Consider the following 55,248-nt stretch of genomic DNA (forward strand, 5'->3'; position numbering starts at 1 on the left):
GAGGTCATATCCGGTATTAGACCCGGTTTCCCAGGCTTATCCCGAAGTCAGGGGCAGGTTGCTCACGTGTTACTCACCCGTTCGCCGCTCGAGTACCCCCGAAGGGGCCTTTCCGCTCGACTTGCATGTGTTAAGCACGCCGCCAGCGTTCGTCCTGAGCCAGGATCAAACTCTCCATCAAGGTCACACACCCACCCTCTCCACCAGGAGAAGACAGGCAAACCTGAACGGGACTCACATCCCAGCAGACACCCACCGGCCACAACAACCGGCGAGCATCGCCTCAAAGAAATTCCTCAGACGAGGAACAACAACCCCAATCAACCAGGGGCTGTCACAAGGCACTGGCTTTTAACACACTGTTGAGTTCTCAAGAAACGGACACCCACCCCGCAACACCCACCCTCCCGGGCGAGCGCCCCGTGGGGCAACCCTTCTAACTTACCAGGATCTTAGCATCTGTCAACCTGTCGAACGAATCGATCTTGTTGTCAGCTGCTCGCCCACCCCGCAGACGCTTCCGCAGGACGCAACTGCGTCCTTGCAGATCATCTGAGGGGGTCCCCCGGGCCGGCCACCTGCGCGGTGTCCTGCATCCCGTCTGGGCTGTCCCTCTAGCTTACCCCCGCCCGAAGCCTGCTTCGAACGGTTTTCCGCCGGAGGGTCTCCCCGGGGCCGTCCGCCTGCCGGCGTCCCGCATCCCCTTGGGGCACGTGAACTCTAAGCAAGATCCGAAAGACCGTCAAATCGACGATCCCGACCTGTCCGGACTCCCGAACGGGCCCCCGCCCGGCACTGGTTCCCCCGTCCCTCCCCAGCCCTCTGGGGACCGGACGAGGAGAGCTGCGGCCACTGCGGCCACTGCGGCCACTGCGGCCACTGCGGCCACTGCGGGGAACGCGCGGCCCACCGAAGGTGTTCCCTGTCCATGGGCAGACCGGCCGAAGCCGGCTCTGGACAACGTTTCGACGAGGCGGGGCCCGCTCAAAGGTCCGGGGAGGGGAACACACCCACGGCGGTATCCCCGCCCTTCCTGGCAAGTCCCCGCGTCCATGGACGCTCGACGCCCGTGGGCCCGGTCAGACTCCCCCGGTCACGAAGTCGCGCAGCAGTTCGAAGGCGTGGGCGGGCGTCTCCCTGAAAACCCCGTGGCCGACGTCCGGCAGGACGTGCAGGCGTACGGGACAGCCGGTGAGCGCGTCGGCGAGGCGGCGTGCGGCCGGTGCCGTGGCCACCGGGTCGTCCTCACCGGCGAGGACGAGCGTGGGGCAGGTGATCGCGCCGAGCTGGTCCCACGGGTCGAACCGGGCTGCGAGGGAGTGCCGGAAGTGTTCGAGGACGTCGTCGTTCCAGACGATCCGCCGGAGCCTGTCGGCCGCGTCGGGGTCGCCGTCCGGCCGCCGGGAGTAGAGGGGGAGGCAGACGTTCCGCCACGCCTGGCGGATCTCGTCGGTGCTCTCCCCCGCCCAGTAGCGCCGGGCCACCTCACGGGCCTCGGCGCCGCCGAGCCGTTCGAAGACGGCCAGGCGCTCCTCGGTGGGCCCGGGCATGACGCTGTCGAGCACGAGCCGGGAGATCCGGTCCGGATGGCGGAGCGCGGCGGTCAGGGCGACCCAGCCTCCGCTGGACGTGCCGAGCAGCACGGGGTCGGCGATGTCCAGCGCGTCGCAGAGGCCGATGACATCGTCGGCCCAGCGCTCCCACGTCCACGACCGGGCGTCGGCGTGGTCGGACCTGCCGCTGCCCCGCTGATCGAAGTAGACGATCTGGGCGAACTCGGCCGCAGCGGCGAAGATCGGTTTGAACGACGAATGGTCGGCGCCCGGCCCGCCGTGCAGGGTGACGATCGTCGGGCGCTCGGCCATTCCCGGTCCGTCCGGGACGAGGGCGGGGCCGTCGACGTCGAAGTAGAGGTGCACGTCGTCTACCTGGATGCGCATCTGATCATTTTGTCCCGACGGATCCCGGGGGGCCGGTGATGGCCACTTCCGGCACGAGGCGCCGGAACGGCCGCGGCGCGCGTCTTCGGCGCGGGGCGAGCGAGTGCCGTGCTTCCGCAGCTTCCTGCCACGGGTGCCGGCGGATGTCCGGCGCGGTGGCCGGGATCCGGCGAGCGGAGAGCGGCTGCCAGGACGACCCGGCCTCCGCTCGATATGCCGAGCGGTACGGGACCAAGCGGTACAAGGTCGGCGATGTCCAGCGCGTCGCAGAGGCCGATGACATCGTCGGCCCAGCATCCGAGGTCTACGAGCGGCGCCGGAGTGGTCGGACCCGCTGCTGCCCCCGCTGGTCACCTGGGCGAACTCGGTGACGGCGGAGAAGACCGGTTTGGCCTGTCCAAAGGCGGGATCGGCCTGGTAGGGGCGCCGGTGCTGTCGACTTCCTCCACCGAGCACCGCGTCCGCGCCGGCGAGCGGATGCAGGTCGTTTCGTCGACCCATGGCCGAGCGCCGCATCGGATGGATGCGATCATGAGGTGCATGCACGACATCTCGGCCAGGTCGGTCGCCGGAGTGGAAGTGGTCCCGCTGTGTGACGCGGTCGGGCCGATGGGCGAGTCCCTGCGCCGGCCGTTGGACGAGACGTTCCCCGGGTCCTCGCCGGAGCTATGGGAGCGGCTGCGGGATGAGGAGCCGGGCGCCTTCGGGGCCGGCGGCGAGTGGGTGCTGCATTTCCACTGCTTCCTGTTGCGGGTACCGGCGGGCCCGACCGTGCTGGTGGACACCGGGATCGGTGGCACCCACTCGGCCGCAGCCGGCTGGGCGCCCGTGCCCGGCCGACTGGTCGACGCGCTGTCGGCCGCCGGGGCCGCGCCGGCCGACGTAGACGTCGTCGTGCTCACTCATCTGCACAGCGACCATGCCGGTGGAGCCGTGGCCGAGGGCCAGCCGACCTTCCCCAACGCCCGCTACGTCCTGCAGCGTCAGGAGATGGACTGGCTGCTCGGGGCACCGGACAACCCGGTCGCTGAGCAGACGCTCCTCCCCCTGCTGGAGGCCGGCTGCCTGGACGCCGTCGATGGACGGACCCGACTCGCCGAAGCCGTCGAGCTCTTCCCCACTCCCGGCCACACACCCGGGCACCAGTCCGTCGTGATCGACGATCACCGCCTGGTCGTGACCGGCGATGTCGTCCTGCATCCGGTACAGCTCGCCGACGAGACGGTGACGTACCTATACGACGAGGACGCCGCCACCGCAGCGGTCACCCGTTCCGCACTACTGGAACGAATCCGGACACGCGACGGCCTGGTGGCCGCCCCGCACCTCCCGTCCCCCTTCGCCCGCCCCTAGCGCGCCCCACCCACCAAGCACAGGCCCGCAAACTCCCTGACGGGACCACACGCAACCGCCGGCGCCTTCCCCGCATAGCCGGGACGTGGACCGAGAACACCGAAGAACCGGCCAACAGCCCTTGCCGCACTCTCCCGACTCCTGATCCAGGCCAACCTCAACCGCTGTCGCCCGAACCCTCACACCAACACACGTCCGAGGCCAGGGCCTCCACCCCTGAACCAAGAACGGACAACAGCGGCAACCGCACCCCTGCATGGCCCTCGCCCCAAAAGGACTCGCCCCTTCCACCAACGCAGGCTCGAAGCCGAGGCCCTCACACCAGAACGAAGAATGCGCAACAGCGACTGGCCGTACCCCCACACGACCCCGCCCCAACAGAACCCGACCAACCGCCCGCACCCACCCCTCCCACCAACGCGGGCGTGAAGCCAAGGCCCTCACCTCGAACAAAGGATGCGCGCCAGCGGTTGGCCGTACCCCTGCACAGCCTGAGCCAGGAAGAGTCCGACCGACTCCCGTACCAGCCCCTTTGCACTAACACGGGGGCGTGGGGGCAGAGCCCCCACCCGGGGGGCTCCGGGTGGCCCGCCCCCCGGGCCAACACGACGAAGGACCAGCGGGGAAAGCGACAACGCCGCTGACCACACTGGTCCCAGGTCCGAGTGGAGCTATGGGGATTCGAACCCCAGACCTCCTCCATGCCATGGAGGCGCGCTACCAACTGCGCCATAGCCCCGTGCTAGCCGGAGATCCGCGAATCTGCCGACCGGCCACGAGAAAGCTTAGTGCACTCGGCGAGTGGATCAGCACGGCGGACCGGATCCACGGCCGGGTCGCGATGAGGGGCGGCGCACCGGACCTCGATTGCGAGATCATTGATCAACCTTGACCCGCGCACGGCATCGTCTCCTCGACGGCGTCCTGTCGGCCCCCGGGAGGTTCTGCGCATGCGGCGGATGATCATCATGGTCCTGGTGCTGTCCGGCTCGTTCGGGCTCTCGATGTGGACCGGTGTCGGGCCGGCCGACGACTGGGTGCACACCTGCCAGGTCCGGCAGCAGTACCTGGACCGTCTGGAGGCCATGGAGGTCGAGGTGGACAGGCTCCGCGTGCAGGGACGCTCCGAGCAGGAGATCGCCCGGATCATGGTGCCCCGCCGCAACCAGGCCAAGGCCCTGGTCCGCACCAAGATGAAGGCCAAGCAGGTGGCCAAGATGGAGGAGCGCAACAGGGCCCGCTATGGCGACCCCCTCGGCCCCACGATCGACTGGATGTACACCCAGTACGGCGGCAACTGGCACGACATCGTCGAGGCGAGCACCGACTCCAACGAGCTCTACAACCTGTCCTGCCTCCCCTGGTTCGACTTCTGACACCGCCGACCGTCAAGGCCACCCGGCGTACGACGCCCACCTCACCCACATCCAGGAGAGCCCCGGCCCACCGAGCCGGAGGAAACACGAACCGAGCCGCCCTCGAAAGCGACCTCTTCACGACACCGCCACCCGGTCTCCGGCCCTTTGCACCAACGCGGGGGCGTGGGGGCAGAGCCCCCGCCCGGAGGCTCCGGGGAGTCGCCCCCCGGGCCAACACGACGAAGGACCAGCGGGAAAGCGACAACGCCGCTGACCACACTGGTCCCAGGTCCGAGTGGAGCTATGGGGATTCGAACCCCAGACCTCCTCCATGCCATGGAGGCGCGCTACCAACTGCGCCATAGCCCCGGGCAACTGCGTGGACGTGCATCCCGCAGCGCTTGGCCAGTGTATAGGACGGTGGCCGTTGACTCGAATCGATTGTCGGTCAGGGCGTCGAGGTCCCCGCGCGTTCGTCCTGACCTGGGCGGTCGTCGCTGAGAACGGGTTCGGGGAGGGTGCCGGCGTTGTGCTCGAGCAGGCGCCAGCCGCCGTCGCGCATCTCGCCCAGCACCGACCAGCAGCAGTTGGACAGGCCGCCGAGGCGTTCCCAGATCTCCTCGGGGAAGCCGAGCAGGCCGCACATGCCGAGGCGGAGGGCGGCGCCGTGGGAGGCGACGACCAGGACACCGTCGGCGGGCAGCCGGTCCAGGGCCCGGTCGAGGGCGGCGGAGACCCGCTTGGCCACCTGGGCGCTGGTCTCGCCGCCGGGCGGCTGCCAGGCGGCGTGCTCGGCCGGGTAGCGCTCGCGGATCTCGGTGCTGGTCAGCCCCTCCCACTTGCCGCCGTCGCGTTCGATGAGGTCGCGGTCGTAGCTGACGGGCAGGCCGGTGACCTCAGCGAGGGCGGCGGCAGTGTCGGCGGCGCGCTGGAGCGGGGACGCCAGGATCGTGGTGGGGCGCAGCCCCGACAGCAGCCGGGCGGCCCGTTGGGCCTGGGCGACGCCGGTCTCGTCGAGGGGGATGTCGGTCTTGCCCTGGAAGCGGCGCTCGACGTTCCAGGAGGTCTGACCGTGCCGCCACAGCACCAGCCGGCGACGGCCGGGCTCCCGGCGGGTGCCCGTGCCCATCTCGTCACTCACCGGCGCCTCCGGGGCCGGTGGCGGGGGCACGCCGGCCGGCGTGCGCGTTGACGCTCTCGGGCAGCTCGATGACGGGGCAGTCCTTCCACAGTCGTTCCAGGGCGTAGAAGGTGCGGTCCTCCTCGTGCTGGACGTGGACGATCACGTCGAGGAAGTCGAGCAGCACCCAGCGGCCCTCGCGTTCGCCCTCGCGGCGCACGGGCTTGGCTTCGGCGTCCTCGCGCATGCGCCGTTCGATCTCGTCGACGATGGCGCGGACCTGGCGGTCACTGGGCGCCGAGCAGAGCACGAAGGCGTCGGTGATCACCAGCTGCTCGCTCACGTCATAGGCGATGATGTCGTCGGCCAGCTTGTCACCCGCCGCCTCGGCGGCGATCCGGACCAGCTCGGCGGCCCTGTCGGATGCGGTCACGTGAAGTCGCGGTCCTCCCGGTTGCGGACGATTCCCGGCTCTACTCTCTCACGGCCGCCGGTTCCGTTTCCGATCCTCGCGACGGCGCGGCGGACAGCCGATACCCCCAGGTTATGCCGCCGCGGGGGCCACCGGAGCGGCCTTGGTCACTGTCGGTAAAGATGCCGTTTGTTGATGTACTGGACGATTCCGTCGGGGACCAGATACCAGATCGGCTCGCCGGCGCGGACGCGGTCACGGCACTCGGTGGAGGAGATCGCCAGCGCGGGCACCTCGACCAGGCTGACCCCGCCCTTGGGCAGGCCGGGGTCGGTGAGCCGGTGGCCGGGCCGGGTGCAGCCGACGAAGTGCGCCAAGGTGAACATGTCGGCGGCGTTGCGCCAGGTCAGCATCTTGGCGAGGGCGTCGGCGCCAGTGATGAAGAACAGTTCGACCTCGGGGCCGTAGATCTTGCGCATCTCCCGCAGGGTGTCGATGGTGTAGGTGGGGCCGGGACGGTCGATGTCGATTCGGCTCACCGAGAACCTGGGGTTGGACGCGGTGGCGATCACGGTCATCAGGTAGCGGTCCTCGGCGGAGGTGACCGTGCTCTCGGACTTCTGCCAGGGCCGCCCGGTGGGGACGAAGATCACCTCGTCCAGCTCGAACAGGTGCGCGACCTCGCTGGCCGCCACCAGGTGGCCGTGGTGGATGGGGTCGAACGTGCCGCCCATGACGCCGAGGCGCCGGGGCCCCCCGGCGGTGCTGCTGGTCATAGGGGCGACCATAACGAGTCCGCATCGGCGGCCCGTATCCCGCCCCGTTCCCGCCCGTGGCGGCCGCCGGGGCCGCGACGCTCCGGCCGGTGCTCCGAACGAGCCGGTCACCGACCCGGTGGAGCTGGCCGGAACGGGCCTGGAGCCGGGGCCGGGAACCCTGGGTCGGGGTGGTTCGTCGGAATTAGCATGCCGGATATGACGAAGAACACGCCGGACCGAGCACGCACGCGCTTCCCGGGGATCAGTTCTCGGGCCTACGAGCATCCGGCCGACCGTTCCGCCCTGGTGGCGCTGCGGTCGCTGACCGGGTTCGACACCGTTCTGCGCCGGCTGTCCGGCATGTTCAGCGAACGTGCTCTACGGCTGATGTTCCTGGGTGGCAGCGTCCGGGTCGGCGAGGACCAGTTCCGCAACATCCACGACATGGTTCGCGACGCGGCCTACATCCTGGACTTCGACGAGGTCCCCGAGCTGTACGTGGTGCAGGACCCGACGCCGAACGCGATGGCGATCGGCACCGACAAGCCGTTCATCGTGCTGAACACCGGGCTGATCGAGCTGCTCGACGACGAGGAGCTGCGGTATGTAGTGGGCCACGAGGTCGGCCACATCCTGTCCGGGCACGCGGTCTACCGCACGATGCTGCTGATCCTGACCTCGCTGGGCGCCCGGCTGGCCTGGCTGCCGCTGGGCAACCTGGCGATCGGCGCGATCGTGATCGGGCTGCAGGAGTGGCAGCGCAAGGCGGAACTGTCGGCCGACCGGGCCGGGCTGCTGACCAGCCAGGATGTCCACGCGGTCAAGCGGGCGCTGATGAAGATGGCCGGTGGCCCGCAGCTGACCGAGATGAACGTCGAGGCGTTCCACCGGCAGGCCCGCGAGTACGACGCGGCCGGGGACGTGCGCGACGGGCTGCTGAAGTTCCTCAACCTGATGCAGCGCTCGCATCCGTACGCGGTGGTCCGGTTCGCCGAGATCGACAAGTGGGCGGGCGGGGCCGAGTACCGGCGGATCATGGAAGGCCACTACCCGCGCCGCCAGGACGACGGCAGCGCGAAGGTGACCGACGAGATCCGCAACGCCGCCAAGGCGTACCGCGACTCCTGGAACGAGACGGCCGACCCGTTCGTCGGCAAGCTCCGCGACATCGCCGACGGCGCGGCCGGGCTCGCCGGGGACCTGTTCGCCCGCGCCGGCCGCCGCGGCGGCGGCCAGGACCGCGGCGAGGACTGACCCGGCGCGCGAGCCGTCGGCCCGGTCGGTGACGCACCCCAGGTTCGGGTACGTCCCGTCGGCGCACGAGCTCGGTACCGGTGCGCCTCGCCTGGCGAGGCGCACCGGCCTGGAGGCGGGGGCTCTCAGCCGCGCAGCTGGCCCTCGCCGGTGACCACGTACTTGGTGGAGGTCAGCTCGGGCAGCCCCATCGGGCCGCGGGCGTGCAGCTTCTGGGTGGAGATGCCGATCTCGGCACCGAAGCCGAACTCCTCGCCGTCGGTGAAGCGGGTCGAGGCGTTCACCATGATCGCGGCCGAGTCGACCGTGGCGACGAACCGCCGGGCGGCCTGCTGCGAGGTGGTGACGATCGCCTCGGTGTGTCCGGAGCCGTACTTGCGGATGTGGGCGGCAGCCTCCTCCAGGGAGCCGACCACCCGCGCGGCGATGTCCAGCGACAGGTACTCGGCGTACCAGTCGTCCTCGGTGGCGGCGACCACGTCGGCCGAGTGGGAGCGGACCCGCTCGTCGCCGTGCACGGTGACGCCCGCCTCGGCCAGCGCCTGCAGCGCGCGGGGCAGGAAGGCGTCGGCGATGCCCTCGTGCACCAGCAGGGTCTCGGCGGCGTTGCACACCGAGGGCCGCTGCGTCTTGGCGTTGAGGAGGATGTCGACGGCCATGTCGAGGTCGGCGTCGGCGTCCACGTACACCGCGCAGTTGCCCACCCCGGTCTCGATCACCGGCACGGTGGACTCCTCCACCACCGAGTTGATCAGCGAGGCGCCGCCGCGCGGGATCAGCACGTCCACCAGCCCGCGCGCCCGCATCAGGTGCTTGACCGACTCGCGGGAGGTGCCGGGGACCAACTGGACGGCGTCGGCGGGCACGTCGGTGCCCGCCAGCGCGGCCTGCATGATGCCGACCAGCGCGGTGTTGGAGTTGTAGGCCGAGGAGGAGCCGCGCAGCATCGCCACGTTGCCGCTCTTGAGGCACAGCGCCGCCGCGTCCACGGTGACGTTGGGGCGGCCCTCGTAGATGATGCCGACCACGCCCATCGGCACCCGGATCTGCCGCAGCTCCAGCCCGTTGGGCAGCACCGTGCCGCGCACCACCTCGCCGACCGGGTCGGGCAGCGCGGCGACCTGGCGGACGGCCGCCGCGATCGCCGCGATCCGGCCCTCGTCCAGGCTGAGCCGGTCGATCATGTACTCGGAGATGCCGTTCTCACGGGCGGCGGCCACGTCGGCCTCGTTGGCCTTGACGATCTGCGGCACGTTCGCCAGCAGCGCGTCGGCGATGGCGTGCAGCGCGGCGTCCTTGGCCGCCCGCGGCAGCGGCGCCAGCCTCGCCGCGGCCTCCCGGGCCGCGACGGCCACCCGCCGGAACTCCTCACGCTCGTCCATCACCGTGCTCCTTCGCCTTGTCGCCGGTCGAGGATGACCAGATCATCGCGGTGGATGATCTCCCGTTCGTACTCGGGGCCCAGCTCGCGGGCCAGCCAGCGGGTGGAGCGCCCCATCAGAGAGGGGATCTCCCCCGCGTCGTAGTTCACCAGGCCGCGCGCCACCACGCGGCCGTTTCCGTCGACCACGTCCACCGGGTCGCCGGCGTTGAAGTCCCCCTCCACGCCGGTCAGCCCGGCGGGCAGCAGCGACTTGCGCCGCCGCACCACCGCGTCCACCGCGCCCGGGTCCAGCAGCAGGCGTCCCTGGCCGGTGGTGGCGTGCGCCAGCCACAGCAGCCGGGTGGACGGGCGGCGGGCCTCGGGGTGGAAGTAGGTGCCGACCGGCTCGCCGGCCATCGCGGCGGCGGCGGAGGCGGCGTTGGTCAGCACCACCGGGACGCTCGCGCCGCCGGCGATCCGGGCCGCCTCCACCTTGGTCACCATGCCGCCGGTGCCGACCCGGCCGGACCCGCCGAGCTCGACCTCCGTCAGGTCGGCGGGGCCGCGCACCTCGGTGATGCGGCGGGTACCCGGTCGCCGGGGGTCGCCGGTGTAGAGGGCGTCCACGTCCGACAGCAGGATCAGGGCGTCCGCGCGGACCAGATGGGTGACCAGCGCGGCCAGCCGGTCGTTGTCGCCGAACCGGATCTCGTCGGTGGCGACCGTGTCGTTCTCGTTGACGATCGGGACGATGCCGAGCGCCAGCAGCTGTTCCAGGGTGCGCTGGGCGTTGCGGTGGTGAGCGCGGCGCATCATGTCGTCGGCGGTGAGCAGCACCTGCCCCACGCGCATCCCATGGCGGGCGAACGAGGAGGTGTAGCGGGCGACCAGCAGGCCCTGCCCGACGCTGGCGGCGGCCTGCTGGGTAGCCAGGTCCGGCGGGCGGCGGGTCAGCCCCAGCGGGCCGAGCCCGGCGGCGATGGCGCCCGAGGAGACGAACACGATGTCGCGCCCGGCGCTCTTGCCGGCGGCCAGTACGTCCACCAGCGCGTCGATGCGGTCGGCGGCGATGGCGCCCTGCGGGGTGGTCAGCGAGGACGACCCCGCCTTGACCACGACCCGCCGGGCCCCGGCGATCGCCTCCCGGACCCCCCGGACCGCCGCATCCTCGGCGATCATGCTCATCGGCCCTCCAGCCGGCGGTCGGTGCCGCGCGGGCCCTGGCCCTCGCCGCCCGTGGTGATCTCCGGAGCCCAGTCGAAGACGACCGCGTCGTCCTCGGTGCCGATCATCACGGTGGCGCCGGGCTCGGCGCCCGCCTCGGCCAGCGCCTGCTCCACCCCGAGCCGGGCCAGCCGGTCGGCCAGGTAGCCGACCGCCTCGTCGTTGTTGAAGTCGGTCTGCCGCAGCCAGCGGCGCGGCTTGTCGCCGCCGATCAGGTAGGTGTTGTCGCCCAGCGTCCGGACGGTGAAGTCCGCGCCCCCGCCGACCGGCTCGGGACGGATCACCAGCCGGGTCGGCTCGGGCGCCGGCAGCGTGGCCCGGTGGGCCGCCACCATCTCGGCCATCGCGAACGACAGCTCGCGCAGCCCCTCGTGCGTGGCCGCGGAGACCTCGAAGACCCGCAGGCCCCGCCCCTCGAACTCCGGGCGCACCAGGTCGGCCAGCTCCCGCCCGTCCGGCACGTCGATCTTGTTGAGCACCACCAGCCGGGGGCGGTCCGACAGCGGCCGGATGTCGTCGCCCAGCTCGCGGTCGTAGGCGCGCAGCTCGGCCTCGATGACCTCGAAGTCGCTGACCGGGTCGCGGCCGGGCTCCATGGTGGCGCAGTCCAGCACGTGCACCAGGGTGGAGGAACGCTCGATGTGGCGCAGGAACTCCAGGCCCAGGCCGCGGCCCTCGCTGGCACCCTCGATCAGGCCGGGCACGTCGGCGACGGTGAACGTGACGTCCCCGGCGGCGACCACGCCCAGGTTGGGGGTCAGGGTGGTGAACGGGTAGTCGGCGATCTTGGGGCGGGCCGCCGACAGCGCCGCGATCAGCGACGACTTGCCGGCGCTGGGAAAGCCCACCAGCGCGACGTCGGCGACGCTCTTCAGCTCCAGCACGATGTCGTGCTGCTCGCCCTCCTCGCCGAGCAGCGCAAAACCGGGGGCCTTACGCTTGGTGGAGGCCAGGGCCGCGTTGCCGAGCCCGCCCCGGCCGCCCTGTGCCACGACGAACCGGGTGCCCTCCCCCACCAGGTCGGCCAACACCTCGCCGCCGGGGGTCAGCACCACCGTGCCGTCGGGGACGGGCAGCACCACGTCATCGCCGTCGGCGCCGTTGCGGTGCGAGCCCTGTCCGGGCTTGCCGTTGCCGGCCCTGCGGTGCGGACGGCGGTGGTAGTCCAGCAGGCTGGCGGTGCCGTTGTCGACCTGGAGGATCACGTCACCGCCCCGGCCGCCGTTGCCGCCGTCCGGTCCGCCCAGCGGCTTGAACTTCTCCCGGTGCACCGAGGCACAGCCGTGTCCGCCGTTGCCGGCCGCGATGTGCAGCACCACCCGGTCCACGAACTGCGCGCCGGCGGCCATGCTGTCTCCCTGGTCTTTTCGTGGTACGGACAATGACAGAGGGCGGACCATCCGGTCCGCCCTCTGGGTAACGCTGTGTGCAGGCGGATTACTCCGCCGGCGGGACGATGCTCACGGCCTTGCGGCCCCGGTAACGGCCGAACTCGACCGTCCCGGCGACCAGCGCGAACAGCGTGTCGTCGCCGCCACGCCCGACGTTCAGGCCGGGGTGGAAGTGGGTGCCGCGCTGGCGGACGATGATCTCGCCCGCGTTCACGACCTGACCGCCGAACCGCTTGACCCCGAGACGCTTGGCGTTCGAGTCGCGGCCGTTCCGGCTGGACGAGGCGCCCTTCTTGTGTGCCATCGCTCAACCCCTCCTTACGGATCATCCCCGGCGCACCGGGGAGCAGTTCCTACTTACCGGCCTTGATCTCGAGCACCTTGACGCGGGTGTACGGCTGGCGGTGGCCCATCCGCCGCTTGTACCCGGTCTTGTTCCGGTAGTGCATGATGTTGATCTTCGGTCCCTTGACCGCGCCGAGCACCTCGGCGGTGATCTCGTACTTGGCGAGTTCGGCCGGGGAGGTCACGACGTTGTCGCCGTCAACGACCAGCACGGCCGGGAAGGTGACGGTGGCGCCGACCTCGTCGCCGAGCTTGTCGACGGTGAGCACGTCGCCCGTGGTCACCTTCTCCTGCCTGCCGCCTGCGCGGACAATCGCGTACACCGCGGAAACCCTTCGTTGGCGCGTGCTTCCGGAACCAACCGGTCCCACGCGTGGTCTTCACCAGCCCTCGGTTGAGGGCCTACCTCCGGCTGCGACCGAAGGCGGCACGCACGAGGGAGGACCCTCAGCGCTCTCTACTTTCACCCGCCGGATCGACAGGGGTGCACCGAGCATCCGTGTTCAGGTTCGCAGCCCCACAGAGACTCAAGTGCATGGGTCAGTGGTCGCGCCAAGCGCGACTTCCCCATGGTACAGGTACTTAGCCAATGCCAGACACCATCCCATGACACACGTCCGGCATCTCATGACACACATCCGGCCACACAGCCTCCAGACCATGTGGCCGGACAACGATGACGTCTAGCACGGATGCGAGGTTGGCCTGTATTACCACGGGACGGTGAGGCATCCCGGTCACGCGGCCGGTGGGCCGCGTGACCGGGACCGTGGTCAGCTCTCCGCGGCGGCCGTCTCGGCGACTTCGGCCTTCTTGGCGCGGGAACGGCGGGTGCGGCGGCGGCCGTTGCTCGCCGGGGCGGTCTCCTCCGGCTCCGCGGACCGGTCGGCGGGCTCCGGCTCGACGGCCGGGGCGGTCTCGGTTGCCTCGACGGTGGCTTCGGGGGCCTCGGCGGCCTTGGTGGTCTCCTCGGCGGTCTGCGGTGCGGGCTCGTCGAGCTCGGGCGGCGGGCCCTGCTCGCGCTTGGCGGTGGCGCGCTTGGCGGACTCCTGCTTGGCGGACTCCTGCTTGGCGAGCTTCTCCTCGACGGCCTTCTCGACCTCGCCCTTGCGCTTGCGGCGGCGGCTCCCGGAGGCGGCCTTGTCCGGCGTGTGCTCGACCGGGGTGGTCTGGACGTGAATGCCGCGGCCGTTGCAGCACTCGCAGACCTCGGAGAACGCCTCCAGCAGGCCCTGGCCGACCCGCTTGCGGGTCATCTGCACCAGGCCCAGTGAGGTCACCTCGGCCACCTGGTGCTTGGTGCGGTCGCGCGACAGGCACTCCAGCAGCCGGCGCAGCACCAGCTCCCGGTTGCTCTCCAACACCATGTCGATGAAGTCGATGACGATGATGCCGCCCACGTCGCGCAGCCGCAGTTGGCGGACGATCTCCTCGGCCGCCTCCAGGTTGTTGCGGGTGACGGTCTCCTCCAGGTTGCCACCCTGGCCGGTGAACTTGCCGGTGTTGACGTCCACCACGGTCATCGCCTCGGTGCGGTCGATGACCAGCGAGCCACCGCTGGGCAGCCAGACCTTGCGCTCCAGCGCCTTGGCGATCTGCTCGTCGATCCGGTAGGAGGCCAGCACGTCGGTGTCGCCGTCCCAGCGCTCCACCCGGTCGGCCAGGTGCGGGGCGACGTAGCGGACGTACTCCGACACCATGTCCCAGGCGTCGTCGCCGGACACCACCAGCTTGCTGAAGTCCTCGTTGAAGATGTCCCGAACGACCCGGATGGTCAGGTCGGGCTCGCCGTGCAGCAGCGCGGGCGCGTTGGCGGTCTTGGCCTGCCGCTGGATGTGCTCCCACTGCGCGGCCAGCCGCGAGACGTCGCCCTCCAGCTCCTCCTCGGTGGCGCCCTCGGCGGCGGTGCGCACGATCACCCCGGCGTTGTCCGGCATGATCTTCTTGAGCACCTGCTTGAGCCGGCTGCGCTCCTTGTCGGGCAGCTTGCGGCTGATGCCGGTCATCGAGCCGTCCGGCACGTACACCAGGTAGCGGCCGGGCAGCGAGACCTGGCTGGTCAGCCGGGCGCCCTTGTGGCCGATCGGGTCCTTGGTGACCTGCACCAGCACCGACTGGCCGGACTTGAGGGCCGACTCGATCCGGCGCGGCTGGCCGACCAGCCCGGCCACGTCCCAGTTGACCTCCCCGGCGTAGAGCACGGCGTTGCGGCCCTTGCCGACGTCGACGAACGCGGCCTCCATGGAGGGCAGCACGTTCTGCACCTTGCCGAGGTAGACGTTGCCCACGTACGACTGGTGCGTGGCGCGGTCCACGTAGTGCTCGACCAGCACGTTGTCCTCGAGGACGGCGATCTGGGTGCGCTCGCCGTGCTGGCGGATCACCATCACCCGCTCCACCGACTCGCGGCGGGCCAGGAACTCCGATTCGGTGATCACCGGCGGGCGGCGGCGGCCCTGCTCGCGGCCCTCGCGGCGGCGCTGCTTCTTGGCCTCCAGCCGGGTCGAGCCCTTGACGGACTGGACCTCGTCGGTGACGTCGCGCGGTTCGGCGGTGCGGCTCGGCCGGACGTGCACGACGGTGTGCGGCGGGTCGTCGGGGGCCTGCTCGTCGCCCTCGGCGGTGCCGGAACGACGGCGACGGCGGCGACGGCGCCTGCTGGTGCCGGCGTCCTCGTCGGTGTCCTCGGCCTCCTGCGCCGGACCGGCCGTCTCCTCGCCCTCGGCCGTCTCGGCGGCCTCAACCTTGTCCGTCTTGTCGGTCTTGTCCGCCTTGTCGGTCTTGCGCTGCCTGCGCGAGCGGGTCGTCCTGGTCTCCTCGGCGGGCTCGGCCTGAGCCTCGGGCGCGTCCTCCTCGGCCTCGTCCTCGGCCTCGGTCTCCCGGCCCTTCTCAGCGGTCTTGCCGCGGCCGCGGCCGCCCCTGCGGCGCCTGCGGCGCGGCCGGTCGCCGCCCTCCTCGTCCTCCTCGTCGAGGTCGACCGGCTCGATGTCCTCCTCGTCCTCCCCGACGACGGCGGCGGCGTGCCTGGCCGGCGCCTCGGCCCTGGGGGCGGGCTGCGGCGGCTGGAAGACCACCATCGGGGGCTGGAAGGTGACCGAGGGGATGCCGGGGGTCTCCGGCTCGGCCGACACGTCGAGGGTCGGAACGGCCGGGATCTCGGGGATCGCGGGGACCTCGGGAACGGGCGGGGGCGCGGTCTCTGCGGTGCGGCGCCGCGAACGGCTCCGGGCGGGCTTGGCCTCGGCGGCGGGCGCCTCAGCGGTCTCGGGGGCCTTGGCAGGCTCGGCGGCCTCAGCGGCCTTCACCTCGGAGGTCGCGGTGGTCTCGGCGGCCTCGGGCTCGGCGGGAGGCGCGGTCTTCCTGCTCCTGGAGCGGGTGGCGCGGGCGGCGCGGGCGGGCTTCTTCGCGGGCGCCGGCTCCTCGGCCGGCGGCCCGGCCTGTGCCTCAGCGGACCCAGCCTGCTCGTCGGCAGACGTGGGCTGCTCGTCGGCGGACGCGGCCTGCGCCTCGGCAGAGGCAGCCTGCTCATCGGCAGCCCCGGCCGGCCCTCCGGCCTGGTCTGCGATGGCCTGCTCCTCGGCCCGCTCCGCGGCCTTTTCCGCGGCCTGGTCGGCAGTCTGGCCGGCGACCTGCTGCTCCTCGGCCTGCTCCTCGGTCTGGTCGGCGGCGGCCTGCTCCTCGGTCTCCCCGGTGCCCGGCTGCGGGACGGCGGCCTGTGGCGGCGCCGGCTCGGGCGGGACGATTACCGGGGGGGTGTCGTCGATCTCCGGGGGTGGGCCGGCGGGACGGCTGGCCGCGCGGCGGCGGACCGGTGTCGCGCGGGTGCCGGTGGTCTCTTCAGGATTCTCGGTGTTGGCCGAATCGGTGTCGTTCTCGTGCATGCGGGTGATCTCCCGTCAGGCTCCCGGGCGCTACCGGGCGAGCCGCCGTCGGCGGTTCGACGCGGTGCGCCGCGCGGGGGCGCTCTCCGTCAGTCATCGTCGCCGCCGCCGGCCGGACGGCTGTCCGGAGACGACGGCAGAAGTCGTCTTGGGCGCGCTCGGCCCTCCCCTGAAGGGACACCGCACGTGCCCGTGCCGCATCCCCGTGAACCGGCTCCGTGTACACCACGGGCCGGTCCTATTGCCGGGCGCTGACGACGTCCACGCTCTCGGTGCCCGCCGGCCGCTCCGGTGCGGCGTCGTGGGCCGCCATGGCGTCATCGCCGGGCGGTGACACGGCGCCCCGGTCGGGGTCCAGCGGGTCCGCCAGCTCACCGGTGCCTTCGTCCAGGGGCCCCTGCGCCAGCCTGGTCACCAGCGGCGGTGACGGCGGCGCCAGGTCGGCGACCTGTCGCAGTCCGGAGAGGACGTCGTCGGGTCGAACGGCAGGTGTGGCATGCCGCACGACCATTCGAAGTGTCGTTGAAGAGCCGTCGGCCGTCGACGGGTCGTGCCGGTCCAGCCCGCAGGCGGACACGGCGGCACGCGCGTCGAAACGGCGGCGGCCCTTCTTGGTGAGGCGTTCGACCTCGATCTCCTCGGCGGCCATGAAGGTGGCCACCGCCTGCTCAGCGGCCTCAGGCAGGACGCCGTCCAGCCGGATCCGCCACTCGGACGCCTGCAGCCGGTCCGCGAGCGAGGTGCCCGCCGGGGCCGTCACCACATCGAGGATGTCCAGACCCGGCGGCAGCGCCGCGTCGAGGTCGGCCCGCACCCGCGCAGGGTCGCGGATGTCGGTGAGTCCGAGTTCGAGGTACTCCGCCTCACTGGCCACCCCTGTCGGCGCCGCACCCGCGTACGAGATCTTCGGGTGCGGGGTGAATCCGGCGCTGAACGCCACAGGGATCCCGGCGCGCCGCACTGCGCGTTCCACGGCCCGGGATATGTCGCGATGGCTGGTGAACCGCAACCTGCCGCGCTTGGCGTAGCGCACACGCAGGCGCTGGATCACGGGAGCCGGCGCTGGACCGTCCGGCATGGGTGCCAGGGTCTTAGTCCTTCCTACTCGTGTCGAGTCGAAAACGTCTGCCTACAGGGTAAGGCCCATCCGGCCCGCTCGTACCCATGGGTGACGTCTGTGGCGGGCGCGCCGGATTGTGACCCCCTGCCAACTGGGACGCCCGAGGACGCTGACTAGTTGACAACTGAACGACCAGAGACGCCCTCACGCCGACCCGGCCGACGGCGGCGACCCGTTCGAACCTCTACGACGAACACCGCCCCAAGCCCCGCAACGAACGTCGCCCCACCACATCGGCCGCCTACTAGGAGTGCCTGGCAGTGGGGGGAACGCCTCGGCGGGGCGGGCTGGAAATCCGCCTCGGACGGAGCACCGACGAGGACACCCGGGTCACCCTGATGTCTTGTGGCCGCCTCCGCCTCGCCGTCGCTGCCCGACACGCCGCTGCGGCCGAAGGGACCAAGCCCTACCAGGACGGCGCGGCAGGACAACGCGGTCGGGCCACACAGTAAGACGGCACGGTGGGGGCGGTGGTCGGCGCGCTGTCTCCGCTGCCGGTGGACGTGGTGGCCCGCACCCCGCTACCAGCGATCAACGCGCTACTACGGGACTCGGTCGGATGGCCCGCCTACGTCCAGCAGATCACCGACGTGTACCAGGCACTGCCAGCCCAAGAACGCGCCCGCACCACCATCGTGGTCAGCAACTACGGCGAAGCCGGAGCACTGGACCGCTACGGGCCCGACCACGACCTGCCCACCGCCTACAGCGGCCATCACGAACTGCACCGACAGGGCCCGCCCCCGACCGACGCGGACGTGGTGGTGGGTGTGGTGGCCGATGTGCGGTCAGGGGTGAAGAGGTATGGGAGTGAAGGATGGGGTGGCCGCGGCGAGCAGGGGGTTCCCGCCGCGGCCACCGGTCCGGGATGGCGGGGCTAGCCGGTGGGTGCGGCGGTGCGGCGCCAGGGAAGGAAGCCGGAGACGGGACGGAGGGCGGCCGGGGTGCCGGTGGGCTCGACGGCCAGGATGCGGTCGAAGCGGAAGGCGCGCACGCCGCGGCGCATGCGACACCAGCCGATGAAGTGCCAGTGGTCGCGGTGGACCAGGCAGGTGACCGGCTCCACCTCGCGGATGGTGACGTTGGCGTTGGCGTCGCCGTAGCACAGCCGGACCACCCGGCGCTCGGTGATGGCCTCGGCGATCACCCGGGCGCGGTCGGCGACGGCCTCGGTCAGCGGGGTGGTCAGCGTGGTGAGGGTGTCGACGACGATGGGGTCGGCGGGGTCGAGGTCGGCGGTCAGGTGGCGCAGGGCGCGGCGGGCGGCGGCCGCCTGCGGGCCGCTGCCCAGGTGGGCGAGCGAGAGGGCCAGCGCGGCGATCTCGGCCGGGGGGAGGTCGCCGGACCGGGCTGGGGTGCGCTGTTCGTCCATGATTCGATTATACGTTCGAACACTGACATCCGGCGGGCCCGCAGGGCAGGCGTTAGGGGTTTCTATCAGGTCGGTGACCTGCTCGGCGGACCAGGGTTTCGTAGGTTATCGTCGCGATCATCAGCGTTTGCCCGCCGTCCCTATCCCTGCGACAGGTCGCCTGACAAGGAGCCCGATGACCGTCGTCCTGGTGGTGTTGTGCGTGGTCGTGGGAGCGCTGGAGCTGTACGCCGGCAAACAGAGCAAGGACCAGGCCAGGGAGTTCGCCGACCGGATCGAGGAGCTGCGCGAGCAGGTCAGCAAGCAGAACGGGGTGCTGGTCACGGTCGGCGAGCAGCTGACCGCGGAGCTGTCGCGGGTCAAGCGGGACGTGCTGCCCGGCCTGGACGACCGGCTGCGCCGCAACAGCGGGCAGATCGAGGAGCTGAGCACGCTGCTGCGGCAGGCCGACGACTACATCAAGGCGCAGGCGACCCGGCTGCACGACCTGGAGCAGCAGCGGGTCACCCTGGCCGCGCTGCGCCGCAAGCTCACCGACCTGGAGTCCACGGTCCGGTCGGCCCCGCCGCAGGAGCCGCCCGCCGGGCGGCGGCTGGACACCGCGCTGGATCGGCTGGCCGACCTGGAGCGCAACGGCACCGAGATCCTGGAGCTGCAGCGCGACCTGACCCGCACGCTGGAGGACGTGGAGGACGTCGTCAGCGACCTGCTGCACTACGCGGGGGGCGAGCTGGACGAGGCGGTCAGGGCGTCGCTGCGGGGCGGGCGGCCCGGCGGGCGGGCGCTGGTCCCCGGGCGACTGTGGGCCCGCGACCCGCGGCTGGGGGATGTCCTGACCGACGTGTACGAGCGGTGCCTGCACACGGTCGGGCTCGACGTCCGGCTGCGCACCGGCGAGGGCGAGCCCGGCGGGCCGCAGCGGCAGCGGTTCTTCCTGTCCGGGCGGAGCCCCGAAGACCTGGCCGGCGGGTTCACCAGCCTGCTGATCTCCACCGGCACCGACCTGAGCCGGGCCGCGCTGCTGCCCACCGACGTGCGGGTCGCCGGCGCCCCGCATCCGGCCGACCGCCCGGTGCCGCCCGACGAGGCGGCGCTGAAGGCCCTGCTGCGGGCGATGTACGACAGCGACGGCGCCACCACCCAGATCGGGCCGCTGCTGGCCGTGCGCACCCGCGAGGAGCTGCTGTGCGCGGTGCTGACCCCAGGGCAGTCGCTGGAGCTGGAGAACGACGAGGTGTTCTGGGACCCGGCCGCCACGGCCCTACGGCTACGGCAGATGGCCGCCCATCAGGTCTGGGAGCTGACGGACTGGGCCGGCCAGTTGCCGACCACGTAGGCGCGCACGTCCCCCTCCGGCCCGTTCCCTCCGTTGCGCCCGGTGCGCCCGTCGCCGAACCGGACCGCCAGCGGGCAGCTGACCGAGCCGGTGACGCGGTCCACCTCCGCGCACAGGCCGATCCCGGCCGCCCGGTCGAGCAGCACCGCCCCCTCCACCGAGCGCACCGCCCGGACCGCCGCGGGCAACGTCCTGGTGTCGGCGGCGTCGTACAGCTCCTCGAAAATCAGCCGGCGGGCGTACCGCACCAGCGCGGCGGCGTCCACCACCCGGCTGCCGACCGCCGCCGAGGGCCCGGCGATGACGATGCCGAAGGTCTGCGCCTCCCGGCCGCGCACGTAGATCTCCCGGTCCGGCTGCAGGCCCCGGGTGCGCGCCCGCTGCCGCAGATGCAGCCCGAAGCCGGTCCCGCCGTCCAGGTAGACCGGCGGGGCGATCACGGCGGGGCCCCGGGCGACCCGCAGCGTCCCGGGCGAGACCTGCCACTCCGGCAGGAAGAGGCCGACCCCGCGGACCAGCAGCCTCCAGACCGGCCGGGACGTCACGTCCGGTAGGAACTCGCCCCCGGGGCCGCGCGGACCCGTCTCGGCGGGCTCGGGCGTTCCCCGCCGTTCCCCTGCCGGCACCGGCTCACTGGCGGCCACCATGCCGCCATCCTGCGTTGCGGAACGGGCGGGAGACAAGTGCGCCGGCCGGTACATCCGACGCGCGCCGCCGGACACTGCGAACCGGCTGCCGTTCGGTTACCGTTGGACGACCGATCTTCACGAGGGCGCCGCCGATGAACGTGCAGGACATGATGGTGTTCCGCGACGCCGGGTCGCGGACGGTCGACAAGTACCTGATGTCGTACGAGGCGCACGTCATCGCCGTACGGCGGCATCCGGCGGTGCTGCTGCAGCCGGTGGCCGAGACGCTGGGCGGGCTGCTGGTGGCGGCCCTGGTGCACACCTACACGGGTCTGGCCCTGCTGTGGATCCCCTGGCTGCTGCTGGTGGGCCGGCTGGTGTGGAAGCTCATCGTCTGGTCGATGGAGTTCTTCCTGGTCACCGAGCACCGGGTGATGATGGTCAGCGGCGTGCTCAACCGCAAGGTGGCGATGATGCCGCTGGGCAAGGTGGAGGACATCAAGCTCGACCGGTCCCCCGTCGGCCGGGTGCTCGGCTACGGAGAGTTCATCATCGAGTCGGCCGGCGACAAGCAGGCGCTCCGCAACGTCACCTATATGCCGTACCCCGAACAGCTCTATGTGGAGATCTCCTCGATGGTCTTCGGCGCCGAGGACGAATCCCCCGACTGATCCGTGGGCAAATGACCGAAAATCCCGATCCGGGCGGGACATTGTCCTCACTGATCGGGGACACCGGCCCTATCGCGCAATCCTCCCAACCGCATCTAGGGTTTGGGCATCCAACGAGGTAGACGTAAATCTCGGCCCAGGGAATCGACATGCGTTCCAGCCCGCCCTCCCGTGGTGATCTGACTCCCGAACTCCTGCAGACGTCTCAGTGGACCGACGAACTGCTGCACGGCGCCGGAATACCGGTGCACGACATCCCCTTCGTCACCGTGGGCGGGGGGATCGGCTCGTTCGTCACGCTCGACTACCTTCGCGTCTACGGTGTACCGACCGGCAGTCTGCGGGTCCTGTCGAACATCGACACGCCCTGGGAGACCTACGAGTACCTCACCCGGGTCTCACAGATCCCGCGGCCGGAGCGGATCCGGTCCGACTCCTCCTCGCGGCCCGACAACCTGTGGGGCTTCCCCTCCTACGCGCTGGAGGAGGCGTGGCGCGACAAGTCGCTGCGGCACCTGCGGCAGGTCGCCACCGAGCCGATCTTCGACGACTACTGGACGCCGCGCGCCGGCACCGTCTTCCAGAACCTGGAGCGGGAGGCCAAGCGCATCTCCTACTGGGACATGCTCGTCAAGGGGCAGGTCCGCATGGTGCGGCGCCGGGTGGGCGGGGGCTACTTCACCGTCCTCACCCCGCCGGAGGGGCTCAGCGCGACCCGGAGGGTGGCGTTCCGCTCCCGGTACGTGCACCTGGCGATCGGCTACCCGGGCCTGCGGTTCCTGCCTGACCTGCAGGACTTCCGCGAGCGCTACCAGGACTACCACCACGTGGTGAACGCCTACGAGCGGCACGAGCACGTCTACGAGACCCTCAAGACCCGGCCGGGCGTGGTGGTGGTGCGCGGCGGCGGCATCGTCGCCTCCCGGGTGCTCCAGCGGCTGATGGACGACCGGGAGAAGTACGGCCTGCAGACGCAGATCCTGCACATCTTCCGCACGTTCGTCACCGGGTCGCACGGACCGGGCGTCTTCATGCGGCGGCGCGGCGGCGACGGCTGGGCCTACCAGGGCTTCAACTATCCCAAGTCGGTGTGGGGCGGCCAGCTCAAGGCCCAGATGCGCAAGCTGGACGGCGAGGACCGCGCCAAGCTCTACAAGAACATGGGCGGCACCAACACGCCCAGGCGGCGGCGCTGGCAGCAGCAGATGGCCAAGGGCCGCCGGGAGAACTGGTACCACGCCTTCCAGGGTGTGGTCGACAAGGTCGAGCCCAGCCCCGACAACCGGTTGGTCAGCCATGTGCGCAGCGACGACGGCCAGCTGCGGCAGTACGCGTCGGACTTCATCATCGACTGCACCGGGCTGGAGGCCGACATCACCGAGCACCGGGTGCTGGCCGACCTGCTGCAGCACAGCGGGGCGGGCCGCAATCCGCTGGGCCGGCTGGAGGTGGAGCGGCACTTCGAGGTGAAGGGCACCGCCAGCGGCGACGGCGCGCTGTACGCCTCCGGGGCGGCCACCCTCGGCGGCTACTTCCCCGGCGTGGACACCTTCCTCGGCCTGCAGATCGCCGCCCAGGAGATCGCCGACGACCTGGCCCGCCGGGGCTTCTGCAAGAAGCTGGGACCGCTGCGTTCCACCTCGCAGTGGCTCAAGTGGGCCCGTAACAAGGCCATCTGAACCCGTCTCGAGAAGGGAGGTCCGCCGTGCTACCCACGTTGTCCGGCCGGATCCAGACCCGGCTGTTCCTGCTCGCGACGGTCGGCCTGGTCGTCACCGCGCTGATCGTGCCGGTGCTGCCCGGCGCGGGATCGGCCGCGCTGGGCGACCGCTACCGGACCGGCCTGGTGGTACTGGCCTCGGTCGCCGTGCTGGGGGTCTGCTGGGAGCTGCTCTACCACTTCCTCATGCAGTTCCGCTGGGAGAAGGACTGGCCGACGCTATTCGGCCTCCTCACCCTGGTCCCGGAGGGCCTGCTGCTGTGGGGCCTGCTGGAGCTGGACGTGGTGCCGGGCATCACGGCCGGCCCGCCCGCCGCGACCTTCTGGATCCACTTTGCGGTGGTGTGGCTGGCGGTCTGGCTGGTCGCCAACGGGCCGATGCGGGTGCCGTTCGTCCGCTGGCGGTTCCGGGGAGGGCGGCTGGTATGAGCCGGCTCGACCAAGGCTCCCCGGCCGCCGCTCCCCCGTCCTCCGCATCCGCCGGTCCCGTGGTCCGGCCGCTGCCCGGGGGCGGGCTGGTCGCGCACGCCGCCGGGATGCTGCTGGCCTGCGACGCGGACGGCGAACTGGCCGACCGGCTGCTGGCGGCGCTGCGGCTGGCGGCCGAGAGCGGCGCGGACCCGAACGCCGGACGACTGCTGATCCACCACGTGGCCCGAGCGCTGGCAGGCTCGATGGGCGAGTCCATGGCCGCCTGTGCGGTCGCCGGTCCCGCCGACGGCGGCGCGGCGGTGCTGGTCTCCGGCGCCGCCATCGTCACCGTGTCCGGTGGCGAGGGCGAGGTGACGCTGGGCGGCCGTACCGCGCTGACCTGGACCGACCGTTTCGTGAGCGGGCCGGTGAGCCGGATCGAGCTGCGGCTGCCCGGAGCGGGCCAGGCCGATCCGCGCAGCCGGCTGGACGCCGGGGTGGTGCCCGGCGGCGGCCTGGAATGGCTGGCCGACGCACCGGCCCACGCGGCGTCGCCGGGCCGGCCTGCCGCGTCCCGCCCGGCCGCCCAGCCGCAGCAGGCGCAGCAGGCGCTGCTGCGGCCGGAGGTCCCGACCGACCCCCGCCAGGGAGCGTCCGGCCCGAGTGCGCCGATGCCGGTGGAGGCTCCCACCGCGCGCGGCGTGCCGCCGGTGCCGGCCGAGGCCGCGCCGCGACCGGCGCCCGGCGACATCCCGCCCGACGACATCCGCTCCCAGCCGTTCGAGTCGGTGCTGCTGATCCAGCCCGCCGACGCGCCCGCTCCCCCACCGCCACCGCCGGCCACCCGGTTCGACCCGGAGCCTGACTCCCGTCCGGAGGTGTGGGGCGGTGACTGCAAGAACGGCCACTTCAACGACCCCCGCGCGCACTACTGCGGGGTCTGCGGCATCGCCATGGGGCAGCTGACGGTCATCCCCCGCCGCGGCCCGCGGCCGCCGCTGGGCGTGCTGCTGATGGACGACGGCATGGCGCTGCGGCTGGACGCCGACTACGTGATGGGCCGCGACCCCGAACGCGCCGAGCAGGTGACCGCGGGCAAGGCGCGGCCCGCCCGGGTCGACGACCAGAGCGGGTCGGTGTCGCGGCGGCACCTGCAGGTGCGGCTGCACGACTGGGACGTCGAGCTGGTGGACCTGGGCTCGGTGAACGGCACGTACGTGATGCCGCCGGGTGAGAGCGAGTACCGGCAGATCCCTGCCAGCCAGCCCTTCCAGATCCACCCTGGCACCATGGTGCGGCTCGGCGCCTCGCGCAGCTTCCGCTACGAGTCGCATAGGAAACACTGATGCGCGTCGACATCCTGCTGCTGGACATCGTCGTCGTGCTGGTGCTGGCCCGGCTGCTGGGCGCGGGGGCACGGCTGGTCGGGCAGCCGCCGGTGATCGGGGAGATCCTGGCCGGGATCCTGCTCGGGCCGACGCTGCTGGGCGACCTGGTCGGCGAGGACCTGTTCCCCGCCGACCTGCGGCCGGTGCTCAAGGGCCTGGCCGACGTCGGCCTAGTGCTGTTCATGTTCGTGGTCGGCATGGAGCTGGACCAGAAGCTGGTGCGCGGCAAGGGCCGGGTGGCCGCGAGCGTGTCGCTGGGTTCGACGCTGCTGCCGTTCGGGCTGGGCTGCCTGGTGGCGCTGTGGCTGGCCGACGACCACGACCAGGGCAGGACGCTGCCGTTCGTGCTGTTCTTCGGCGCGGCGATGTCGGCGACCGCGTTCCCGGTGCTGGCCCGCATCCTCACCGACCGCGGGATGCACCGCACCCGGCTGGGCGGCCTGGCGCTGGCCTGCGCGGCGATCATCGACGTGCTGGCGTGGACGGTGCTGGCGGTGGTGGTGGCCCTCGCGGGGGCCGGCGGGTCGGGCCAGTGGCACGTGGCGCTGGCCGTGCCGTTCGCGCTGGTGATGTTCCTGGGCGTGCGGCCGCTGCTGCGGCGGCTGGTGCCCGCCTACGAACGGGCCGGGCGGCTGACGCCCAACCTGCTGGCTCTGGTACTCATCGGACTGTTCGCCTCGGCGTGGGCGACCGAGTGGATGCACGTCCACTTCATCTTCGGGGCGTTCCTGTTCGGCGCGGTGATGCCGCGCGAGGGCGCCGAGCGGCTGAACCACGAGATCCTGGAGCGGCTGGAGCAGCTGGCCGTGCTGTTGCTGCTGCCGATGTTCTTCGTGGTCGCCGGCATGTCGGTGGACCTGACCACCCTGGACCTGGACAGCGCCGGGGTGCTGGCGGTGATCCTGGTGGCGGCCGTCCTCGGCAAGATCGGCGGGGCGTACGCCGCCGCCCGGCTGCACCGCCTGCCCACCCGGCAGGCGGCGGCGCTGGCGACGCTGATCAACACCCGTGGGCTGACCGAGATCGTCATCTTGAGCGTCGGCCTGCAGAAGGGCGTGCTGGACACCGAGCTCTACTCGCTCATGGTGGTGATGGCGCTGGTCACCACCGCCATGACCGGGCCGCTGCTGAACTGGGTCTACCCGACCCGGCAGGTGGCCCGCGACCAGGCCGAGGCGCAGCGGTCGACGCTCGGCCGGCCGCCGGGCGCCCGCCGTGTCCTGGTCGTCGTGGCAGACCCCGGCGACACCGAGGGCCTGGCCGAGCTGACCCGCGAGCGGGCGGTCTACGGCGGGCCCTCCGAGGTGGTGCTGGTCCACCTGCGCCCCTATCCGGCCGAGCGGCTGGAGGTCGGGCTGGGCCTGTCGGCGGAGCTGGCCGAGATGGCCGGCACCATGGCCCGGCTGGAGGAGCTGGCCGCCGAGATCCGCACCGGCGAGCTGGGGGTCCGGGTGGTCAGCCGGTTCTCCGCCGACGTGGCCGCCGAGTTGCCCGAACTGGTGGCCGACGCCGAACCTGACGTGATCGTCATCGCGCCGACCGTCCCCGGGGAGGCCGCCGTGCGGCGTGCCGCCGGGCGGCGGGTCATCCTGGTCGACCCGTCCGAGCGCCGCGCCGCCCGGACGGCTGGAAAGGACACCTGATGCAGGGCATCGCCGACTACGACTTCGTCCGGTCGCTGGGGCAGGGCAACCATGGGGAGTTCTTCCTCGCCCACCGTCCCGACCGGCTGCCGGTGGAGGCCGAGTACGTCACCGTCAAGGTGGTCGGCGGGACGGGCGAGGACGCCTTCCGCCGCGCCACCCGGGAGCTGAAGGCGTTCGCCGCGGTGCGCTCGCCGCACCTGGTGACGCTGTACGACGCCGGGCAGCAGGCGGGGATCTTCTACTACTCGATGGAGTACCTGCCCGGCGGGTCGCTGGCCTCCCCGGCCGGGCCCCGTGAGCGCGCCGACTACTACCGGGCGCTGGCATGCGCGGCCCGCGCCGCCCAGGCCCTGCACGACTCGGGCATCGTGCACCGCGACATCAACCCCTCCAACATCCTGCTCACCGAGGACGGCGGCAAGCTCGCCGACCTGGGGCTGGCGCAGGTGCTGGCCCCCGGGGTCACCATCACCGGGATGGGGGCGCTGCCGTCGGTGGAGTACACCGACCCCGCCTCGCTGCGGGGCGAGCCGACCACCACCGCGGTGGACCTGTGGTCGCTGGGCGCCACCCTGCACTGGTTCGCCGCCGGCACCGGGATCTACGGGGGGCTGCCGGTGCACGATCCGCTGCTGACCCTGCGCAAGGTGCTCAGCAGCCCGCCGAAGGTGTCGGAGGATCTGCCGCCGAAGATCGCCGACCTGGTCCGCTCCTGCCTGGGCGACCCGAGCACCCGCCCCACCGCCGGGCAGCTCGCCGACCAGTTGGACACGCTCGTCTAGACGCCGCGTGAACACTTCGGTCACCGGCGTTTCCCGCGGTACGCCGGGGCAGCGGTGCACGTCGACGCCGGACGGCGCCCTCCAGGGCGGCGGGCCGTGCGCGGGCGGGCCGGCCTCCCCCCTGTGTCGGCGGCCGCCTATGATCGCGTTTCGATGATCGGATGGCCGGCGGGCGGGGTCCGTGACACCGTGGGTGGTGTGGAACGAGCCGGTCTCCGGTTCGGGGCATCCCCAGTTCGGCGACGGAAGGCGACATGATCGACGGAACGTCCGTACCCGGCACCGGCGAGCTCGGCCTGCTGCTCGGTTTTCTCAACGCCCAGCGCTCCGCCGTCGCCGCCAAGTGTGACGGGCTCGGCGAGGAGACCGCCCACCGCCCGCTGCTGCCGACCTCTCCCCTGATGACCGTCGCCGGGCTCGTCAGCCATCTGCGGTGGGTGGAGCAGTCCTGGTTCGAGCACATCCTGCTGGGCGAGCCGGAACTCGGCCCGTGGACCGACGAGGACCCCGACCGGGAGTTCCGGGTCGACGGCGTGCCGCTCCCCCGGCTGCTGGCGGACTATCGACGGCAGTGCGCGCGCTCCGACGAGATCGTCACCTCGGTCGGCCTGGACGCGGCGGCGGCGGTCGAACGTCACGGCGCCCACCCGACGGCGCGCTGGATCGTCCTGCACATGATCGAGGAGACCGCCCGCCACGCCGGCCACCTCGACATCGTCCGCGAGCTTCTCGACGGCCGCACCGGTTATCCGTAAGTCCCGCAGACCGTCCCCGTTCCACCGACCGGCGTACACCAGCGCGCCACACTGGTCGTCCATGAGGCTTGCCGGTTATCCGTGTTCTGGCGGCCAGTGGGTTCGACGCGTCGCTCGCGTCGTGCCGGTCGTCCGTGAGATCCATGAGCCGCACGACGCGAGGTGCCGTGGGCTTGCCGGGCCGGGGTGCCTCCGGGCCGGGTGTCAGGAGTCGAAGCCCAGGCCGAAGCGGTCGAGGGTGCGCAGCCACAGGTCGCGGCGGCCCTCGTTGCGGTCGGCGCGGGCGATGGACCAGCGGGTCATCTGGATCGCCCCGTACCGCAGCGGCTCCGGCGGAAACGGGATCGGCTTGCTGCGGACCATCCGCAGGCGTGTCCGCTCGGTCCGGCTCCCCGAGAGCAGGTCGAGCATCACCGCCGCGCCGAACCGGGTGGCCCCCACGCCCAGGCCGGTGTAACCGGCGGCATAGGCCAGCCGCCCTTGGTAGGCCGTCCCGTAGAACGCGCAGAAGCGGCTGCACGTGTCGATGACGCCGCCCCAGGCGTGTGTGAAGCGGAGCCCTTCGAGTTGGGGGAACGTCTGGAAGAAGTGCCGCGCGAGCTTGACGAAGGTGGCCGGGCGCTGTTCGAGTTCGGTGCGCAGCTCGTTGCCGTAGTGGTAGATGGCGTCGTAGCCGCCCCACAGGATCCGGTTGTCGGCGGTCAGCCGGTAGTAGTGGAACTGGTTGGCGCTGTCTCCGATGCCCTGCCGGTTGCGCCAGCCGATGGAGGCGAGCTGGGCGTCGGTGAGCGGCTCGGTCATGAGCGCGTAGTCGTACACCGGGACCAGGTAGTGCTTGAGGCGCTTGAGGAGCGGCGGGAAGACGCCCGTGCCCAGCGCGACCCGCGCGGCCGACACCGACCCGTAGGACGTGCCAAGCCGCAGCCGGCCCCCCTGATCGGTGAGGGAACGGACGGGCGTGCGCTCGTAGACGCGCACGCCCAGGGAACGGCAGGCGTCGGCCAGGCCCCAAGCCAGCTTGGCCGGGTGCACCATCGCGGTGCCGCCGGTGTCCCACAGGCCGCCCACGTAGGTGGGCGAGTCCACCTCGGCGCGGACCTGCCCGGCGTCCAGGAGCACGGGGTCGTGTCCCAGCCGACGGGCGGCCTCGGCCGCCTCGATCAGGTCGTCGAGCTGCCACGGCTCGGTGGCCACGTCCAGCTCGCCGGTGCGCTCGAACTCGGCGTCGATGCCGTACCGGGCCAGTGTCCGTTCGATGCCGTCGAGGTTGTCGCGGCCAAGGCGTTCGAGCGTGGCCAGCTCGTCCGGCCATCGCTCCAGCCCGTTGCCCAGGCCATGGGTGAGGCTGGCCGAGCAGAACCCGCCGTTGCGGCCGGAGGCCGCGCCGCCCACCCGGTCGGCCTCCAGGACGACTACGTCCAGCGCCGGGTCGCGTTCTTTGGCCAGCAGCGCGGTCCACAGCCCGGTGTAGCCGCCGCCGACCACCGCCAGGTCGCAGGTGACCGGCCCGACCAGGGCGGGCGCGGGCTCCGGCCGGGCGGGGTCGGTCAGCCAGTACGGGACCGGCTCCGCCTCGGCCAGTGCCTTCAGGACGTTCACCGCGCGTCCCTCACCCGCGCCGGGCGCGGCGCCGGGAGGCGACCATGTTGAGCACCGCGATCAGTACCCCGGCCGCGAACAGCAGCGTGCCCATCACGTTGACCTGCGGCGGGGTGCCGGTCCGGGTAGAGCCCCACACCCACAGCGGGAACGTCACCGTCGAGCCGCTGGTGAAGTTGGTGATGATGAAGTCGTCGATGGACAGCGCGAAGGCCAGCAGCGCCCCCGAGATCACCCCGGGCATGATCAGCGGCAGTGTGACCAGCCGGAACGTGGTCCACGGGCCGGCGCCCAGGTCCCGGGCGGCCTCCTCGATCGACGGGTCCAGGCCCACCGCGCGGGCCCGCACCGTCATCGCCACGAACGCGATCGAGAACATCACGTGCGACACCAGGATGGTGGCGTACCCGCGCGGGGTGTTCAGCGTGACGAACATCGACAGCAGCGAGGCGCCCATCACCAGCTCCGGGCTGGAGATCGCGGCGAACAACACCAGGTTCGACACACCCTTGCCGCGGAAGGAGTAGCGGCCCAGCGCCAGTCCCACCAGCGTGCCCAGCACCGTGGTGATCACCGTGCTGGCCAGCGCGATGGTGATCGAGTTGATCAGCGCGGTGGTCAGGTCCTCCCGGTCGAACAGCTGGGCGTACCACTTGAGGGTGAAGCCCTCCCATTCGAAGTTGAACTTGCTGGAGGTGTCGTTGAACCCGAACAGGATCATCACGGCGATCGGCAGCACCAGCCACGCGATCACCGCCCAGGTGTAGATCCGCAGCCCGAGGCCCTTGCGCGGGACGCGGCGCCGCGCGGGCGCCTTGGCGGCGGCGGGAGCAGTGGTCGTGGTCATCGGCCCGCCGCCTCCAGCACGTCCTTGGTGCCCAACACCCGCGCGTACAGGAAGATCCCGACCAGCAGGATCGCCATCAGCGTGAACGACAGCGCCGAGGCCGTCGGGTAGTTGCTGTTGTTGAAGTACTCGGTCTGGATCACGTTGCCGATCATCGTGTTCTGCGGCCCGCCCAGGATCGCGGCGTTGACGTAGTCGGCCGAGATCGGCACGAACGTCATGATCACGCCGGCGAACACCCCGGGCAGCGACAGCGGCAGCACCACCCGGACGAACGCCTGCACCCGCCCGGCGTACAGGTCCTTCGCCGCCTCGATCACCCGGTAGTCGATCCGCTCCAGCGCCACGTAGATCGGCAGCACCATGAACGGCAGGAAGTTGTAGGCCAGCCCGGCGATCACCGCGAACGAGGTCTGCAGCACGTGGAAGCCCTCGGGCAGCAGCCCCCAGCCCTTCAGCGTGCCGAGCACGATCCCGTTGTCGGCCAGCACGAACTTCCACGACACCGTGCGCAGGATGAACGAGACGAAGAACGGCAACAGCAGCAGGAACAGGTAGGTGGACTTGCGGTCCCCGGCGTGGAAGGCGATCCAGTACGCCACCGGGTAGGCGATGACGATGCAGGCGACCGTGCCCAGCAGCCCGTACCACAGCGACCGGACGACCTTGTCACCGTAGGTACTCAGCCCCTCGGTGTAGTTCTGCCAGTGGAAGGTCTGCTGGAACCCGTCCACCAGGTTGCCCTGCTGCAGCGACAGCGAGGCCATCATGATCAGCGGGACCGCGAAGAACACCACCAGCCACAGCCCGGCCGGCAGGATCATCAGGTAGGGGGTGAGCCTGCGGCGCATCTACGACCCCTGCGAGATGGGGTTGAAGACCTTCTGGTACTCGCTCTCCTCGTCCTGGGTGAGGGTCCGGTAGCGGCGCAGCCTGGCCATGTCCTGCTGGGTCGGGAAGACCAGGGAGCTTGCGGCCAGCCGCTCCAGCTCGGCCTTCTCCGCGCCCTTGGCCTGCGCCGCGTCCTGCTTGATGATCTCCTGGGCGGCCGGGACCGGGGTGATGTAGTTGATGTACTCGGTCAGCGTGGCGTTGGCCCGCGGGTCGTACAGCCAGTCCATCAGCGTGAGCGCGTCGACCGGGTTGGCGGCGGTCTTGGGGATGCACATGTTGTCGGTCCAGATCGTGCCGCCCTCCTGGGGCACCACGAACTTCACGTCGTCCAGGCCGAGGCTGTAGACGTCGCCCGACCAGGCCATGGTGATCCACACGTCGCCCTTGGAGATGGCGTCGGCGTAGTCCTGGGTGTAGTACTTGCGCACCAGGCTCCGCTGCTCGCGCAGCTTGTCGGCGGCCTTCTGCCAGTCGGCCGGGGTGGACTTCTCCGGGTCCACACCGACCGCGAACATCCCGAAGTTGCCCAGCTCCTGGCTGTCGGCCATCATGCCGATCTTGCCCTTGTACTGGGAGTCCCACAGGGCGGAGATGCTGGTGATCTCCTCCTTGACGTACTTGGTGTTGTACGCGATCCCGGTGACGCCCGAGGTGTAGGGGATGGTGAAGGCGTTGCCCGGGTCATAGGAGGGGTTCTTGTAGCTCGGCCCGGCGTTCTTGGCGAAGTTGGGCAGCTTGGAATGGTCGAGCGGGGCCAGGTAGCCGAGCTGGCGGGCCTTCTCCAGCTGGATACCGTTGGACATCACCATCAGGTCGAAGTCGATCGACTGCCCGGCGCGCAGCGGGGCCTCGATCTTGCCGAACCACTCGGCGTTCTCCTGAATGACCTCCTTGTAGTCCACCTTGATGCCGGTGGCCTGGGTGAACGCCTTGATGGTGGCGCGGTCCTCCTCCATGTAACCGGGCCAGTTCGCCCAGTTGAGGGTGCCGTTCTTGGCCTTGCCGGCCCAGAACTTCTGCACGTCGGACTGGCTGACCTTGTCCTTGCCGCCCTGGCCCTGCACGCCGCAGGCCGCCAGCGCCAGCCCGGCGCCGGCCGCGCCGAACAGCCGCAGGACGTCGCGGCGGCCGGTCAGCGGGCCCCGCATGCGGGGCTGGATGAGGCCGCGCAGGAAGGCGGGGTCGCCGGGATGCGGGTGACGGCTCATGGCGTTGCTCCAATCTGGCCGATCAGGTAGGAGTGCCGCGGGTCCCATGACAGCCAGACGCTGTCCCCCCGGGCCGCGATGTCCTCGGCGGAGTTGACGTTCTGGGTGAACACCACGACATCGGCCCCGGCCGAGGTGACCACCTGGTAGTTGGTCGAGGTGCCCAGGTAGACCACCTCGCTGACGGTCCCCCGGATCATCGACCCGTCGCCGGCCGGCGGCTCGGTGTGCAGTTCGATCTTCTCCGGGCGCACGGTCAGCTCCACGTGCTGCCCGCCGGAGACCGCCGTCCCCTCGCGCAGCGGCACCACAATCCGCTCGCCGGGCCCGTAGGCGAGCACCGCCCGCCCGTCCGCGACCTCGGCGACCTCGCCGGACAGCAGGTTGGAGGTGCCGATGAAGCCGGCCACGAACTTGCTGGCCGGATGCTCGTAGATGTCGCGGGGCGTGCCGAGCTGCTCCAGGCTCCCGTCGTTCATGACCGCGATCCGGTCCGACATGGTCAGCGCCTCGCCCTGGTCGTGGGTCACGTAGACGAACGTGACGCCGACCTCGCGTTGGATGCGCTTGAGCTCGACCTGCATCTGCTGGCGCAGCTTGAGGTCGAGGGCGCCCAGCGGCTCGTCCAGCAGCAGCGCCCGCGGCCGGTTGACCAGCGCGCGGGCCAGCGCCACCCGCTGCTGCTGGCCGCCGGACATTTGGCCGGGGCGGCGCTTCTCCCGGCCGGCCAGGTCGACGATCTCCAGCATCTCGCCGACCCGCCGGGTGATCTCGGAGCGTTCCACGCCCTTGCGCCGCAGTCCGAACGCCACGTTCTCGAACACGCTCATGTGCGGGAACAGCGCGTACGACTGGAACACCATGTTCACGTCGCGGCGGTGGGCGGGCACCCCGGTGACCTTCTGGCCGTGCAGGAACACCTCGCCCTCGGTGGGCTCCTCAAATCCGGCGATCATCCGCATGGTGGTGGTCTTGCCGCAGCCGGACGGGCCGAGCAGGGAGAAGAACTCCCCCTCCCCGATCGTCAGGTCCAGGCCCTTGACCGCCCGTACGGTCTCACCGTGCGACTGGTAGTCCTTGACCACGCCGGCGAGCTCGATCGCGGGCAGCGTCGCCGAGTCGCCCCGCGCCGGGGCGTCCTGTGTCTCGGTCATTGGCGGGGGTTTCCTTCGCGTGGTTCCTGTAACCGGTGGGGCCGGGGGCCGGGGGCCGGTCCCGGGGCGGACGGCCGGACGACCGAGGCGCGGCTCCGGTCGTCCGGCCGTCCGTTCGAGGAACGGGAGTCGGCCCCCGCGACGACGGGTCAGTCGCCGATGTAGTGCATGACGTGCTTGATCCGGGTGTAGTCCTCAAAGCCGTACATCGACAGGTCCTTGCCGTAGCCGGAGTGCTTGAAGCCGCCGTGCGGCATCTCCGACACGAACGGGATGTGGGTGTTGACCCAGACCGCGCCGAAGTCCAGCCGTCGGGTCATCCGCATGGCGCGGCCGTGGTCCTTGGTCCACACGCTGGCCGACAGGCCGTACTTGACGCCATTGGCCCAGGCGACGGCCTGGTCCTCGGCGGAGAAGGTCTGCACCGTGATGACCGGGCCGAAGATCTCGTTCTGCACCATCTCGTCGTCCTGCCGCAGCCCGCTGACCACGGTGGGGGCGAAGAAGTAGCCGCCGTCGTAGCCCTCACCGGTGATCCGGGAGCCGCCGGCGGTCACCTCGGCGTGGCCGGGCGCACGGTCCAGGAAGCCCTGCACGCGGGCCAGTTGGCCGGCGTTGTTGACCGGGCCGAAGTAGGCGTCCTCCATGCTGGGCGCGCCGACCTTGGTGTTCTTGGCCTGCTCGGTGAGGGCGGCGGTGAAGTCACTCGCCAGCCGCTCGCTGACCAGCACGCGGGTGGCGGCGGTGCAGTCCTGCCCAGCGTTGAAGTAGCCGGCGCCCGCGATGCCCTCGGCGGCCTTCTCCACGTCGGCGTCGTCGAAGACCACCACCGGGGCCTTGCCGCCCAGCTCCAGGTGCACCTTCTTGAGGTCCTTGGCGGCGGAGGCGGCCACCTCCATGCCGGCCCGGACGCTGCCGGTGATCGACACCATCTGCGGGATCGGGTGCTCGACCAGCCGGCGGCCGCTGTCGCGGTCGCCGCACACCACGTTGAACACGCCCGGCGGCAGGAACTCGGCGGCGATCTCGGCCAGCAGCAGGGTGGACACCGGGGTGGTGTCGGACGGCTTGAGGACCACGGTGTTGCCCGCGGCCAGCGCCGGGGCGAACTTCCACACCGCCATCATCATCGGGTAGTTCCAGGGCGCCACCTGGGCGACCACGCCGATCGGCTCGCGGCGGATGGTGGAGGTGTGGTCCTCCATGTACTCGCCGGATGAGCGGCCCTCCAGCACCCGGGCCGCACCGGCGAAGAACCGGATGTTGTCGACCATCGGCGGGATCTCCTCCTCCGCCGTCAGGCCGATGGGCTTGCCGGTGTTGCGGCACTCCGCCTCGATGAGCTCCTCGGCGCGGGCCTCGATGGCGTCGGCCATCTTCAGCAGGGCCAGGCTGCGGTCCTTGGGGGTGGCGTCACGCCAGCCGGGGAAGGCCTCGGCGGCGGCCTGCACGGCGGCGTCGATGTCCTCGGCCCCCGACAGCGGCGCCTCGGCGTAGGCCTGGCCGGTGCTGGGGTCGATCACCTCCGAGGTACGGCCGTCCTTGGCGTCGACGTATTCTCCACCTACGAAGTTCCGCAGTCGTGTCCTGTCGCTGGTCAACTTCGACCTCCGTCTTCCGGCCCCTGCCGTGACCTGGGGCGTTTGCTCGCGGCGCGTGTCCGGATTGCCCTGCGTCGCACCGACCTTGGCAGAGGATAGCCCCGCCTGACAAGTGATTCCGTTGTTACGATCGAGTTTCGCAACGGATTCGTTTGACAATAACCCTGCAACTGGCATGATGTCGCAGCGTTCAGGGGTGGCGATCCCGTTCGGTGAGGCCCGCCCTACCCTTGTCCCGGCGGCCTGGAGGCAGGCGGCGATGCGAACGAGGAGAGCCCGATGACGGACGTCCCCCCGCTGCGGCAGCGACCGGCCGCTTCCCCGTCCCGGGGGGTGCACCTGGACGAGATCTCCAAGCGCATCATCGAGCAGCTGCAGGCCGACGGCCGCCGCTCCTACGCCGCCATCGGCAAGGCGGTCGGCCTGTCGGAGGCCGCCGTCCGGCAGCGGGTGCAAAAGCTCCTGGACACCGGCGTCATGCAGATCGTCGGCGTCACCGACCCGCTGATGCTGGGCTTCTCCCGGCAGATGATGATCGGCATCAAGTGCGAGGGCGACCTGGAGAAGGTCGCCGACGAACTGGCCGCCGTCGAGGAGATCGACTATGTCGTGATCACCGCCGGCTCCTACGACATCCTGGTCGAACTGGTCTGCGAGAGCGACGAGCGCCTGCTGGAACTGCTCGGCCGTATCCGCGGCGTGCCCGGCGTCCTGACCACCGAGAGCTTCGTCTACCTCAAACTCCGCAAGCAGACGTACTCCTGGGGCACCCGCTGACCCCGGCCTCCGTGGCAGGCGGCTAGAGCGACGGCTCGGCCGGGTCCCGCAGGGCCTCCCGCAGACGGGCCGCGAAACCGGCCGCCTCCTCCTCGGAGGCGTACTTGGTGCGCGGCCAGAAGAAGCCCCGCAGCCCGTCCTTGCGGTTGCGGGGCACCACGTGGACGTGCAGGTGCGGCACGCTCTGGCTGATCCGGTTGTTGAGGGCCACGAACGACCCGGCCGCCCCGAGCCCGGTCTCCATCACGGTCGCCAGCCGTCTGGCGTACCCGAACAGCGGCCCGACCAGTTCCGGAGGAAGGTCCGGCAGCGTCTCGTAGTGCTCCTTCGGGACGAGCAGCGTGTGCCCCTTGTACAGCGGCCGCGCGTCCAGGAACGCCATCGCGTCCTCGGTCTCCATCACCAGGTGCGCCGGGCGGGTCCCCTTGATGATCTCGCAGAAGACACAGGCCCCACCGGAGTCGCTCTTGCTCGGCATCCCGCCGTCCCCTCGGGCTAACGTCGGCCTTACACATTGATCGCTACCTTGCGTACCCTATGCGGCTCGAACGCGTCGCCTTCCGTTACCGCCGGAGGTCCCCCTGGGTGCTCCGGGACGTCTCCCTCTCCCTTCCCCCGGGCCAGGTCACTGAGGTCACCGGTCACAACGGTGCGGGCAAGTCCACCCTTCTGCGGCTGCTCGCCGGGCTGCGCGCACCCCGCCGCGGCACCATCGCCGGCCGTCCCGCGCACGTCGGCTACGCCCCCGAGCGCTTTCCCACCGGCCAACCGTTCACAGTGCGCACCTATCTGGAGCACATGGCCGCTGTCCGCGGTCTGCCCGCCGCCGACGACTGGACTGGCCGCCTCAATCTCGACCGTCTGAGGGACGTCCGGCTCCCCGAGTTGTCCAAGGGCAGCGCCCAGAAGCTCGGGCTGGCCCAGGCGTTCGCCGCCCATCCCGGCCTGCTCATCCTGGATGAGCCGTTCGCCGGCCTCGACTCCGCCACGCGCGACGCACTGCCCGCCCTCATCGCCGAGCTCGCCGCCGAAGGCTCCACCGTGGTGGTCAGCGACCACCAGCACTGCCTCGACGACCTGCCCGCCCTGCACCGCCTCCACGTCGCCAACGGCACCGTCACCCCGGCCACGGCCCCCGTACATGCAGGCCCGCACCGTGACACCGCCGATCCGCACGAAGCGCCGGCCCCTGCCTCCTGGACCGTCCTCGAAGTGGCCGTGCCGAGCACCGAGGCCGAGGCCCTCGCCAACGAACTACGCGCCCAAGGCCACATCGTCCGCCACCGCGAGCGCTCCGAACCCCCGTCTGCCCCGGCACGACCGCACGACCGCATGGACACGTCCAAGTGACCGCACCTACCTGCCGGTCCCGCCTTTCCGCCTTCTGCGATCAGCGCGGCCTCGTCCCTGGCCGCACGTCCCGCAGAAGGGGATGCCCGCATAACGGGGGGACTCGCGTCGGCGTCGCCTACGCAACGTCAATTCACCTGCGCAAACGCATCATCCGGCAAGTCGGCCCCGCCGAAGATCGGACACTCCCCCAAGGAATGCCACCAGACGCGGGCCTGCCTTGTGCCCAGGCCGGCCGGGGCACCCGTCGAGGACGGCGGACCGACGATGTGCGGGACGCCCGGCAATGACCGCGTCCAGCAGACCGATCACACCCGGTGGGCGCATGGGGCCGATCCGTCGAGTGTCGACCGTGATGGCCCTGGCCCGCTTCCAGGTCTGCGGGTACGTGCGTTCCCTGCGGGTGCTGCAGCCGTTGATCCTGGTGCTGCTGATCCTCACGCTGGGCCTGGCGCAATGGCCCGGCGGCCCCCGCCGGGTCGAACTCGCCACCGGCGCCCTCGGAGACATCGCCGCACTCGTGTTCCCGATCTGCGCGTGGTCCGCCAGGTCCCTGCTGGACACCCAGCCGGACGAACAGCGCGCCCTCTCGGCGACCGCGGCCGGCCATCCGGTCGCCTCCGCCGTGGCGGGCCTGCTCGCGGCCTACGCGGTGAACCTCTGCCTCGGCGGCCTCCTCCTGGCGATCCCGCTGGTCCAGTGCGTCTCTGTCGGCACGGGCCTGGCGCCGACGGCGGCCGGGGCGGGTCTGACCTTCCTGGTGGCCCTCGCCGGAACGCTGCTGGGCGCCTATGCCCAACGGTCGATCATCTCTTCACCGGGCCACTCCCTCCTGGCGCTGCTCGGTGGTGTCACCGCCGCGCTGCTCCTCAGTCTCGGCCCGCTCAGCCCGCTGTCCGTGCCGATGGTCAAGTGGCTGCGCGCCGCGCATGACGGCCCTGTGGCCTTCATCGCGGCCTTCCCCGGCCTCGCCCTGCATCTGGCCCTCTGGTCCACGGTGCTCGCCGCCGGTCATCTCCTCCTGGCCCGCCGCCCCAGGTGACAGCGTCAAGGGCGGCTCCGTGTCCCCGGCCATCCACCATCGGATCCGGCCCCGACACGACGAGGGAGACCGGCGGCGTGGTCGGGGGTGATCAGCGGGCCTGGAGTATCAGCCACGAATCCTCCAGCGGGGCCGATCTCCGGTTGCAGAAGTAGACCCGGCCCGGGTCGCCCCAGTGCCAGCCGAGATGGTCGTCGGAGTCCAGTTGCAGCAGCGGGCTCCACTCATCGCCCTCGCCGGCGGCGGTCTCCTGCTCCTCCGGGGTGACGGTGTCGGGATCCCGGCCCGAGGAGGCGTGCTGCGCCTCCGGGGCGACCGGGCGCTGGACGATGACCGGCCAGCCGCCGATCTGGTGGACGGGATCGTCCGGCCACAGATGCTGCAGCCAGGCGGCGTACAACTGCTCGTAGACCGTCAGGATGCCGCTGTACCTGCTCTCCACCTGCTGCAGGACGGGCTCCTGCGGGGCGGGCAGGGACAGGAACGGCGCGGCGCCGAGCGTGCGGGCCGGGGCGGAGGTCACGCCGGGGGGCGGCTCGCTCTCCACCAGCTCCCCGGTGAAGACGCGCCAGCCGTCCCGCTCCTCGGGCCGGCTGCCCCATGGACGGGGGGTGCGGCTGGCGTAGTAGAAGGCGGCCCGCCCCTTGCCCGGCATCCCCGGCTGCCGCAGGACGGCGGCCAGCTCGGCGAAGTCGACGACGGCCAGGAAGTCCAGCGGCCGGCCGGCCCACCGGGGCCAGTCGGCCGCCGGCGGCAGCAGCGGCGGCCCGCCGAGCCGGACGGCCGTGCCCTGCCCGCCGAGCCGGAGCGCGGGGCGGGCCAGCGGCACGATCGCCGCGCTGACCTCGGGGGCGAGGAAGACACCGAACAGCGAGTGCAGTCGTTGACGCTCAGTGACGATCCAGTCCATGTCTCGTAGCGTCTCCCGAGCGGCGCCCGTTGACCAGACCCTTTAATGATTGTGGAAAACCCAACGGGAGAAGGCGGAGACCAGGAAGCGCCCGGACGCCCGGTCAACGAGGTCCTCCCCCCGGCTTCACGGCCGCGCCAAGGCCGCCCCGGCCGGGGTCAGCGGGTGACGGCGGACTCCAGCGCGTCGGCGAGCTCGGTGAGGAAGCGGTCGACCTCGCGTTCGTCATAGCCGGGCCCGAACCGGACCGTCCGGAACGAGCTGGCCCGAACGTCGCCGGCGGTGACCGGCGGTCCGGCGCCGCGCAGCCCGGCGACCACCCGGTCGAGGAAGGCGTCCACGTCGCGGGCGTCGTATCCGGTGCGCATCCCCGCACCGGAGAACTCGATGCCGTGGATCCAGTCGATCAGCCGGCCGGCGGGCACCCGGGGACGCCGCTGCGGGCGCACCGGCCGGGCCCCCTCCCGCAGCCGCCGGATGCACTCGTACAGGTACTCGTCCACCGCCTGCTGGTCATAGCCGCGCAGGACCACCGCGAACCGGCTGCGCAGCACGTCTTCGGCGGTCAGGAACCCGGCGCCGCGTTGCAGCGCGTCCTCGATCCGGGCGGTCAGGGCGTCCACCTGCGCGCAGTCATATCCCCGCAGCACCACCGGGAAGCGCGCCATCCTGCACCCCTCATTCCGTGGCGGCGGCCAGCTGCCCGCAGGCGCCGTCGATCTCCCTTCCCCGCGTGTCGCGCACGGTCACCGGCACGCCGTGGGCCTCCAGCCGGGCCACGAACTCCCGCTCGTCCCGCGGCCGGGAGGCGGTCCACTTCGAGCCCGGTGTCGGGTTCAACGGGATCAGATTGACGTGAACGAGATGACCTTTCAAGAGCCTGCCGAGAAGATCCGCCCGCCAGGCCTGGTCGTTGACGTCCTTGATCATGGCGTACTCGATGGACACCCGCCGCCCGGTGCGGTCGGCGTACGCCCAGGCGGCGTCCAGCACCTCGCGCACCTTCCAGCGGGTGTTGATCGGCACCAGCTCGTCACGGAGCTCGTCGTCGGGGGCGTGCAGGGACACCGCCAGGCGCACCGACAGGCCCTCGGCGGCCAGCTTCTCGATGGCCGGGACCAGGCCGACGGTGGAGACGGTGACCGACCGCTGCGAGATGCCCAGGCCGTGCGGGGCCGGGTCGGTGATCCGGCGGACCGCACCGAGGACGGCCTTGTAGTTGGCCAGCGGCTCGCCCATGCCCATGAACACGATGTTGGAGACCCGTCCGGGGCCGCCGGCGAGCTGCCCGCGGGCCAGCGCCCGGGCGCCCGCCGCGACCTGCTCGACGATCTCGGCGGTGGACAGGTTGCGGGTCAGGCCGGCCTGCCCGGTGGCGCAGAACGGGCAGTTCATGCCGCAGCCGGCCTGCGAGGACACGCACATGGTGACGCGGTCGGGATAGCGCATCAGGACCGACTCCAGCAGCGTGCCGTCGAAGGCCCGCCAGAGTGTCTTGCGAGTCGTGCCGCCGTCGCAGTCCAGCGTGCGCACCGAGGTCAGCAGCTCGGGCAGCAGCTCGGCGGCCAGCCGGTCACGGACGGCCGCCGGCAGGTCGGTCATCTGCGCCGGGTCGTCGGTCAGCCGGGCGAAGTAGTGGCGGGAGAGCTGGTCGGCGCGGAACGGTTTCTCGCCGAGCTCGGCCACCGCCGCGCGACGTTCGGCGGAGGTCAGGTCGGCCAGGTGACGCGGGGGCTTGGCCCGGCGCGGCGCCACGAAGGTGAGCTTGCCGGGCTGCGGCGGCGCGGGGCGGCCGGAGTCCTGCGCAGCGCCCGCGGCTGCGGCGGAGACCGGCTGAGAGGTGGAAGACATGGTCCTCCCAGTGTGGCAAACCCTGACCCGTGCCTTTGCCGTGCGCAGCCTCCCGGTGGCCGTTACAGTCTGGATCATGGCGGTTTTGCGTAGAGGATCGGGTTCCGTGCGGTCGGGAGCTCCGTCCCGGGACGGGGGAACGGGCACGGCGGCGAAGGTCCTGCTCGCCGAGACCAGCCCGTACGGCAGCCGCCGGCTCACCGTGGAGACCGACGGGGTCACCACCGCGGCGTACCTGCGGGACGCCCAGGACGGCGTGATCGGCGCCAGCTGGATCGCCAACCACCAGCCGGCGGCCCCGGGCCTGGACCTGTCCCGGCTGAACGCCGGGTTGACGCCGGTGATGCCCGCCGGCCGCACCCGGCATCCCGACGGCCGCCCGGCGCTGGATCCGCGGTCGCTGGAGATCGTCTGGTTCGAGGAGGGGGACGGGGCGGCCGTACTGGAGTCGGGCGAGCCGCTGTGCGTCATTCCGGCCTGGTCGGACATGAGCCGGGGCATCCCCGGCTACAGCCGGGACGTCAACGCCCAGAGCCCCTTCGCGTTCCCCCTGGAGCAGGAGATCGCGGAGTTCTCCCCCCGCATCCAACAGGCCCGCGCCTTCTGGGAGTGGTGCCGCCAGGAGGGCGCCTGGGCCGAGTTCCAGCAGTCCGTGCTGGGGCACCTGCTCAACCGGCTCGGCCCCGGCGGGCACTACTGGCACGATGTCGGCCGCCAGTTCCGGGGCCCCGGCGCCGCCCAGAAGGGCGAGCGGGCGAACGCCCCCGTGGTGAGCGTGTCGGAGCGGCCCGCACGTACGGGACGGGACTTCTCCGTGCTGAGCACGCTGGGCATGAGCCGTCAGCGGATGCCCACGGTGGAGCTGTACGAGGACGACGTCTCCCACTACGCGCGGATCGAGCTGGCCGTGGCGAGCACGCTGCCCAGCCAGCGGGTGGGCAGCATCTTCCCGTGGCTGGCGCAGTACCCGTGGCGTTCGGTGACCTGGTTCGCGCCCGGGGACGTGGTCAAGTGGTACCACGAGGCCAAGACGTTCCCCCTGAACGGACCGGACGCCGAGGACGCCCGCTGGGCGGGGGTGCTGCTGCTGGACGACCCGAGCCGGCTGGCCGGGCCGCCCGCACCGGACCTGACCGGGTTCACGTTCGACGGGGACCCGGTGCGCTGGCTCTGGCTGGTCCCCATCACCGACGAGGAACGCCGGTACGCCAAGGCCGAGGGCTCCAATGCCCTGGTGCGCCGGCTGCGCGGCGAGGGCCGCAGCTGGGTCGTGTCCTGACCGGACGGCGTCCCGGCGAGGACCGGGACGCCGCCGTACCGACCGGCCGGAGGCTCAGCTCGTACGGACGAACAGCTCCAGCAGCAGCCAGACGACCGGGGCCGTGATGATCAGGGAGTCGAGCCGGTCCATCACCCCGCCGTGGCCGGGCAGCAGGGTGCCCAGGTCCTTGATGCCGAGGTCCCGCTTGATCATCGACTCGATGAGGTCGCCGACCGTGGCCGAGCACACCACGGCCGCCCCCAGCAGCACCCCGTGCCACAGGTGGCCGTCGGCCAGCAGCCAGGACATCAGCCAGGCGCCGATGCCCATGCAGGTCAGCGCCGACCCGGCGAAGCCCTCCCAGGTCTTCTTCGGGCTAATGGAGGGGGCCATCTTGTGCCGGCCGAGATAAGAGCCGGCGAAGTAGCCGCCGATGTCGCTGGAGACGGTGACCGCGATGAAGATGACGATGCGGTGGGCGCCGTCGTTCGGTGCGAGCATCAGGGCGACGATGCCGCCCATGAGCGCCACGTAGGCGACGATGAACAGCCCGGCGGTGGCGTCCCGTACGTAACCGTCGGCGCCGGCGGGCATCCGCCACACCAGCAGGGCCAGCACGGTGAGCGCGAGCGCGCCGACCAGGGCGAGCGCACCACCGACGTAGGCGGCCACCAGCGCCGCTACCACACCCGCCATGAGCGGCGCCTGCGGGATGCGGATGTCCCGGGAGCCGAACGCCTGGGCCAGCTCCCGCACCCCGTAGGCCAGGAAGAACGTCATGACGCCAAGGAAGATCTCCTTGACGGTGTAGAGCGAGACCAGGACCAGCGCGCCGAGGCCCAGGCCGACGCCGACGGCGACGGGCAGGTTGCGGCCCGCGCGACCACCGGACGTCGTGGGGGGACCGGCCGGGGGCGGTGCCGCCTCCCGGCCGTGTGCGGCTTCCATCAAACCTCGAGCAGCTCGGCCTTCTTGTGCTCGAGAAGCTCGTCGATCTGGGCGACGTGCTTGTGCGTCGCGTCGTCGAGTTCCTTCTCGGCACGGCGGACCTCGTCCTCGCCGGCCTCGCCGTCCTTGGCCAGCTTGTCCAGCGCGTCCTTGGCCCGGCGGCGAATGTTGCGGATGGAGACCCGGCTGTCCTCGGCCTTGCCGCCGGCGATCTTGATGAACTCGCGGCGGCGCTCCTCCGACAGGTCGGGGAAGACCACCCGGATCACGTTGCCGTCGTTGGTGGGGTTCACCCCGAGGTCGCTGTCGCGGATCGCCTTCTCCACCGCATTCATCGACGACTTGTCGAACACCTGCACGATCACCATGCGCGGCTCGGGCAACGTGAACGAGGCCAGCTGGTTGATCGGCGTCGGCGTGCCGTAGTACTCGGCGGTGATCTTGTTGAACATGGCCGGGGTGACCCTGCCGGTGCGAATGCCCGCGAAGTCTTCCTTGGCGACCGCCACCGCCTTTTCCATCTTCTCTTCGGCTTCGAAGAGGATCTCATCGATCACTTCGGGCTCCCGTCACCTTGTCCTGCCTGCCTGCTGCCGACCCCGCCGACCGGCCGGGCGGCCGGTGCGGCGGGTCAGCCGTCCGCCGGACCGACCAGCGTGCCGATCTTGTCACCCCGGACGGCCCGGATGATATTGCCCTGGCCCATCAGGTCGAAGACCACGATCGGCAGATTGTTGTCCATGCACAGGCTGATGGCCGTGGCGTCCATGACCTTCAGACCGCGCTGTAGGACTTCACCGTAGTCCAAACGGTCGAACTTGACCGCGTCCGGGTTCTTACGGGGATCGGCGTCGTAGACGCCGTCGACCTGAGTGCCCTTCAGCACCGCCTCGGCGCCGATCTCCAGGGCGCGCTGCGCCGCGCATGTGTCGGTGGAGAAGAACGGCTGGCCCAGGCCCGCCCCGAAGATCACGACCCGGCCCTTCTCCAGGTGCCGGATGGCGCGGCGGGGGATGTACGGCTCGGCGACCTGGCCCATCGTGATGGCGGTCTGGACCCGGGTGTCGAGGCCGAGCTTCTCGCAGAAGTCCTGCAGCGCCAGGCAGTTGATCACCGTGCCCAGCATGCCCATGTAGTCGGAGCGGCCCCGGTCCATGCCCCGCTCGGCCATCTGGGCGCCGCGGAACATGTTGCCGCCGCCGCACACCACGGCGACCTGGGTCCCCTCGCGTACCGCATCGGCGATGGCCTTGGCGATGTGCTGCACCACCGCGGGGTCGATGCCCAGCGGCTCGGCGCCGGCGAACGCCTCGCCGGACAGCTTGAGCAACACCCGCCGCCAGCCGCCTCTGGGCAGCCCGGGCTGGGCCCCGGACACGCCGGGAGCCGCCGTCGTGTCAGCGGTCGTCTTCTCGTCCACGGCGGCGGCCTCCTCGTTGCGATGTCACGGATATGGGCGTTCGTCCCGCCCCGTCCTGCCCGGCATACCTCCGAGCGGGATCGTTAAGCCTGGCCCACCTTGAAACGGGCGAAACGCTCGACCTTCACCCCGGCCTCGTCGAGGACCTTGGCGATGGTCTTCTTGCCGTCCTTGACGAACGCCTGCTCGACCAGGACGAAGTCGCGGAAGTAGGCGTTGACCCGGCCCTCGACGATCTTCGGGATGGCCTTCTCCGGCTTGCCCTCGTCGCGGGTGATCTGCTCGGCCAGCGCCCGCTCCTTCTCGATCGCCTCGGCCGGGACGTCGTCGCGGGTCAGGTACTTGGGCGCCATCGCCGCGATCTGCTGGGCGATGTCCTTGCCGATCTCGGGGTTCTCGGTGTCCAGCTGCACCAGCACGCCGGTGGTCGGCGGCAGCGACGGGTCGGACTTGTGCAGGTAGCTGGTCACGTAGGCGCCCTTGAAGTGGGCGAAGCGACGCAGCTCCAGCTTCTCGCCGATCTTGGCGCTGTTCTCCTCGATCAGCGCCTGCACCGTCTTGCCCGGCTCGATCTCCAGGCCCAGCAGGGCCGGGGCGTCGGCGGCGTCGGACTCGGCGGCGAACCGCACGATCCGGTCGGCCAGCTCGATGAAGCCGGCGTTCTTGGCGACGAAGTCGGTCTCACAGTTGAGCTCGAGGATCGCGCCGTCGCCGGTGCCGTTGAAGTGCTCGGCGACCAGACCGTTGCCGGCGGTGCGCTCGGCGCGCTTGCCGACGTCCTTGGCGCCCTTCAGGCGCAGGATCTCCACGGCCTTGTCGAAGTCGCCCTCGGACTCGACCAGCGCGTTCTTGCAGTCCATCATGCCGGAGCCGGTCAGCTCGCGGAGCCGCTTGACGTCGGCGGCGGTGAAGTTCGCCATCGATTCAGATCTCTTTCGTCGGTTCGGAGGATCCGGCGGGCGCCCGGCGGGTCCCGCTGGGCGGGCCCGCCGGGGACCTCGGATCAGGCGTTGTCGGAGGCCTCGCCGGCCTGCGGAGCAGCCTCGCCAGCCTGCGGGGCAGCCTCGGCGGCCTCCGGGGCGGCCTCGGCGGCCTCCGGGGCGGCCTCGGCGGCCTGCGGGGCGGCCTCCGGGGCAGCCTCGGCGGTCGGCTGCGCGGCCTCGGCCTGCTCCTTGCCCTCCAGCAGCTCCCGCTCCCACTCGGCCAGCGGCTCGGCGCCCGCGGCGGCCTCGGCGGGCTTGTCCTCACCACCGGTGGCGGCACCGGCCCGGGCCATCAGGCCGTCGGCCACCGCGTCGGCGACCACGCGGGTCAGCAGGCTGACGCTGCGGATGGCGTCGTCGTTGCCCGGGATCGGGTAGTCGACCTCGTCCGGGTCGCAGTTGGTGTCCAGGATCGCCACCACCGGGATGCCCAGCTTGCGGGCCTCGTTGACGGCGATGTGCTCCTTCTTGGTGTCCACGATCCAGATCGCGCTGGGCACGCGGGCCATGTCGCGGATACCGCCGAGGGTGCGCTCGAGCTTGTCCTTCTCGCGCTTGAGGCCCAGCAGCTCCTTCTTGGTCATGCCGGAGCCCGCGACGTCGTCGTAGTTGATCTCCTCCAGCTCCTTGAGCCGGGTGAGCCGCTTGTGGACGGTGGAGAAGTTGGTGAGCATGCCGCCCAGCCAGCGCTGGTTGACGTACGGCATGCCGACCCGCTGCGCCTGCTCGGCGATGGCCTCCTGGCCCTGCTTCTTGGTGCCGACGAACAGGATCGTGCCGCCGTGCGCGACGGTCTCCTTGATGAACTCGTAGGCGCGGTCGATGTAGGACAGCGACTGCTGCAGGTCGATGATGTAGATGCCGTTGCGCTCGGTGAAGATGAAGCGCTTCATCTTCGGGTTCCAGCGCCGGGTCTGGTGGCCGAAGTGGACGCCGCTCTCCAGCAGCTGCCGCATGGTGACGACGGGTGCCATCCCGTGTGCTCCTGTTCTGCCCGGTCGCTTGTCCGGGCATGTCTCGGTTGTCTGCCCACGCCCGGACGCGGCCCCGCCGTCAGCGTCGTGACGGACCGAGAGACCGCACCCCACCGTTGGCCCCTGGCGAGCGGAGGCTGGTGGCAGCGGGCGTGTGAATTCGGTCGCTCGAGAGAGGCTCCCCCGCGCGACCGTCCCTCAAGTCTATGGGATGTCCGCTCGCCCCGTGGAATCGGCGACGTTCCAGAGTTATCCACAATTCTCCGTGCCCTGGTGCCCCAGTCCTTCCCTCTGGAGGATCCTTCACATGGCTCTCATCGCCCTGGTCCTCACCTGGGCCTTCTCCCTGGCCTCTGCTGTCCCGTCCGCGCTGCCCGGCCCGCCCGGTCCCTGGCGATGGCCGTTAAGCCCCGATCCCCAGGTGCTCCGCGGCTTCAGCCCGCCGCTCAGCCCCTGGGGTCCCGGTCATCGTGGCGTGGATCTGGTGGCCACGCCCGGCCAGGCGGTCTACGCGGCCGCCGCGGGGCAGGTGTCCTTCGCCGGGTACGTCGCCGGGCACGGCGTGGTCGTCCTGACGCACGGTGTTCTCAGGACGACCTATCTGCCCGTCATCCCGTCCGTACGGACCGGCCGGCATCTGCCCGTGAGCGCCCGGCTGGGCACCGTCCAAGATCTGCCGGGTCACTGCGGCCCTCTTCACTGCCTTCACTGGGGACTGCGCCATGACCTGCGCTACCTCGACCCTTTGTCCCTGCTCCGCCCTGGAGTACGCCTGCTCCCCTACTGGTCTTCGCAACGCCGACTCCAAGGCGTCGCCCTGCACCGTGCCGGGAGCGGCCGTCTCCGATGAGGCGCTCCCGACCTCTCTCCGTCCGGATCTGGACGGGGGTTCGGGCAACAGCTGACGGCTCCGGTCTCGCAACACCTGTTCGCCTGTACGTTCGCCTGTACGAACGCGTCACCGGGCGGGCATCCGCTCTGACGGTTTCTTCTGGGCCAGCTCGGGGTGCCGGTGCAGGGATCGGCGATCGAAGTGTCTCCGAAGAGCCCGCTCCCGGACCGCGGGCGCTGAAGCCGCCGGTGAACACGATGCCCCAATGCCCACGGATGGCGTGCCCTCGCCGGGGCGGACAGACCATGCCGCCGACCTGCACACGATCCGCGATGCGGACTGCGCTGCCGTTGTGCACCTCGGTCACGAGCTCGACGTGATCGACCCGGTCCGCCGTACCCGACCGACAGCGTGGACCTGCCGGCTTCGGTCGCTGCCATGGTCGGTCCGGGTGGTCCTCGTCGGTCCAGCACCGGCTCCGCAAGGCTCACAGTCCGGGAGAGTCCGAGAAACGGCGGGACTCGTGTCGGCGCCGCTCACATAACGTCGATCCACCTACGCGACCGCATCAACCGGCGGGGCGCCTCAACGGAGGTCGGACCCCGCCCACAATCCAGGTCGGTGAGGAAACAAGACGGTCAGCAGTTTCTTGATCGGCGCACCAGGTGATGTTCGCGATCAAAAGTCTGGCCACCGGCCAGAGCCCCCGGACCGTGACCCGGTCGCCCATCAAGATCACGGAATCTGCACCAGAGCCTGAATGCTGCCCGGGTGGAACCCGCTCGCCGCCACAGGGCCGGTTTTCACGCGCCGCCGTCACCACCGGGCCCAGGCCCGCCCGATGGCACGGGCCGGGGCATGCGAGACCGGCGGACCGCAATGAGACGCCGGTTGTCCACAGAACGAAGTTCGGCTGTCGGCGGGCGCCGGTGCACGGCACCGTCGGTGGTGGAGGTGATGCCCTGTGGGATCGGGGAACAGGCAGGCCCTGGGCCGGCGCGGTGAGGAGACCGCAGCCCGCTATCTGTCCGACCGGCTCGGCTGGACGATCGTCGACCGCAACTGGCGCTGCCGCGAGGGCGAGTTGGACATCGTCGCCTATGACGGGAGCCGCCATGTGGTGTGCGAGGTCAAGACCCGCACCGGCACCGCGTTCGGCACTCCCGCCGAGGCGATCACACCGGCGAAGGCGGCCCGGTTAAGGCGGCTGGCGGGTCGCTGGGCGGCCCAGTACGGCGTGCCGGCGGCCACCGTCCGCATCGACGTGATCGGCTTGGTCGTCGCCGCCCGCGGCGAGCGCACCGGATTCGACCTGGAGCATCTGCGGGGGGTGTGCTGACATGGCTCTGGCCAAGACACGGTCGGTGGCGCTGGTCGGGGTGGACGGCTTCGTGGTCGACGTGGAGGCCGCCATCACCAGCGGGGTGCCGGGCCTGCACCTGGTGGGACTCCCGGACGCGGCGCTGAACGAGGCGCGCGACCGCGTCCGTGCGGCGATCTTCAATTCCGGCGAGCCATGGCCCGGGCGCCACGTGACGATCAGTCTCTTTCCCGCCAGCCTGCCGAAGAAGGGCTCTGGTTTCGATCTTTCCATCGCGATTTCGCTGCTGGCCGCCGCGGAGACGATCGAACCGGCCGCCTGCGCCGGGATGGTGATGATGGGTGAGCTGGGCCTGGACGGCCGGGTCCGGGCCGTTCCCGGGGTGCTTCCAGCGGTGCTCGCAGCGGCCAACGCCGGCTACCGCACGGTCGTCGTGCCGCGGGCCAACGCCGCGGAGGCGGAACTGGTGCCCGGCATCGAGGTGATCGCCGCGTCCTCCCTGCACGGGCTGCTGTGCCATCTGCGTGGGCAGGCGCCCCCGCCGGAGCCGGACGAGGCGGACCCTCCGCCGTTCACTCCCTGCCTCGACGGCCTGACCACCCGTTCCCGGGATCTGCGCGGGGATCTGGACCTGGCGGACGTGCGCGGGCAGGCCGAGGCCCGGCGGGCCCTGGAGATCAGCGCGGCCGGTGGTCATCATCTGTTCTTCTACGGGCCGCCCGGCTGCGGCAAGACCATGCTCGCCGAACGCCTGCCTACGCTGCTGCCACCGCTCGACCGGGAGGCGGCGCTGGAGGCCACCGCCATCCATTCGGTGGCCGGGACCCTCCCGCCGGGGCAGCCGCTGATCACCCGGCCGCCCTTCTACGCGCCGCACCACACCGCCACCCGCGCGGCCATGGTCGGCGGTGGGCAGGGACGGCTGCTCCAGCCGGGAGCCGCCTCCCTGGCCCACCAGGGGATCTTGTTCCTGGACGAGGCGCCGGAGTACAACGCCGGAGTTCTCGACGCCCTCCGCCAGCCTCTGGAGGAGGGGGAGGTCATGATCGCCCGTGCCGGGGCCAGCACCCGCTTTCCGGCGCGGTTCACCCTGGTGCTGGCCGCCAACCCGTGTCCGTGCGCGGCCGCCAAGTCGATCGACTGCACCTGCCCCCCGGCGGTGCGTCACAAGTACCTGGCACGCATCTCGGGTCCGCTCCTGGACCGCATCGATCTCAAGCTGGAGTTGCATCCGGCCACCCGGGCCGAGCTGCGCTACGACCTGGAGCTGGTCGAGCGCAGCGAGGTGGTGGCCGAACGCGTGCTGGGCGCCCGCGAACGAGCTGCCAAGCGCCTGGCCGGCACCCCGTGGCGGACCAACGCCGAGATCCCCGGTCCGCAGCTGCGGCGCCGGTTCCTGCCCTCACCGGAGGCCATGGCATCAGTGGACCGGGTGCTGCAGACCGGCGAGCTGAGCGCCCGGGGCCTCGACCGTGTTCTGCGCACCGCCTGGACGTGCGCGGACCTCGCCGGCCGGGACACGCCTTCCGCAGCCGACCTGGACAGCGCCTTCGCCCTCTGGACAGGAAGACGATCATGACTGTTCTCCAGCCTCACCAACGGCGCCGGCAGTCGTCCGCCCCTGGCAGGCGCACCGGGGACAGCGCAGCCGGGAACGCCTCCCCCGACATGCAGGCGGACAGCCCGCCGGCCCCCGACCCATCCGTTGCCGCGTCCCGCCGGTGTCCAGGCGCACGACCCATCAGGCCCATCGGACACCACACGCCGGGACACGGCACCTCACACGACATACAGACACACGACCGCCGACGCCCAGCCATGCCACCGACACACCCCACCAACGCCTCAGTACACGCTGCGCCAAAGCCACCAGGTGCCGTGGGCGGGAAGTGCCACGCACACGATGGAGTCGAGGCCGGACCCTGCCCTGCTGCACCGACTCGCCTGCGCGAACGCACCTCCCAGCAGGTCGTTCCCGCCCCGTTGCATACATTCGCGGGCCGCCGAGCGTTCCCGGTGGCCTCGGTCCCGCCGAGGCTGACCAGGGGCGGCAGGCAGCGGGTACTGCTCAAAAGGCCATCAGGCACCGTACGTGGGGAGCCTCGCGCAAACGACGAAACCAAGGCCGGCTCCACCTCACTGGTGCACGTGTGCGAACGCGCCCTCCGGCAGATCGTCCCATCCGCTCCACGCATGTGTGCGGGCGGTCAAGCCGTCTCTGGCGCTCGCCTGCCGGCAGGAACGGTGCCCTCGGTGCCTGGTCTGCCCGGGAGAGAGCAGGGGGTGGGTCGTGACGGCTTCTGACGAGGAGAGGTTCGCCCGGGCCGCGCTGTGCGCCGTTGCCGAGCCGGGTGAGGCGTTGCTGGGGCGGCTCATCGCCCGGGTGGGCCCCTGTGGCGCGCTGGCCGTCGTGCGGGGTGAGGAGCCGCCGCCGGACGGAGTGGTGATCGGCGACGGCGGGCACCGCCGGCTGACGGCCTGGCGGGCCCGGCTGCGGGCCGCCGACACCGATGCCGACCTGGCCGTCTGTGAGCGGCTCGGCGGTCGGATCGTCTGTCCGGGCGATCCGGAGTGGCCGGTGACCCTGGACGATCTCGGCGATCGACGGCCTTACGCGCTGTGGCTGCGCGGACCCGCCGACCTGCGTTATGCCTGCCTGCGTTCGGTCGCGATCGTGGGCGCCCGCGCCGCGTCCCCGTACGGGCTGCGGATCGCCGCCGAACTGGGCGCCGAGTTGGCCGACGCCGGCTGGAGCGTGGTCAGCGGCGGCGCCCTGGGCATCGACGCGGCGGCCCACCGCGGGGCGCTGGCCGCGGACGGGCAGACGGTCGCGGTGTTCGCCAACGGCGTCGACCGGTTCTACCCGCCCCGCAACGAGGCGTTGTTCGTCGAGATGCTGCACCAGGGCCTGCTGGTCAGCGAGTCACCACCGGGCACGGATCCCAGCCGCCCCCGGTTCCTGGTGCGCAACCGGGTCATCGCCGCCCTGACGAAGGGCACCGTCGTGGTGGAGGCCGCCGTTCGCAGCGGAGCACTGAACACCGCCGCCCACGCCCGCGACCTGGGACGCGTCCTGATGGCGGTGCCAGGCCCAGTCGGCTCCAGAAGCTCGGCCGGGTGCCACAGGCTGCTGCGTGAGGTCCCGCCGGCCCGCTGCGTGACCGCGGTCGCCGAGATCCTTGAGGAGGTGGGCCGGATCGGTACCGACCTCGCCCCGGTGCCCCGAGGGCCGGTGCTGCCCAGGGACATGCTCGACCCCGTCACCAGGGCAGTGCTGGAGGCGCTGCCGGCACGAGGCGCGGCGGGGCCCGCCCAGATCGCGGTGAAGGCAGGAGTCGATCTCACCACCGCGAGCGGCCGGCTCGGCCAACTGTCCGCGGCCGGATTCATCGAACGCACCACCGGCGGCTGGCGCCTGCGCCGCCGGCCCGCACAACCCGACCCCACCCCATGAAGGCCCGAGCCCCCACCAAGCCCCGCACCACCGCGCGACAGAGAACGACCAAAAGCCGGCGAATAGGGACGGTCACCGGCCGAAACGGCCTGCCCGGCCAACCGGCGCCCGGCTCAGCCGGTGGCTCCGGCCGCAGACCCGATCGCACACCTCAATGGGGGTTCGACATGGCGACCAGGTGTACGGCCGGGTGTGCCGGGGTGAGGAGGTGAGGTGGGGTCAGCCGTTGGAGGGGGGCTCCAGGTCGCTCTTGGCGAGTTCCTCGACGTTGACGTCCTTGAAGGTGACGACGCGGACGTTCTTCACGAAGCGTGCGGGACGGTACATGTCCCAGACCCAGGCGTCCTGCATGGTGACCTCGAAGAAGATCTCGCCGTTCTCGGCGCTGCGGACCTGGAGGTCGACCGAGTTGGTCAGGTAGAACCTGCGCTCGGTCTCGACCACGTAGCTGAAGAGCCCGACGACGTCGCGGTACTCGCGATAGAGCTGGAGCTCCATCTCGGTCTCGTACTTCTCGAGATCCTCCGCACTCACGCTCGTGCTCCCTCCCCCGCCAGGTCGAACGCGCCGGCCTCGGCTCCATTGTCCCGCAGGCGCGCCACGTTCACGAACGACAGGCGATGCTCCGGGCAGGGACCGTAGACGCCGAGCGCCGCCGTGTGCTCACGGGTGATGTACCCCTTGTGCTCGGCGAAACCGTACTCGGGGTAGCGCTCGTGGAGTTCGGTCATCAACCTGTCCCGGGTCACCTTGGCGATCACCGAGGCGGCCGCCACACAGGCGGCGACGCGGTCGCCCTTGGGCACGGCCAGCCCCGGTACGTCCAGCCCGGGAACCCGGAAACCGTCGCTGAGCACGTAGGCGGGTCTGGTCTCCAGCTTCGCCAGCGCCCGGCGCATCCCGGTGATGTTGCACCGGTGCAGGCCGATGCGGTCGATGTCGTGCCGGGGAATGATCACCGCGGTCCAGGCGGCGGCGCGGTCGACGATCTCGGCGTAGATCTCCTCCCGGCGGCGCGGGGTCAGGAGCTTGGAGTCGGTCAGCCCGTCGATCACACCACGCCGCCCGGAGGGCAGGACCGCCGCGCCTATCACCAGGGGCCCCGCGCACGCGCCGCGACCAGCCTCGTCCACACCTGCCACGGGACGGAACCCGGCGTGCTCCAGGGCTCGCTCAAGCCCGTACAGCCCCGCGTCGCGGCGGGGCGTGAACCTGGGCGGACGCCTCATCATGCCTCGAAGCGTACGTTCTGCCGGACGCTCCCGCAGCGCGGATCCAGGCCCCCGCACGAGGGACTCCCGGCAAGGTGCGCGATGCCGATACCCGGCAAGGCCAGGCGGAGTTCCGAGGATCATCCGGTGGGAGAGCCGTGAACGGGCGATTCCGGCACCTCAACGATTCCGGCGCCTCGGCGATCCCGGTGCCCTGGCGATCCCGGTGCCCTGGTGGTCAGGGAGTGAGGCGGCGGCGGGTTCGGCGGAGGCGGAGGCGGAGGCGGCGGTTGAGCAGGGTGATGGGGATGGCGCCGGCCAGGCCCAGGGCGAACGGGGTGGCGGGTAGGAGGGCGCCGGCGGCGTTCAGCGCGGGCTGTTCGAAGGTCTTGGGGATCGGCAGCGTGCCGATGCGGTTGACCGGCCACACGATGACGAAGGCACGGCCGATCACCCGGTTCTCGGGGATGGCGCCGCCGCCGGGGTCGCCGCGGTGCTGGCGCGAGTCGTAGGAGACCTCGCGGTGGTCGCCCATCACCCACAGGTTGCCCGGCTGGACGGTGACGTCGAATGGCTCGTTGGACGGCTTGTTGCGCTCGCCGGTCACCGGGTCGGTGAACAGGTAGGAGCGCTCGTCGAGTGGCGCCCCGTTGACGGTCATCCGGCCCTGGGAGTCGCAGCACTTGACGTGGTCGCCCGGCGTGCCGATGACCCGCTTGATGTAGTCCTTCTCGCCGGGGACCACGCCGAAGGCGCCGCCGATCCAGTGGAAGGCCTTGGAGATCGGGTTGGTGGGCTCGGCGACCTGGACCTCGGGGTCCCAGGAGTCCAGGCCGTTGAAGACCACGATGTCGCCGCGTCGGACGTCCCGGGTGTGGTAGACGATCTTGTTGACCAGGACCCGGTCGCCGATCTGCAGGGTGTTCTCCATCGACGCCGACGGGATGTAGAAGGCCTGGACGGCGAACGCCTTGATGACCAGGGCCAGCACCAGCGCCACGCCGATGAGGATGGGCAGCTCCTTCCAGAAGGAGCCCTGCTTGCCGTCCTTGCCGCTCTCCTCGGCGGGCGCGTCGGACCCGTCCTCGTCCCGGGAGGCGCCCATATCGCCGGCGGCGCCGCCCGCGCCGGGCGCGGAGCCGTTCGCGCGATCTTCGGCGGCGTCCTCGCCCGGGGTCACGGCCTGCTTCTCGTTGGGCACCGCGCCCTCGGCTTCGGAACGCACGTCTCTCCGATCGTCCTCGTCAGTCATCAGGGCGAGCCTATAGCGGGTCGGTCCTGGCGGCTCCGTTCGCCGCCGTGTCGTCCACCATGAGCAGGCAATCGATTCACACTGATCGGAAACTGAACGCCCCGGTCACCGCAAAGGGTTCCCGGGGCGC

51 protein-coding genes, 2 tRNA genes and 1 rRNA gene are annotated in these 55,248 nt (G+C 71.2%); 20 read left to right on the forward strand and 34 right to left on the reverse strand.

Annotated elements, in window-relative coordinates:
• Both C4U03_RS31245 and C4U03_RS40720 read right to left on the reverse strand, forming a co-directional pair.
• A 16S ribosomal RNA gene (locus C4U03_RS31245) occupies window positions 1–181 on the reverse strand; the annotation flags it as partial.
• 898 nt (window positions 182–1,079) lie between these two features.
• Window positions 1,080–1,940, reverse strand: a complete 861-nt coding sequence (locus C4U03_RS40720) for an alpha/beta fold hydrolase (RefSeq protein ID WP_160147154.1) — start codon at window positions 1,938–1,940, stop codon at window positions 1,080–1,082.
• Window positions 1,941–2,480: 540 nt separating this feature from the next.
• On the opposite strand from C4U03_RS40720, the gene C4U03_RS31255 reads away from it, so the two are divergent.
• The gene (locus C4U03_RS31255) at window positions 2,481–3,293 is read left to right on the forward strand and encodes an MBL fold metallo-hydrolase (RefSeq protein WP_235018264.1); all 813 of its coding nucleotides are present in this window, start codon (window positions 2,481–2,483) and stop codon (window positions 3,291–3,293) included.
• A 666-nt stretch (window positions 3,294–3,959) separates the two neighbouring features.
• Here the strand turns inward: C4U03_RS31255 and C4U03_RS31260 are convergent.
• Window positions 3,960–4,032: transfer RNA gene (locus C4U03_RS31260), tRNA-Ala, on the reverse strand.
• 211 nt (window positions 4,033–4,243) lie between these two features.
• On the opposite strand from C4U03_RS31260, the gene C4U03_RS31265 reads away from it, so the two are divergent.
• Entirely contained in the window at window positions 4,244–4,669 is a 426-nt protein-coding gene (locus C4U03_RS31265) for a hypothetical protein (protein WP_103942987.1), read from the forward strand.
• A gap of 278 nt (window positions 4,670–4,947) precedes the next feature.
• On the opposite strand, the gene C4U03_RS31270 is transcribed toward C4U03_RS31265, so the two are convergent.
• The 4 genes from C4U03_RS31270 to nadD form a co-directional block, all read right to left on the reverse strand.
• A tRNA-Ala gene (locus tag C4U03_RS31270) sits at window positions 4,948–5,020 on the reverse strand.
• 79 nt (window positions 5,021–5,099) lie between these two features.
• A complete protein-coding gene (locus tag C4U03_RS31275; RefSeq protein ID WP_103943237.1) occupies window positions 5,100–5,780 on the reverse strand; it encodes a histidine phosphatase family protein in 681 nt (226 codons plus the stop codon).
• Window positions 5,781–5,784: 4 nt separating this feature from the next.
• On the reverse strand, window positions 5,785–6,204 hold the full coding sequence (gene rsfS / locus C4U03_RS31280) for a ribosome silencing factor (protein WP_103942989.1): 420 nt from the start codon (window positions 6,202–6,204) through the stop codon (window positions 5,785–5,787).
• 146 nt (window positions 6,205–6,350) lie between these two features.
• Window positions 6,351–6,959, reverse strand: a complete 609-nt coding sequence (gene nadD / locus C4U03_RS31285; protein WP_103942991.1) for a nicotinate-nucleotide adenylyltransferase — start codon at window positions 6,957–6,959, stop codon at window positions 6,351–6,353.
• A gap of 198 nt (window positions 6,960–7,157) precedes the next feature.
• Here nadD and C4U03_RS31290 point away from each other — a divergent pair, with 198 nt between their 5' ends.
• Entirely contained in the window at window positions 7,158–8,195 is a 1,038-nt protein-coding gene (locus C4U03_RS31290; protein ID WP_235018265.1) for a M48 family metallopeptidase, read from the forward strand.
• A 125-nt stretch (window positions 8,196–8,320) separates the two neighbouring features.
• Here the strand turns inward: C4U03_RS31290 and C4U03_RS31295 are convergent, their stop codons facing one another.
• The 7 genes from C4U03_RS31295 to C4U03_RS31325 form a co-directional block, all read right to left on the reverse strand.
• Window positions 8,321–9,577, reverse strand: a complete 1,257-nt coding sequence (locus C4U03_RS31295; protein WP_103942995.1) for a glutamate-5-semialdehyde dehydrogenase — start codon at window positions 9,575–9,577, stop codon at window positions 8,321–8,323.
• Entirely contained in the window at window positions 9,577–10,743 is a 1,167-nt protein-coding gene (proB, locus tag C4U03_RS31300) for a glutamate 5-kinase (protein ID WP_103942997.1), read from the reverse strand. Before proB ends, C4U03_RS31295 begins: the two co-directional genes overlap by 1 nt.
• Window positions 10,740–12,131 (reverse strand): GTPase ObgE, encoded by a 1,392-nt coding sequence (gene obgE / locus C4U03_RS31305; protein ID WP_103942999.1) that lies wholly within the window; start codon window positions 12,129–12,131, stop codon window positions 10,740–10,742. Before obgE ends, proB begins: the two co-directional genes overlap by 4 nt.
• 88 nt (window positions 12,132–12,219) lie before the next feature.
• On the reverse strand, window positions 12,220–12,477 hold the full coding sequence (gene rpmA / locus C4U03_RS31310) for a 50S ribosomal protein L27 (RefSeq protein ID WP_103943001.1): 258 nt from the start codon (window positions 12,475–12,477) through the stop codon (window positions 12,220–12,222).
• 49 nt (window positions 12,478–12,526) lie between these two features.
• A complete protein-coding gene (gene rplU / locus C4U03_RS31315; protein ID WP_103943003.1) occupies window positions 12,527–12,841 on the reverse strand; it encodes a 50S ribosomal protein L21 in 315 nt (104 codons plus the stop codon).
• 450 nt (window positions 12,842–13,291) lie between these two features.
• Window positions 13,292–16,399: an Rne/Rng family ribonuclease gene (locus C4U03_RS31320; protein ID WP_103943005.1), complete on the reverse strand. Its 3,108-nt coding sequence runs from the start codon at window positions 16,397–16,399 to the stop codon at window positions 13,292–13,294.
• 238 nt (window positions 16,400–16,637) lie between these two features.
• Entirely contained in the window at window positions 16,638–17,477 is an 840-nt protein-coding gene (locus C4U03_RS31325; protein ID WP_200827598.1) for a TIGR03936 family radical SAM-associated protein, read from the reverse strand.
• Between the two features lie 503 nt (window positions 17,478–17,980).
• Between C4U03_RS31325 and C4U03_RS31330 the strand changes: the two genes are divergently transcribed.
• Window positions 17,981–18,400 carry a hypothetical protein gene (locus tag C4U03_RS31330; RefSeq protein ID WP_103943007.1) on the forward strand — a complete coding sequence of 140 codons (420 nt, stop codon included), beginning with the start codon at window positions 17,981–17,983 and terminating at the stop codon, window positions 18,398–18,400.
• Here C4U03_RS31330 and C4U03_RS31335 read toward each other — a convergent pair.
• Window positions 18,397–18,891: a helix-turn-helix transcriptional regulator gene (locus tag C4U03_RS31335; RefSeq protein WP_103943008.1), complete on the reverse strand. Its 495-nt coding sequence runs from the start codon at window positions 18,889–18,891 to the stop codon at window positions 18,397–18,399. The genes C4U03_RS31330 and C4U03_RS31335 overlap by 4 nt on opposite strands.
• Before the next feature lie 175 nt (window positions 18,892–19,066).
• Between C4U03_RS31335 and C4U03_RS31340 the strand changes: the two genes are divergently transcribed.
• Window positions 19,067–20,227 (forward strand): coiled-coil domain-containing protein, encoded by a 1,161-nt coding sequence (locus C4U03_RS31340; RefSeq protein WP_103943010.1) that lies wholly within the window; start codon window positions 19,067–19,069, stop codon window positions 20,225–20,227.
• Here C4U03_RS31340 and C4U03_RS31345 read toward each other — a convergent pair.
• The gene (locus C4U03_RS31345; RefSeq protein ID WP_103943012.1) at window positions 20,179–20,874 is read right to left on the reverse strand and encodes a hypothetical protein; all 696 of its coding nucleotides are present in this window, start codon (window positions 20,872–20,874) and stop codon (window positions 20,179–20,181) included. The two genes, C4U03_RS31340 and C4U03_RS31345, sit on opposite strands and share 49 nt — an antisense overlap.
• A gap of 134 nt (window positions 20,875–21,008) precedes the next feature.
• Here C4U03_RS31345 and C4U03_RS31350 point away from each other — a divergent pair, with 134 nt between their 5' ends.
• The 7 genes from C4U03_RS31350 (at window position 21,009) to C4U03_RS31380 (ending at window position 28,229) form a co-directional block, all read left to right on the forward strand.
• Window positions 21,009–21,527: a PH domain-containing protein gene (locus C4U03_RS31350; RefSeq protein WP_103943014.1), complete on the forward strand. Its 519-nt coding sequence runs from the start codon at window positions 21,009–21,011 to the stop codon at window positions 21,525–21,527.
• 149 nt (window positions 21,528–21,676) lie between these two features.
• Window positions 21,677–23,206: a hypothetical protein gene (locus C4U03_RS31355; RefSeq protein WP_103943016.1), complete on the forward strand. Its 1,530-nt coding sequence runs from the start codon at window positions 21,677–21,679 to the stop codon at window positions 23,204–23,206.
• Between the two features lie 26 nt (window positions 23,207–23,232).
• Window positions 23,233–23,676 carry a hypothetical protein gene (locus C4U03_RS31360; protein WP_103943018.1) on the forward strand — a complete coding sequence of 148 codons (444 nt, stop codon included), beginning with the start codon at window positions 23,233–23,235 and terminating at the stop codon, window positions 23,674–23,676.
• Entirely contained in the window at window positions 23,673–25,004 is a 1,332-nt protein-coding gene (locus C4U03_RS31365) for an FHA domain-containing protein (protein WP_103943020.1), read from the forward strand. Before C4U03_RS31360 ends, C4U03_RS31365 begins: the two co-directional genes overlap by 4 nt.
• Complete coding sequence (locus tag C4U03_RS31370) at window positions 25,004–26,689, forward strand: cation:proton antiporter (RefSeq protein WP_200827599.1); 1,686 nt, start codon at window positions 25,004–25,006, stop codon at window positions 26,687–26,689. The genes C4U03_RS31365 and C4U03_RS31370 overlap by 1 nt, the downstream gene beginning before the upstream one ends.
• Window positions 26,689–27,474, forward strand: coding sequence for a protein kinase domain-containing protein (locus C4U03_RS31375; RefSeq protein WP_103943022.1), 786 nt, complete (start codon window positions 26,689–26,691; stop codon window positions 27,472–27,474). The genes C4U03_RS31370 and C4U03_RS31375 overlap by 1 nt, the downstream gene beginning before the upstream one ends.
• Window positions 27,475–27,728: 254 nt before the next feature.
• Window positions 27,729–28,229 carry a DinB family protein gene (locus C4U03_RS31380; RefSeq protein ID WP_103943024.1) on the forward strand — a complete coding sequence of 167 codons (501 nt, stop codon included), beginning with the start codon at window positions 27,729–27,731 and terminating at the stop codon, window positions 28,227–28,229.
• Window positions 28,230–28,433: 204 nt separating this feature from the next.
• On the opposite strand, the gene C4U03_RS31385 is transcribed toward C4U03_RS31380, so the two are convergent.
• The 6 genes from C4U03_RS31385 to C4U03_RS31410 form a co-directional block, all read right to left on the reverse strand.
• A complete protein-coding gene (locus C4U03_RS31385; RefSeq protein WP_103943026.1) occupies window positions 28,434–29,828 on the reverse strand; it encodes an NAD(P)/FAD-dependent oxidoreductase in 1,395 nt (464 codons plus the stop codon).
• Window positions 29,829–29,838: 10 nt separating this feature from the next.
• Entirely contained in the window at window positions 29,839–30,675 is an 837-nt protein-coding gene (locus C4U03_RS31390) for an ABC transporter permease (protein WP_103943027.1), read from the reverse strand.
• Window positions 30,672–31,526 (reverse strand): ABC transporter permease, encoded by an 855-nt coding sequence (locus C4U03_RS31395; protein WP_103943029.1) that lies wholly within the window; start codon window positions 31,524–31,526, stop codon window positions 30,672–30,674. The genes C4U03_RS31390 and C4U03_RS31395 overlap by 4 nt, the downstream gene beginning before the upstream one ends.
• On the reverse strand, window positions 31,527–32,777 hold the full coding sequence (locus C4U03_RS31400; protein WP_103943031.1) for a polyamine ABC transporter substrate-binding protein: 1,251 nt from the start codon (window positions 32,775–32,777) through the stop codon (window positions 31,527–31,529).
• A complete protein-coding gene (locus tag C4U03_RS31405; protein ID WP_103943033.1) occupies window positions 32,774–33,931 on the reverse strand; it encodes an ABC transporter ATP-binding protein in 1,158 nt (385 codons plus the stop codon). Before C4U03_RS31405 ends, C4U03_RS31400 begins: the two co-directional genes overlap by 4 nt.
• 149 nt (window positions 33,932–34,080) lie before the next feature.
• Window positions 34,081–35,532: a gamma-aminobutyraldehyde dehydrogenase gene (locus C4U03_RS31410; protein WP_103943035.1), complete on the reverse strand. Its 1,452-nt coding sequence runs from the start codon at window positions 35,530–35,532 to the stop codon at window positions 34,081–34,083.
• A gap of 279 nt (window positions 35,533–35,811) precedes the next feature.
• Here C4U03_RS31410 and C4U03_RS31415 point away from each other — a divergent pair, with 279 nt between their 5' ends.
• Window positions 35,812–36,309, forward strand: coding sequence for an Lrp/AsnC family transcriptional regulator (locus tag C4U03_RS31415; protein WP_103943037.1), 498 nt, complete (start codon window positions 35,812–35,814; stop codon window positions 36,307–36,309).
• Window positions 36,310–36,331: 22 nt separating this feature from the next.
• Here the strand turns inward: C4U03_RS31415 and C4U03_RS31420 are convergent, their stop codons facing one another.
• Window positions 36,332–36,787 carry an HIT family protein gene (locus C4U03_RS31420; protein ID WP_103943039.1) on the reverse strand — a complete coding sequence of 152 codons (456 nt, stop codon included), beginning with the start codon at window positions 36,785–36,787 and terminating at the stop codon, window positions 36,332–36,334.
• Between the two features lie 59 nt (window positions 36,788–36,846).
• Here C4U03_RS31420 and C4U03_RS31425 point away from each other — a divergent pair, with 59 nt between their 5' ends.
• Complete coding sequence (locus C4U03_RS31425; RefSeq protein ID WP_103943041.1) at window positions 36,847–37,659, forward strand: ATP-binding cassette domain-containing protein; 813 nt, start codon at window positions 36,847–36,849, stop codon at window positions 37,657–37,659.
• Between the two features lie 343 nt (window positions 37,660–38,002).
• Window positions 38,003–38,701 (forward strand): hypothetical protein, encoded by a 699-nt coding sequence (locus C4U03_RS31430; protein WP_146087586.1) that lies wholly within the window; start codon window positions 38,003–38,005, stop codon window positions 38,699–38,701.
• A 91-nt stretch (window positions 38,702–38,792) separates the two neighbouring features.
• Here C4U03_RS31430 and C4U03_RS31435 read toward each other — a convergent pair whose 3' ends face one another.
• The 3 genes from C4U03_RS31435 to rlmN all read right to left on the reverse strand — a co-directional run bounded on the left by C4U03_RS31435 (window position 38,793) and on the right by rlmN (window position 41,462).
• Entirely contained in the window at window positions 38,793–39,611 is an 819-nt protein-coding gene (locus C4U03_RS31435) for a DUF1963 domain-containing protein (protein ID WP_103943045.1), read from the reverse strand.
• A 158-nt stretch (window positions 39,612–39,769) separates the two neighbouring features.
• Window positions 39,770–40,279, reverse strand: a complete 510-nt coding sequence (locus tag C4U03_RS31440) for a DivIVA domain-containing protein (RefSeq protein WP_103943047.1) — start codon at window positions 40,277–40,279, stop codon at window positions 39,770–39,772.
• Window positions 40,280–40,289: 10 nt separating this feature from the next.
• On the reverse strand, window positions 40,290–41,462 hold the full coding sequence (rlmN, locus tag C4U03_RS31445; protein WP_103943049.1) for a 23S rRNA (adenine(2503)-C(2))-methyltransferase RlmN: 1,173 nt from the start codon (window positions 41,460–41,462) through the stop codon (window positions 40,290–40,292).
• Window positions 41,463–41,568: 106 nt separating this feature from the next.
• On the opposite strand from rlmN, the gene C4U03_RS31450 reads away from it, so the two are divergent.
• The gene (locus tag C4U03_RS31450) at window positions 41,569–42,741 is read left to right on the forward strand and encodes a suppressor of fused domain protein (RefSeq protein ID WP_235018266.1); all 1,173 of its coding nucleotides are present in this window, start codon (window positions 41,569–41,571) and stop codon (window positions 42,739–42,741) included.
• A gap of 54 nt (window positions 42,742–42,795) precedes the next feature.
• On the opposite strand, the gene C4U03_RS31455 is transcribed toward C4U03_RS31450, so the two are convergent.
• The 5 genes from C4U03_RS31455 to rpsB form a co-directional block, all read right to left on the reverse strand.
• A complete protein-coding gene (locus tag C4U03_RS31455) occupies window positions 42,796–43,671 on the reverse strand; it encodes a phosphatidate cytidylyltransferase (protein WP_103943053.1) in 876 nt (291 codons plus the stop codon).
• On the reverse strand, window positions 43,671–44,228 hold the full coding sequence (gene frr, locus C4U03_RS31460; protein ID WP_103943055.1) for a ribosome recycling factor: 558 nt from the start codon (window positions 44,226–44,228) through the stop codon (window positions 43,671–43,673). The genes C4U03_RS31455 and frr overlap by 1 nt, the downstream gene beginning before the upstream one ends.
• Window positions 44,229–44,302: 74 nt before the next feature.
• On the reverse strand, window positions 44,303–45,049 hold the full coding sequence (gene pyrH / locus C4U03_RS31465) for a UMP kinase (protein WP_103943240.1): 747 nt from the start codon (window positions 45,047–45,049) through the stop codon (window positions 44,303–44,305).
• Between the two features lie 125 nt (window positions 45,050–45,174).
• The gene (gene tsf / locus C4U03_RS31470) at window positions 45,175–46,011 is read right to left on the reverse strand and encodes a translation elongation factor Ts (RefSeq protein WP_103943057.1); all 837 of its coding nucleotides are present in this window, start codon (window positions 46,009–46,011) and stop codon (window positions 45,175–45,177) included.
• An 83-nt stretch (window positions 46,012–46,094) separates the two neighbouring features.
• On the reverse strand, window positions 46,095–47,048 hold the full coding sequence (rpsB, locus tag C4U03_RS31475; RefSeq protein ID WP_103943059.1) for a 30S ribosomal protein S2: 954 nt from the start codon (window positions 47,046–47,048) through the stop codon (window positions 46,095–46,097).
• A gap of 307 nt (window positions 47,049–47,355) precedes the next feature.
• Here rpsB and C4U03_RS31480 point away from each other — a divergent pair, with 307 nt between their 5' ends.
• From C4U03_RS31480 to dprA, 4 genes are all read left to right on the forward strand, one after another.
• On the forward strand, window positions 47,356–47,898 hold the full coding sequence (locus C4U03_RS31480) for a M23 family metallopeptidase (RefSeq protein ID WP_103943061.1): 543 nt from the start codon (window positions 47,356–47,358) through the stop codon (window positions 47,896–47,898).
• A gap of 946 nt (window positions 47,899–48,844) precedes the next feature.
• Window positions 48,845–49,219, forward strand: coding sequence for a YraN family protein (locus C4U03_RS31485; protein WP_103943062.1), 375 nt, complete (start codon window positions 48,845–48,847; stop codon window positions 49,217–49,219).
• 1 nt (window position 49,220) lies between these two features.
• On the forward strand, window positions 49,221–50,780 hold the full coding sequence (locus tag C4U03_RS31490; protein ID WP_103943064.1) for a YifB family Mg chelatase-like AAA ATPase: 1,560 nt from the start codon (window positions 49,221–49,223) through the stop codon (window positions 50,778–50,780).
• 711 nt (window positions 50,781–51,491) lie between these two features.
• Window positions 51,492–52,655 carry a DNA-processing protein DprA gene (gene dprA / locus C4U03_RS31495; protein WP_103943066.1) on the forward strand — a complete coding sequence of 388 codons (1,164 nt, stop codon included), beginning with the start codon at window positions 51,492–51,494 and terminating at the stop codon, window positions 52,653–52,655.
• 219 nt (window positions 52,656–52,874) lie between these two features.
• Here the strand turns inward: dprA and C4U03_RS31500 are convergent, their stop codons facing one another.
• The 3 genes from C4U03_RS31500 to lepB form a co-directional block, all read right to left on the reverse strand.
• Window positions 52,875–53,189, reverse strand: a complete 315-nt coding sequence (locus C4U03_RS31500; RefSeq protein WP_103943068.1) for a DUF2469 domain-containing protein — start codon at window positions 53,187–53,189, stop codon at window positions 52,875–52,877.
• Complete coding sequence (locus C4U03_RS31505; protein WP_235018267.1) at window positions 53,186–53,887, reverse strand: ribonuclease HII; 702 nt, start codon at window positions 53,885–53,887, stop codon at window positions 53,186–53,188. Before C4U03_RS31505 ends, C4U03_RS31500 begins: the two co-directional genes overlap by 4 nt.
• Before the next feature lie 217 nt (window positions 53,888–54,104).
• Window positions 54,105–55,118 (reverse strand): signal peptidase I, encoded by a 1,014-nt coding sequence (lepB, locus tag C4U03_RS31510; RefSeq protein WP_200827600.1) that lies wholly within the window; start codon window positions 55,116–55,118, stop codon window positions 54,105–54,107.
• Window positions 55,119–55,248: the final 130 nt, after the last annotated feature.

This window comes from Thermomonospora echinospora (assembly GCF_900108175.1).
In the GTDB taxonomy this organism is placed as follows: Bacteria; Actinomycetota; Actinomycetes; order Streptosporangiales; family Streptosporangiaceae; genus Thermomonospora; species Thermomonospora echinospora.

What these genes read in the sequence shown, in the direction of transcription:
- C4U03_RS31365 (WP_103943020.1), top strand. Translation starts at nt 23,673, where the DNA reads ATGAGCCGGCTCGACCAAGGCTCCCCGGCCGCCGCTCCCCCGTCCTCC.
- C4U03_RS31390 (WP_103943027.1), bottom strand. Translation starts at nt 30,675, where the DNA reads ATGACCACGACCACTGCTCCCGCCGCCGCCAAGGCGCCCGCGCGGCGC.
- C4U03_RS31380 (WP_103943024.1), top strand. Translation starts at nt 27,729, where the DNA reads ATGATCGACGGAACGTCCGTACCCGGCACCGGCGAGCTCGGCCTGCTG.
- lepB (WP_200827600.1), bottom strand. Translation starts at nt 55,118, where the DNA reads ATGACTGACGAGGACGATCGGAGAGACGTGCGTTCCGAAGCCGAGGGC.
- C4U03_RS31375 (WP_103943022.1), top strand. Translation starts at nt 26,689, where the DNA reads ATGCAGGGCATCGCCGACTACGACTTCGTCCGGTCGCTGGGGCAGGGC.
- rpmA (WP_103943001.1), bottom strand. Translation starts at nt 12,477, where the DNA reads ATGGCACACAAGAAGGGCGCCTCGTCCAGCCGGAACGGCCGCGACTCG.
- C4U03_RS31275 (WP_103943237.1), bottom strand. Translation starts at nt 5,780, where the DNA reads ATGGGCACGGGCACCCGCCGGGAGCCCGGCCGTCGCCGGCTGGTGCTG.
- C4U03_RS31295 (WP_103942995.1), bottom strand. Translation starts at nt 9,577, where the DNA reads ATGGACGAGCGTGAGGAGTTCCGGCGGGTGGCCGTCGCGGCCCGGGAG.
- C4U03_RS31350 (WP_103943014.1), top strand. Translation starts at nt 21,009, where the DNA reads ATGAACGTGCAGGACATGATGGTGTTCCGCGACGCCGGGTCGCGGACG.
- C4U03_RS31255 (WP_235018264.1), top strand. Translation starts at nt 2,481, where the DNA reads ATGCACGACATCTCGGCCAGGTCGGTCGCCGGAGTGGAAGTGGTCCCG.
- C4U03_RS31420 (WP_103943039.1), bottom strand. Translation starts at nt 36,787, where the DNA reads ATGCCGAGCAAGAGCGACTCCGGTGGGGCCTGTGTCTTCTGCGAGATC.
- proB (WP_103942997.1), bottom strand. Translation starts at nt 10,743, where the DNA reads ATGAGCATGATCGCCGAGGATGCGGCGGTCCGGGGGGTCCGGGAGGCG.
- C4U03_RS31415 (WP_103943037.1), top strand. Translation starts at nt 35,812, where the DNA reads ATGACGGACGTCCCCCCGCTGCGGCAGCGACCGGCCGCTTCCCCGTCC.
- C4U03_RS31345 (WP_103943012.1), bottom strand. Translation starts at nt 20,874, where the DNA reads ATGGTGGCCGCCAGTGAGCCGGTGCCGGCAGGGGAACGGCGGGGAACG.
- nadD (WP_103942991.1), bottom strand. Translation starts at nt 6,959, where the DNA reads ATGACCAGCAGCACCGCCGGGGGGCCCCGGCGCCTCGGCGTCATGGGC.
- rpsB (WP_103943059.1), bottom strand. Translation starts at nt 47,048, where the DNA reads ATGGCACCCGTCGTCACCATGCGGCAGCTGCTGGAGAGCGGCGTCCAC.
- C4U03_RS31320 (WP_103943005.1), bottom strand. Translation starts at nt 16,399, where the DNA reads ATGCACGAGAACGACACCGATTCGGCCAACACCGAGAATCCTGAAGAG.
- C4U03_RS31340 (WP_103943010.1), top strand. Translation starts at nt 19,067, where the DNA reads ATGACCGTCGTCCTGGTGGTGTTGTGCGTGGTCGTGGGAGCGCTGGAG.
- C4U03_RS31440 (WP_103943047.1), bottom strand. Translation starts at nt 40,279, where the DNA reads ATGGCGCGCTTCCCGGTGGTGCTGCGGGGATATGACTGCGCGCAGGTG.
- C4U03_RS31370 (WP_200827599.1), top strand. Translation starts at nt 25,004, where the DNA reads ATGCGCGTCGACATCCTGCTGCTGGACATCGTCGTCGTGCTGGTGCTG.
- C4U03_RS31400 (WP_103943031.1), bottom strand. Translation starts at nt 32,777, where the DNA reads ATGAGCCGTCACCCGCATCCCGGCGACCCCGCCTTCCTGCGCGGCCTC.
- C4U03_RS31480 (WP_103943061.1), top strand. Translation starts at nt 47,356, where the DNA reads ATGGCTCTCATCGCCCTGGTCCTCACCTGGGCCTTCTCCCTGGCCTCT.
- tsf (WP_103943057.1), bottom strand. Translation starts at nt 46,011, where the DNA reads ATGGCGAACTTCACCGCCGCCGACGTCAAGCGGCTCCGCGAGCTGACC.
- C4U03_RS31425 (WP_103943041.1), top strand. Translation starts at nt 36,847, where the DNA reads ATGCGGCTCGAACGCGTCGCCTTCCGTTACCGCCGGAGGTCCCCCTGG.
- C4U03_RS40720 (WP_160147154.1), bottom strand. Translation starts at nt 1,940, where the DNA reads ATGCGCATCCAGGTAGACGACGTGCACCTCTACTTCGACGTCGACGGC.
- C4U03_RS31395 (WP_103943029.1), bottom strand. Translation starts at nt 31,526, where the DNA reads ATGCGCCGCAGGCTCACCCCCTACCTGATGATCCTGCCGGCCGGGCTG.
- C4U03_RS31405 (WP_103943033.1), bottom strand. Translation starts at nt 33,931, where the DNA reads ATGACCGAGACACAGGACGCCCCGGCGCGGGGCGACTCGGCGACGCTG.
- C4U03_RS31265 (WP_103942987.1), top strand. Translation starts at nt 4,244, where the DNA reads ATGCGGCGGATGATCATCATGGTCCTGGTGCTGTCCGGCTCGTTCGGG.
- obgE (WP_103942999.1), bottom strand. Translation starts at nt 12,131, where the DNA reads ATGGCCGCCGGCGCGCAGTTCGTGGACCGGGTGGTGCTGCACATCGCG.
- C4U03_RS31355 (WP_103943016.1), top strand. Translation starts at nt 21,677, where the DNA reads ATGCGTTCCAGCCCGCCCTCCCGTGGTGATCTGACTCCCGAACTCCTG.
- C4U03_RS31490 (WP_103943064.1), top strand. Translation starts at nt 49,221, where the DNA reads ATGGCTCTGGCCAAGACACGGTCGGTGGCGCTGGTCGGGGTGGACGGC.
- C4U03_RS31505 (WP_235018267.1), bottom strand. Translation starts at nt 53,887, where the DNA reads ATGATGAGGCGTCCGCCCAGGTTCACGCCCCGCCGCGACGCGGGGCTG.
- C4U03_RS31455 (WP_103943053.1), bottom strand. Translation starts at nt 43,671, where the DNA reads ATGGAAGCCGCACACGGCCGGGAGGCGGCACCGCCCCCGGCCGGTCCC.
- C4U03_RS31325 (WP_200827598.1), bottom strand. Translation starts at nt 17,477, where the DNA reads ATGCCGGACGGTCCAGCGCCGGCTCCCGTGATCCAGCGCCTGCGTGTG.
- C4U03_RS31335 (WP_103943008.1), bottom strand. Translation starts at nt 18,891, where the DNA reads ATGGACGAACAGCGCACCCCAGCCCGGTCCGGCGACCTCCCCCCGGCC.
- rlmN (WP_103943049.1), bottom strand. Translation starts at nt 41,462, where the DNA reads ATGTCTTCCACCTCTCAGCCGGTCTCCGCCGCAGCCGCGGGCGCTGCG.
- C4U03_RS31435 (WP_103943045.1), bottom strand. Translation starts at nt 39,611, where the DNA reads ATGGACTGGATCGTCACTGAGCGTCAACGACTGCACTCGCTGTTCGGT.
- C4U03_RS31290 (WP_235018265.1), top strand. Translation starts at nt 7,158, where the DNA reads ATGACGAAGAACACGCCGGACCGAGCACGCACGCGCTTCCCGGGGATC.